General features: G+C 59.0%; 54 protein-coding genes, 3 pseudogenes and 1 riboswitch (2 of these 58 cut by a window edge). Of the genes and pseudogenes, 29 read left to right on the top strand and 28 right to left on the bottom strand.

Annotated features, from left to right (window positions below):
- The 3 genes and pseudogenes from ACF0H7_RS04730 to ACF0H7_RS04720 form a co-directional block, all read left to right on the top strand.
- Positions 1 to 227, top strand: partial view of a hypothetical protein gene (locus ACF0H7_RS04730; protein WP_397451639.1) — the 3' portion only. 58 nt of this gene lie to the left of the window's left edge; the window shows 227 of its 285 coding nt (coding positions 59-285); its start codon lies beyond the left edge, outside the window; it ends in the stop codon at positions 225 to 227.
- Between the two features lie 303 nt (positions 228 to 530).
- Positions 531 to 689: pseudogene (locus ACF0H7_RS04725) on the top strand (proline--tRNA ligase); the annotation flags it as partial.
- 52 nt (positions 690 to 741) lie between these two features.
- Positions 742 to 909, top strand: a pseudogene (locus tag ACF0H7_RS04720) (FMN-binding glutamate synthase family protein); the annotation flags it as partial.
- 10 nt (positions 910 to 919) lie between these two features.
- Here ACF0H7_RS04720 and ACF0H7_RS04715 read toward each other — a convergent pair.
- From ACF0H7_RS04715 to ACF0H7_RS04700, 4 genes are all read right to left on the bottom strand, one after another.
- Positions 920 to 2,626 (bottom strand): glycosyltransferase family 39 protein, encoded by a 1,707-nt coding sequence (locus tag ACF0H7_RS04715; protein ID WP_397451638.1) that lies wholly within the window; start codon positions 2,624 to 2,626, stop codon positions 920 to 922.
- Positions 2,627 to 2,793: 167 nt separating this feature from the next.
- On the bottom strand, positions 2,794 to 4,353 hold the full coding sequence (locus tag ACF0H7_RS04710) for a glycosyltransferase family 39 protein (RefSeq protein ID WP_397451637.1): 1,560 nt from the start codon (positions 4,351 to 4,353) through the stop codon (positions 2,794 to 2,796).
- Positions 4,353 to 5,291 (bottom strand): glycosyltransferase family 2 protein, encoded by a 939-nt coding sequence (locus ACF0H7_RS04705; RefSeq protein ID WP_397451636.1) that lies wholly within the window; start codon positions 5,289 to 5,291, stop codon positions 4,353 to 4,355. Before ACF0H7_RS04705 ends, ACF0H7_RS04710 begins: the two co-directional genes overlap by 1 nt.
- Entirely contained in the window at positions 5,288 to 5,662 is a 375-nt protein-coding gene (locus ACF0H7_RS04700; RefSeq protein WP_397451635.1) for a GtrA family protein, read from the bottom strand. Before ACF0H7_RS04700 ends, ACF0H7_RS04705 begins: the two co-directional genes overlap by 4 nt.
- Positions 5,663 to 5,937: 275 nt before the next feature.
- Between ACF0H7_RS04700 and ACF0H7_RS04695 the strand changes: the two genes are divergently transcribed.
- From ACF0H7_RS04695 to ACF0H7_RS04680, 4 genes are all read left to right on the top strand, one after another.
- Positions 5,938 to 7,065: an OpgC domain-containing protein gene (locus tag ACF0H7_RS04695; RefSeq protein ID WP_397451634.1), complete on the top strand. Its 1,128-nt coding sequence runs from the start codon at positions 5,938 to 5,940 to the stop codon at positions 7,063 to 7,065.
- A 173-nt stretch (positions 7,066 to 7,238) separates the two neighbouring features.
- A complete protein-coding gene (locus tag ACF0H7_RS04690; protein ID WP_397453829.1) occupies positions 7,239 to 10,370 on the top strand; it encodes a transglycosylase domain-containing protein in 3,132 nt (1,043 codons plus the stop codon).
- 87 nt (positions 10,371 to 10,457) lie between these two features.
- Positions 10,458 to 11,027 carry a PadR family transcriptional regulator gene (locus ACF0H7_RS04685; RefSeq protein ID WP_397453828.1) on the top strand — a complete coding sequence of 190 codons (570 nt, stop codon included), beginning with the start codon at positions 10,458 to 10,460 and terminating at the stop codon, positions 11,025 to 11,027.
- Positions 11,027 to 11,794, top strand: coding sequence for a siderophore-interacting protein (locus ACF0H7_RS04680; protein ID WP_397451633.1), 768 nt, complete (start codon positions 11,027 to 11,029; stop codon positions 11,792 to 11,794). Before ACF0H7_RS04685 ends, ACF0H7_RS04680 begins: the two co-directional genes overlap by 1 nt.
- A gap of 111 nt (positions 11,795 to 11,905) precedes the next feature.
- Here the strand turns inward: ACF0H7_RS04680 and ACF0H7_RS04675 are convergent, their stop codons facing one another.
- Positions 11,906 to 12,565, bottom strand: a complete 660-nt coding sequence (locus ACF0H7_RS04675) for a Pr6Pr family membrane protein (protein ID WP_397451632.1) — start codon at positions 12,563 to 12,565, stop codon at positions 11,906 to 11,908.
- The gene (locus ACF0H7_RS04670) at positions 12,565 to 12,795 is read right to left on the bottom strand and encodes a VF530 family DNA-binding protein (protein ID WP_397451631.1); all 231 of its coding nucleotides are present in this window, start codon (positions 12,793 to 12,795) and stop codon (positions 12,565 to 12,567) included. The genes ACF0H7_RS04675 and ACF0H7_RS04670 overlap by 1 nt, the downstream gene beginning before the upstream one ends.
- An 88-nt stretch (positions 12,796 to 12,883) precedes the next feature.
- Between ACF0H7_RS04670 and ACF0H7_RS04665 the strand changes: the two genes are divergently transcribed.
- Entirely contained in the window at positions 12,884 to 13,024 is a 141-nt protein-coding gene (locus ACF0H7_RS04665) for a hypothetical protein (RefSeq protein ID WP_397451630.1), read from the top strand.
- A complete protein-coding gene (locus ACF0H7_RS04660; protein WP_397451629.1) occupies positions 13,021 to 15,390 on the top strand; it encodes a glucose/quinate/shikimate family membrane-bound PQQ-dependent dehydrogenase in 2,370 nt (789 codons plus the stop codon). Before ACF0H7_RS04665 ends, ACF0H7_RS04660 begins: the two co-directional genes overlap by 4 nt.
- A gap of 111 nt (positions 15,391 to 15,501) precedes the next feature.
- Here the strand turns inward: ACF0H7_RS04660 and ACF0H7_RS04655 are convergent, their stop codons facing one another.
- The 4 genes from ACF0H7_RS04655 to ACF0H7_RS04640 are packed head-to-tail and all read right to left on the bottom strand — an operon-like array spanning position 15,502 to position 19,819.
- On the bottom strand, positions 15,502 to 15,921 hold the full coding sequence (locus tag ACF0H7_RS04655; protein WP_397451628.1) for a group 1 truncated hemoglobin: 420 nt from the start codon (positions 15,919 to 15,921) through the stop codon (positions 15,502 to 15,504).
- A 1-nt stretch (position 15,922) separates the two neighbouring features.
- Positions 15,923 to 16,750 carry a DUF3034 family protein gene (locus tag ACF0H7_RS04650; RefSeq protein ID WP_397451627.1) on the bottom strand — a complete coding sequence of 276 codons (828 nt, stop codon included), beginning with the start codon at positions 16,748 to 16,750 and terminating at the stop codon, positions 15,923 to 15,925.
- A gap of 40 nt (positions 16,751 to 16,790) precedes the next feature.
- On the bottom strand, positions 16,791 to 19,148 hold the full coding sequence (locus ACF0H7_RS04645; protein WP_397451626.1) for an EAL domain-containing protein: 2,358 nt from the start codon (positions 19,146 to 19,148) through the stop codon (positions 16,791 to 16,793).
- Complete coding sequence (locus tag ACF0H7_RS04640; RefSeq protein WP_397451625.1) at positions 19,145 to 19,819, bottom strand: methylamine utilization protein; 675 nt, start codon at positions 19,817 to 19,819, stop codon at positions 19,145 to 19,147. Before ACF0H7_RS04640 ends, ACF0H7_RS04645 begins: the two co-directional genes overlap by 4 nt.
- A 249-nt stretch (positions 19,820 to 20,068) precedes the next feature.
- On the opposite strand from ACF0H7_RS04640, the gene lon reads away from it, so the two are divergent.
- The 5 genes from lon to cmoB all read left to right on the top strand — a co-directional run bounded on the left by lon (position 20,069) and on the right by cmoB (position 25,549).
- Positions 20,069 to 22,480, top strand: coding sequence for an endopeptidase La (gene lon, locus ACF0H7_RS04635; protein ID WP_397451624.1), 2,412 nt, complete (start codon positions 20,069 to 20,071; stop codon positions 22,478 to 22,480).
- Between the two features lie 189 nt (positions 22,481 to 22,669).
- Entirely contained in the window at positions 22,670 to 23,062 is a 393-nt protein-coding gene (locus ACF0H7_RS04630) for a protease inhibitor I42 family protein (protein ID WP_397451623.1), read from the top strand.
- Between the two features lie 2 nt (positions 23,063 to 23,064).
- Positions 23,065 to 23,736 (top strand): lysoplasmalogenase, encoded by a 672-nt coding sequence (locus ACF0H7_RS04625; protein ID WP_397451622.1) that lies wholly within the window; start codon positions 23,065 to 23,067, stop codon positions 23,734 to 23,736.
- 113 nt (positions 23,737 to 23,849) lie between these two features.
- Positions 23,850 to 24,593, top strand: a complete 744-nt coding sequence (gene cmoA, locus ACF0H7_RS04620) for a carboxy-S-adenosyl-L-methionine synthase CmoA (RefSeq protein ID WP_397451621.1) — start codon at positions 23,850 to 23,852, stop codon at positions 24,591 to 24,593.
- Positions 24,590 to 25,549: a tRNA 5-methoxyuridine(34)/uridine 5-oxyacetic acid(34) synthase CmoB gene (gene cmoB, locus ACF0H7_RS04615; RefSeq protein WP_397451620.1), complete on the top strand. Its 960-nt coding sequence runs from the start codon at positions 24,590 to 24,592 to the stop codon at positions 25,547 to 25,549. The genes cmoA and cmoB overlap by 4 nt, the downstream gene beginning before the upstream one ends.
- Before the next feature lie 123 nt (positions 25,550 to 25,672).
- Here the strand turns inward: cmoB and pdxJ are convergent, their stop codons facing one another.
- The 11 genes from pdxJ to rpoE all read right to left on the bottom strand — a co-directional run bounded on the left by pdxJ (position 25,673) and on the right by rpoE (position 36,102).
- The gene (gene pdxJ / locus ACF0H7_RS04610) at positions 25,673 to 26,419 is read right to left on the bottom strand and encodes a pyridoxine 5'-phosphate synthase (protein ID WP_397451619.1); all 747 of its coding nucleotides are present in this window, start codon (positions 26,417 to 26,419) and stop codon (positions 25,673 to 25,675) included.
- Between the two features lie 52 nt (positions 26,420 to 26,471).
- Positions 26,472 to 27,155: a DNA repair protein RecO gene (gene recO / locus ACF0H7_RS04605; RefSeq protein WP_397451618.1), complete on the bottom strand. Its 684-nt coding sequence runs from the start codon at positions 27,153 to 27,155 to the stop codon at positions 26,472 to 26,474.
- A 102-nt stretch (positions 27,156 to 27,257) separates the two neighbouring features.
- A complete protein-coding gene (gene era / locus ACF0H7_RS04600; protein ID WP_397451617.1) occupies positions 27,258 to 28,160 on the bottom strand; it encodes a GTPase Era in 903 nt (300 codons plus the stop codon).
- Positions 28,153 to 28,842: a ribonuclease III gene (gene rnc, locus ACF0H7_RS04595; protein ID WP_397451616.1), complete on the bottom strand. Its 690-nt coding sequence runs from the start codon at positions 28,840 to 28,842 to the stop codon at positions 28,153 to 28,155. Before rnc ends, era begins: the two co-directional genes overlap by 8 nt.
- Positions 28,839 to 29,216 carry a DUF4845 domain-containing protein gene (locus ACF0H7_RS04590; protein ID WP_397451615.1) on the bottom strand — a complete coding sequence of 126 codons (378 nt, stop codon included), beginning with the start codon at positions 29,214 to 29,216 and terminating at the stop codon, positions 28,839 to 28,841. The genes rnc and ACF0H7_RS04590 overlap by 4 nt, the downstream gene beginning before the upstream one ends.
- 114 nt (positions 29,217 to 29,330) lie before the next feature.
- Positions 29,331 to 30,185 (bottom strand): signal peptidase I, encoded by an 855-nt coding sequence (gene lepB, locus ACF0H7_RS04585; protein WP_397451614.1) that lies wholly within the window; start codon positions 30,183 to 30,185, stop codon positions 29,331 to 29,333.
- Between the two features lie 5 nt (positions 30,186 to 30,190).
- Entirely contained in the window at positions 30,191 to 31,990 is a 1,800-nt protein-coding gene (gene lepA, locus ACF0H7_RS04580) for a translation elongation factor 4 (protein ID WP_397451613.1), read from the bottom strand.
- A 178-nt stretch (positions 31,991 to 32,168) separates the two neighbouring features.
- Positions 32,169 to 33,605 (bottom strand): DegQ family serine endoprotease, encoded by a 1,437-nt coding sequence (locus ACF0H7_RS04575; RefSeq protein ID WP_397451612.1) that lies wholly within the window; start codon positions 33,603 to 33,605, stop codon positions 32,169 to 32,171.
- A gap of 307 nt (positions 33,606 to 33,912) precedes the next feature.
- Positions 33,913 to 34,878 (bottom strand): MucB/RseB C-terminal domain-containing protein, encoded by a 966-nt coding sequence (locus ACF0H7_RS04570; protein ID WP_397451611.1) that lies wholly within the window; start codon positions 34,876 to 34,878, stop codon positions 33,913 to 33,915.
- Positions 34,879 to 34,886: 8 nt separating this feature from the next.
- Positions 34,887 to 35,489 carry a sigma-E factor negative regulatory protein gene (locus tag ACF0H7_RS04565; RefSeq protein ID WP_397451610.1) on the bottom strand — a complete coding sequence of 201 codons (603 nt, stop codon included), beginning with the start codon at positions 35,487 to 35,489 and terminating at the stop codon, positions 34,887 to 34,889.
- Positions 35,490 to 35,520: 31 nt separating this feature from the next.
- The gene (gene rpoE / locus ACF0H7_RS04560; protein ID WP_020288878.1) at positions 35,521 to 36,102 is read right to left on the bottom strand and encodes an RNA polymerase sigma factor RpoE; all 582 of its coding nucleotides are present in this window, start codon (positions 36,100 to 36,102) and stop codon (positions 35,521 to 35,523) included.
- A gap of 501 nt (positions 36,103 to 36,603) precedes the next feature.
- Between rpoE and nadB the strand changes: the two genes are divergently transcribed.
- A complete protein-coding gene (nadB, locus tag ACF0H7_RS04555; protein ID WP_397451609.1) occupies positions 36,604 to 38,220 on the top strand; it encodes an L-aspartate oxidase in 1,617 nt (538 codons plus the stop codon).
- Here the strand turns inward: nadB and ACF0H7_RS04550 are convergent.
- Positions 38,189 to 38,656 (bottom strand): protein YgfX, encoded by a 468-nt coding sequence (locus ACF0H7_RS04550; protein ID WP_397451608.1) that lies wholly within the window; start codon positions 38,654 to 38,656, stop codon positions 38,189 to 38,191. The two genes, nadB and ACF0H7_RS04550, sit on opposite strands and share 32 nt — an antisense overlap.
- On the bottom strand, positions 38,640 to 38,894 hold the full coding sequence (locus tag ACF0H7_RS04545) for a succinate dehydrogenase assembly factor 2 (RefSeq protein WP_397451607.1): 255 nt from the start codon (positions 38,892 to 38,894) through the stop codon (positions 38,640 to 38,642). Before ACF0H7_RS04545 ends, ACF0H7_RS04550 begins: the two co-directional genes overlap by 17 nt.
- A gap of 176 nt (positions 38,895 to 39,070) precedes the next feature.
- Here ACF0H7_RS04545 and ACF0H7_RS04540 point away from each other — a divergent pair, with 176 nt between their 5' ends.
- Positions 39,071 to 40,012 (top strand): YgfZ/GcvT domain-containing protein, encoded by a 942-nt coding sequence (locus tag ACF0H7_RS04540; protein WP_397451606.1) that lies wholly within the window; start codon positions 39,071 to 39,073, stop codon positions 40,010 to 40,012.
- A gap of 62 nt (positions 40,013 to 40,074) precedes the next feature.
- Positions 40,075 to 40,899 (top strand): HDOD domain-containing protein, encoded by an 825-nt coding sequence (locus ACF0H7_RS04535; protein ID WP_397451605.1) that lies wholly within the window; start codon positions 40,075 to 40,077, stop codon positions 40,897 to 40,899.
- A gap of 142 nt (positions 40,900 to 41,041) precedes the next feature.
- Here the strand turns inward: ACF0H7_RS04535 and ACF0H7_RS04530 are convergent, their stop codons facing one another.
- Positions 41,042 to 42,442 (bottom strand): sensor histidine kinase, encoded by a 1,401-nt coding sequence (locus ACF0H7_RS04530; protein WP_397451604.1) that lies wholly within the window; start codon positions 42,440 to 42,442, stop codon positions 41,042 to 41,044.
- On the bottom strand, positions 42,435 to 43,106 hold the full coding sequence (locus tag ACF0H7_RS04525) for a response regulator (RefSeq protein WP_397451603.1): 672 nt from the start codon (positions 43,104 to 43,106) through the stop codon (positions 42,435 to 42,437). Before ACF0H7_RS04525 ends, ACF0H7_RS04530 begins: the two co-directional genes overlap by 8 nt.
- 218 nt (positions 43,107 to 43,324) lie before the next feature.
- Between ACF0H7_RS04525 and ACF0H7_RS04520 the strand changes: the two genes are divergently transcribed.
- The 6 genes and pseudogenes from ACF0H7_RS04520 to ACF0H7_RS04495 all read left to right on the top strand — a co-directional run bounded on the left by ACF0H7_RS04520 (position 43,325) and on the right by ACF0H7_RS04495 (position 48,339).
- On the top strand, positions 43,325 to 44,305 hold the full coding sequence (locus tag ACF0H7_RS04520) for a Bug family tripartite tricarboxylate transporter substrate binding protein (protein ID WP_397451602.1): 981 nt from the start codon (positions 43,325 to 43,327) through the stop codon (positions 44,303 to 44,305).
- A 64-nt stretch (positions 44,306 to 44,369) separates the two neighbouring features.
- A complete protein-coding gene (locus tag ACF0H7_RS04515) occupies positions 44,370 to 44,828 on the top strand; it encodes a tripartite tricarboxylate transporter TctB family protein (RefSeq protein ID WP_397451601.1) in 459 nt (152 codons plus the stop codon).
- Position 44,829: 1 nt separating this feature from the next.
- The gene (locus ACF0H7_RS04510; RefSeq protein WP_397451600.1) at positions 44,830 to 46,344 is read left to right on the top strand and encodes a tripartite tricarboxylate transporter permease; all 1,515 of its coding nucleotides are present in this window, start codon (positions 44,830 to 44,832) and stop codon (positions 46,342 to 46,344) included.
- Positions 46,337 to 47,369 (top strand): annotated as a pseudogene (locus ACF0H7_RS04505) (AbrB family transcriptional regulator). Before ACF0H7_RS04510 ends, ACF0H7_RS04505 begins: the two are co-directional and overlap by 8 nt.
- A gap of 238 nt (positions 47,370 to 47,607) precedes the next feature.
- The gene (locus ACF0H7_RS04500) at positions 47,608 to 47,871 is read left to right on the top strand and encodes a DUF2790 domain-containing protein (protein WP_397451599.1); all 264 of its coding nucleotides are present in this window, start codon (positions 47,608 to 47,610) and stop codon (positions 47,869 to 47,871) included.
- A 153-nt stretch (positions 47,872 to 48,024) separates the two neighbouring features.
- Positions 48,025 to 48,339 carry a hypothetical protein gene (locus ACF0H7_RS04495; RefSeq protein ID WP_397451598.1) on the top strand — a complete coding sequence of 105 codons (315 nt, stop codon included), beginning with the start codon at positions 48,025 to 48,027 and terminating at the stop codon, positions 48,337 to 48,339.
- Positions 48,340 to 48,549: 210 nt separating this feature from the next.
- Here ACF0H7_RS04495 and ung read toward each other — a convergent pair whose 3' ends face one another.
- Positions 48,550 to 49,242 carry a uracil-DNA glycosylase gene (ung, locus tag ACF0H7_RS04490; protein ID WP_397451597.1) on the bottom strand — a complete coding sequence of 231 codons (693 nt, stop codon included), beginning with the start codon at positions 49,240 to 49,242 and terminating at the stop codon, positions 48,550 to 48,552.
- A 177-nt stretch (positions 49,243 to 49,419) separates the two neighbouring features.
- Here ung and ACF0H7_RS04485 point away from each other — a divergent pair, with 177 nt between their 5' ends.
- Positions 49,420 to 50,532 (top strand): enoyl-CoA hydratase/isomerase family protein, encoded by a 1,113-nt coding sequence (locus ACF0H7_RS04485; protein ID WP_397451596.1) that lies wholly within the window; start codon positions 49,420 to 49,422, stop codon positions 50,530 to 50,532.
- A gap of 10 nt (positions 50,533 to 50,542) precedes the next feature.
- Here the strand turns inward: ACF0H7_RS04485 and ACF0H7_RS04480 are convergent, their stop codons facing one another.
- Positions 50,543 to 50,875: a hypothetical protein gene (locus tag ACF0H7_RS04480; protein WP_397451595.1), complete on the bottom strand. Its 333-nt coding sequence runs from the start codon at positions 50,873 to 50,875 to the stop codon at positions 50,543 to 50,545.
- Between the two features lie 116 nt (positions 50,876 to 50,991).
- Positions 50,992 to 51,477 carry a hypothetical protein gene (locus ACF0H7_RS04475; RefSeq protein ID WP_397451594.1) on the bottom strand — a complete coding sequence of 162 codons (486 nt, stop codon included), beginning with the start codon at positions 51,475 to 51,477 and terminating at the stop codon, positions 50,992 to 50,994.
- A gap of 345 nt (positions 51,478 to 51,822) precedes the next feature.
- Positions 51,823 to 51,924, top strand: a riboswitch (guanidine-I (ykkC/yxkD leader).
- Between the two features lie 62 nt (positions 51,925 to 51,986).
- On the opposite strand from ACF0H7_RS04475, the gene ACF0H7_RS04470 reads away from it, so the two are divergent.
- The 5 genes in view from ACF0H7_RS04470 to ACF0H7_RS04450 are tightly spaced (at most 27 nt apart) and all read left to right on the top strand, a layout consistent with a single transcriptional unit that may run on beyond the window.
- The gene (locus ACF0H7_RS04470; RefSeq protein ID WP_397451593.1) at positions 51,987 to 53,072 is read left to right on the top strand and encodes a putative urea ABC transporter substrate-binding protein; all 1,086 of its coding nucleotides are present in this window, start codon (positions 51,987 to 51,989) and stop codon (positions 53,070 to 53,072) included.
- A gap of 27 nt (positions 53,073 to 53,099) precedes the next feature.
- The gene (locus ACF0H7_RS04465; protein WP_397451592.1) at positions 53,100 to 53,915 is read left to right on the top strand and encodes an ABC transporter permease; all 816 of its coding nucleotides are present in this window, start codon (positions 53,100 to 53,102) and stop codon (positions 53,913 to 53,915) included.
- Positions 53,912 to 54,676 (top strand): ABC transporter ATP-binding protein, encoded by a 765-nt coding sequence (locus ACF0H7_RS04460; RefSeq protein WP_397451591.1) that lies wholly within the window; start codon positions 53,912 to 53,914, stop codon positions 54,674 to 54,676. The genes ACF0H7_RS04465 and ACF0H7_RS04460 overlap by 4 nt, the downstream gene beginning before the upstream one ends.
- A gap of 13 nt (positions 54,677 to 54,689) precedes the next feature.
- A complete protein-coding gene (locus ACF0H7_RS04455) occupies positions 54,690 to 55,409 on the top strand; it encodes an urea amidolyase associated protein UAAP1 (RefSeq protein ID WP_397451590.1) in 720 nt (239 codons plus the stop codon).
- An 11-nt stretch (positions 55,410 to 55,420) separates the two neighbouring features.
- Positions 55,421 to 55,959, top strand: partial view of an urea amidolyase associated protein UAAP2 gene (locus ACF0H7_RS04450; RefSeq protein ID WP_397451589.1) — the 5' portion only. 91 nt of this gene lie beyond the right edge of the window; the window shows 539 of its 630 coding nt (coding positions 1-539); its start codon is at positions 55,421 to 55,423; its stop codon lies beyond the right edge, outside the window.

The raw sequence follows: 55,959 nt of genomic DNA, 5'->3' as shown, positions 1-55,959 counted from the left end.
GGACCACTTCATGGGGTGTTTCCACGCGTTTGTTTGGCGCGATGATCATGGCCCATGGCGATGACGACAGCCTGGTGATTCCACCCTTGGTGGCACCGACAAAGGTCGTTATTGTTCCCATCGTACGCAGCGAACAGGATGCCGAAGCCATTCATGCCTTCTGCGATGAGCTGCAAAAACAGATCTCGCGGAAAACTGAACGGACAAAACCTACAGGTCAGCGTTGATAAACGGGATATGAACGGCGGTGAAAAAAATGGTATCACGTTAAACGTGGGGTGCCCGTCCGAGTCGAAGCAGGAATAAAAGAGCTGGGCATGGTTTCCTACGCTTGCCGTAACGACGGCAAGAACACTATTAAAATTAACTAAACCATCTGCATAATAAGCATTTGAAAAAATGCTGCAGAACATTCAGACAGACCTGCTTGATAGCGCCAAAGAAAAACTGTCAAATAACATAAACACGGTCACGACGCTCGAGGTTTTCAAGAACGCCTTTATAAAAAAGACAAACTAAACCCCTTCGTTGTTGCACCTTTCATTGATGACAAAAACGTTGAGAGCGCCATTAGCGAGTTAGGCGTGACCGTCCGCTGCATCCCCCTGACTCAACCCAAGACTAGCGCAGTTTGTTTATTTACAGGCAAGCCCACCAGCACGTGGGCCTTGTATGCAAAGTCATACTGACTCTTGATCAATAACAGATTTGTTTGACGGAGGTTGTTGTATCAAGCGAGTAGCCAAGCACCTAGTACGCCGGATGTCCGCCACCGAGATCAAACTGTTCTCGCAATCCCACGTGTTCCTCAAGCCCGGGCAACTGCTGACCGGGCCGGCGGATGGCAGTTTCTACTCGAACATGTGGCAGATGGCGCGGGCGGATAGTTTTGAGCCGAATGCGATTTGAGGCAAATCGATCAGTTTTCTGTGCAAGTTTTATTCGTAGTGGACTGACTGGCGGTGGCGACGACAGGTGAGCAGAGGACATAAAGCTTAACTTGCGTGTCACCGCCATTTAGCACGCTGACTTGTCGCCAGTTGTGCGGGACTGTTATCAGACCGTCTGCACTGCTGGCAGACATCAGCCAAACCCGCTTTGTATCCGGCGGCAATGAGCCGAGACTGTATAGATACACACTGTCATTATCCTGATAAAAAAAAGTCCCGCCCCCCCGCTCGTCACCGCGACCCAAGTAGGTGGAAGAACCTGCGGGTGCATACAATTGTGGTTGCGCGCTCGTTTTATTGTAATAAAGCACACTCAGATACCAAAACATGGCATCTACCACAATACGATCGCCCACCTCAAAACGCTGGTTAATTTCCTCCACCGTTCTGCCCACCTGATCATTGAACTGTCGTCCGAAATAATTGAGTTTGCTTCGCTGAGCGTAGACATTAGAAAGTCCTACGCCCTCCATGCCGAGTAATAGAACGAGAAGCAACAGGGCCGATACCTGATAACGCCGCATCAATTGATCAACGGTTATGGCCAATATCAACGGTAGCCCACTTGCTGCAAACACAAAATATCGCGTATTAAAAAATGAATGCTGGAACGAAATAAAAAACACGACCAATGCAGGAGCCCATGTGTACATCACCAGCAGAGCCGTCAACTTATGGTGTCCTGTATCGTGCCAAACCAACCACACAGAAGCGCCTGCAATCATCAACGGCAACGTGACATAACTCAGCCACGGCAGATCCAGCCCGTCATTCAATGTTAAAAACTGCCAGATCATCGAAGGCAAACTGAAGCGACTCGGGGGAGATACCCAACCCACAAGTGGTAACGAGTGCGAAAACTGAACGATTAGTTCAGGCACCCAGGGCAAATACAATATGACCATTGCACCATTGGCAAGCCACCAACCTGAACGACTAATAAGATGACCGTCTGGAGGCTCAAAACGAAATAAAAAAAGCAGATAAAGCCAGTGCGACAGTAAACAGAACGCTGCAAAATAGTGAGTATATAAGCCTGCGACAATAAGCAACACATATAGGATCAGACAGTGATGACGCTGTGGATTTTTTACCCAGTAGTAGAGAGCAATGGTCGCCCCCATTGTCCAGACGCCCAGCAGAGCATACATCCGTACCTCTTGACTGTAACGCACTGCGATCGGTAACAGCGCCAGCAGTAATGTCGCCAAACACGCTGCACGACGCGTCGCGACCAAGCATGCTAACCATGCCCCCAGCACGACAGTCACTACGCCCACAAAAACACTCAACGAGCGCACTGCAAAAACCCCATTGCCCACCATTGCCATCCAGCCATGCAACAGTAAGTAATATAAGGGAGGATGAACATCGTGTGCAGCGTGAAACCATATCAGGCTGGGCGGGTAGGCACTCAGCAATGCACTGAAGGCTTCGTCAAACCAAATAGTTGGCTCGGTCAGATCATGGAAGCGCACCAGCGTCGCGAGTGCGACAACCGGCAACAACCAATATTTGCACTCCCATAAAATAATGCGCGGAACACTCGTCCATTTACGATAACCCATCCGTTCCATCACGCTCTCCATAGCCGTTGACCCTGACAACAGCGGCCAACCAAAATCCACGTAAAACACACCCAAGCTTTTAATACACCCAACAACAGTAAAGAGCAATTCCCTCTATCCGGACAGGTCATTCGGTAAAAAACCTAACCGACTACCGAACGAACGGAACATAACCCACGATCTAAATAACCTGACGCTCTTAGAGCAACCGTGATAATCGCCAATTATAAATTCGCGCACGCCTTACACTTTTACACCTCGCGCTATCGATATAATTATGGCAACACAGGGCCAATTGAATAAAGCCGAAGCTGCGTATCGCCGAAGTTCATAACGAATTGTCTGTTCCAGTGCTGCGGAACAGCGACATGACCTTCAGCATCATTGCCATACATCAACCACACGCGGCGGGTATCTGCGGGGATCGAGCTCAGCGTGTCGAGGTAAGTGTCGCCGGCCGCTCGAAAAAATAACGTGCCCGCACCATGGGGCCCTGGCCGCGTAGAGGCGCCCGAGGTCGATAACGGAGTATAGAGCAGTGGCCGAGAGGCCGTGTGGTTGTAGTACACGACACTGAGGTACCAATACAGCCCGTAAACCACCAGCCGATCCCCTGATTCGAAATGCTGATTGATGTACGTCGTCATCTCGCCGACGTGATTGTTCAGCTCATGGATCGGGTCGTTCATTTTGTTGTTTTGGGTATATAGATTAAACAGACCGACCCCCTGCAAACCGATCAATAACACCAGCGCGAGTAATGCCCACTTAGGAAATCGAAGGGCCCATTGGTCCAGTGCAATCCCGAGGACCAAGGGCAGCCCCATGGCCGCGAAGACAAAATATCGAGGCGAAAACAGCGGCAATTTGAATGACACCCCATACACCACCAGCAGGGGCACCAGGGTGTAAATCCCGAGCATCCAGTAGAATCGGTACGCCCCTTTATCGCGATCCGCCGTCCAGATCGCGAGTAACAACATCAATAAGGGAAACGCCACATACACCGGCCACGGCAATAACACCTCCTCGTCTAGCGTGAAGTACTGCCAAATCGTTGAGGGCAAGGTGTAACGCGAGGCAGGCGGTATCCAGTCGACACTGGCAACGTGGGAAAACTGGTCGATGATTGACGGAATCCACGGCAGGTAGCACACGACAATCACCACGTTGGCCAACCACCAGGCCGGCCGCGTAATAAAAGCCCCTTTTTTTCCGGCAGCTAACGGTAGTACTAACAGGTACAGCCAGTGTGACAACGCGCCCAATGCCGCGAAGTAATGAGTGTAAAAAGCGGCGCTCATCAACAGCACATAGATAACCAGCGGACGATAACGCTGAGGGTTTTTCACCCAGTAGATCAACGCGATACTCGCGCCCATCAACCAGACACTGACCAGCGCATACATTCGCGCTTCCTGGCTGTAACGCACGGCAATCGGCAGTAGCGCCAGAATCAATCCCGCCACAATCGCCGCCCGCCGGGTGGCGATCAAGCTGACCCACCACTGCCCCAGCACGATGCCTGTCAGGCCGGCCAGTACGCTCATGGCCCGAACCGCAAATACACTGTTGCCAAACATCGCGTTCCAGCCGTGCAACAACACGTAGTAGAGCGGCGGATGAACATCCTGGGCGCTATGAAACCAGATCAGCGCCGGGGAATAGGCACTGACCAACACGCTGAAGCCTTCGTCGTACCAGAGGGTGGCCTGGGTGATACCGTAAAGTCGCAACGCCAGCGCCAGTGCCAGAATCGGCACTACCTGACAGTCTCGAACGAACACAAACAAGGGATGCGCATCCGTACCTTTGCGCGGCGCGAGAAGCTCCATCAATGCGGGTCTTCATGGTGGCCGACGACATCTTTCACCACGTAACGCGGACGGTGTTTGGCTTCCATGTAAATCCGCCCGATGTATTCGCCGAGGATGCCAATGCCGATCAGTTGCACCCCGCCGAGAAACAGAATGGCGGTCATCAACGAGGTATAACCCGGCACGTCGTTTCCGAAGAACAGTTTGTCGATGACTCGATACGCCGCATACAGCAAGGAAAACAACGACACCGCACCACCGACATAGCTCCAGACTCGCAACGGGACAGTACTGAATGAGGTGATGCCATCCAGCGCCAGATTCCACAGTTTCCAGCCATTGAATTTGGTCTTGCCGGCAGAACGTCGTGCCCGGTCGTACTCAACGATCACGGTCTTGAACCCGGCCCATGACAGCACCCCCTTCATGAATAATTGCTGCTCGGGCAAGGCCCGGATCACGTCGACCACCTTGCGATCAATCAAGCGGAAATCGCCGACGTTTTCCTCGATCCGGGTGCTGGCAATGACGTTTAGCACTTGATAGAACAACCCGGCTGCGTGGCGCTTCAGGTAGCCGTCTGTCGAACGATCATGGCGCTTGGCCAAGACCACTTCAGCGCCGTTTTCCCACTCTCGAACCAACCGCGGGATGACACTGACCGGGTCCTGCAGATCGACATCCATCGGAATCACCGCCGCCCCGCTGGCGTACTCCAGGCCGGCAAACAACGCGGCTTCCTTGCCGAAGTTTCGCGAGAAGTTCACCAGCAACACGTCGTTGTCCGCCAATGCCAAGGCCTGGGCAAACTCGCCGGTGTGGTCGGAACTGCCATCGTTCACAAAGACGATTTCGACGGTATAAGCCTGCAACAAAGGCTCTTGCCGGACGGAACGATAAAACAGCGCGATGGCCTGCTCTTCGTTGAACACAGGAACAATCAACGAGATTTTCATGGCGCGCCTTCCCGAAAAATCACCCGTTTCGAATACAGAAAACCGCAGCAGAGACTGATGGCTGAAAATACCAGCCACGTGATTATCGGGGCCAACAGGTAGAAGTCGGCCAAGTAACCGACGCTCAGACTTAACGAGCCCATAAACGCCACGAAGCGCAGATAGCGCGACCAGGAGCGTTTGGCGTTGAAGGTATAACGGGCGTTGGCATAAAACGAAAATGACACGGCCACTGCAAAGGCGCTTAGATTGCTATAGGCCTGACTGATCGCCAGGCCTATATGCAGGGTGAAAAAGACTACGCCATGAATCAGTGTATTGATCAGTCCTATGACGACATAGCTGGCGAACTGTTTTTCTTGTGGTCTCATGTTCAACCTGCCGTTTTTGCACCGGCCTCTTTTAACGTTAGAAAACCTCCGTGTCCTTATCCCGTAAAAATGGCGTTAAAGACCACGTTGAACTGTAGTGCAGGATTTGCGCTCAAGGTTCCCGGCTTACGACCGGTAACCTCTGAGACATTCAGCAATACCCCTTTTTTGCATTTACCAGCGGGTAACGTCACCCTGCGCGCCGCCGATGCGCGGCAGGGAACCTCCTTGGCGCGCACCAATCCTTATTGAATACCGCTCAAGAGCCCGCAGGCATGACAAACGCACGCGACCCTCGCATTGATTTCTTTCGAGGGCTGGCGCTGATCTTCATTTTTTGGGATCACGTGCCGGATAACCCTTTCGCACAACTGACCGTGCGCAACTTCGGCTTCAGCGATGCTGCCGAGATATTCGTGTTCCTCGCCGGTTACGCCGCCGTGCTCGCTTACGGCCGTGTGGCTGAGCGCGACGGTATGCTGGTCGCCTGTACCCGTATCTTGCGACGGGTGTGGGTGCTTTATGTAGTGCACATCTTTCTGCTGACGCTGTTAATGGGCATCGTCTTCGTCGCCAACAACCACGTCGAATCCCGCGACATGATTCAGATCATGGGCCTCGAATACTTCGTCAAATACCCGCAACAAGCCCTCGCCGACGAGTTGCTGCTGCGCTTCAAGCCCAACCTGACCGACCCGCTACCGCTTTATATTCTGCTGTTGCTGGCACTGCCGTTGATCCTGCCGTGGCTGTTGCGGCGGGCGCACTACGTGGTCGGCTTGTCGCTGGCCTTGTATTTGATGGTGCCGCTGTTTGGCTGGAATTTATCGGCGTATGAAGGCGGCGTCTGGTACTTCAACCCGGTAGCCTGGCAACTGCTGTTTGTCCTCGGCGGCGTGTGTGCGGTGCGTAGCCGAAACGCCGTGGTTCAGCCCACCCGCCCGTTGAGTCGTCAGCCATTGTTCATCGCTGCGGCGACCTACGTGGTGTTGGCCGGGCTGATTACCCTGTCGTGGAAATGGCCAGCGTTTCATGAAGCGTTGATGCCTAAACTGCTCAACGACGTGCTCTACCCCATCAGCAAGACCGATCTGGCGCCAGCGCGTCTACTGCACTTCCTAGCGCTGGCCTACTGCACCGCGAAACTGCTGCCGCGCAGTCAGGCGTTGCTGAACAATTGGCCAGCGCAGCAAACCTGTCGCATGGGCCGTTATTCGCTGGAAGTCTTTTGCCTCGGCGTATTGCTGGCACCGATGGCCGACATGCTGAACGCCCTGGCGGGCGACACCTGGCCGATGCAGGTGTGCACGGCGCTGGCGGGGTTGGGATTGATGATGATGCTGGCAGGATGGTTGGAGTGGAATCGGCGATTGGGGCTTTCTGCACGGGCACTTGCGGTTTGATGGGTCAATTTGTTGACGAAGGAGTGAACGCTGTGGCTGTCAAATCCAACCGTCGGAAAATCAACGCCAAAAGCTTTTTCCTGCACCGCGCGCCACAAATTTTTCACCAAACGCGGTCAGCGTCTAAGCTTGTGACAGGTGCGATTAACATTTGATTAACCGGGCCAATGACTATGGGCGCTTTGTGGCATTCAGATTCGAAGAAGACCGTTGTTCCTGCTGACGGTCCCGATGACACTCCATTGCCCAAACCGCCACGCCGTAAACGCTACGGCTGGCGCTTGTTCTGGCTGCTCCTGCTCATGGCGCTGGTGGCGTCGGCCATCGCCATCCTGAAAGAAACCCGCAGCTCCAGACTGCAAGCCCGTGAATTCAGTCATCTGGCGAGCAAACTCAACTACTCGCTGGAAGCCGGACCCAGTGGCTCGATTGTCTATCCGGGCGATGGGCCTTTCGATAAGCGGCTGGGTTATTCGGGGCTGGATGAATTTCTGCCGCGCATGCTCAAGCGCAATTATCTGGTGACCCAACAGACCCGCTTCTCTCCTGATCTGGTGGCCTACACCCAGCACGGCTTCTTCGTGCCCTATGTAGAGAAAATTCAAGCTGGGCTGTCGATCACCGATTGTGCCGGCGCCCCGCTGTATCAGTACCGTTACCCGCAACAGCTGTACGCCGACTTCGCGTCGATCCCACCGTTGGTGGTGAACAGCCTGCTGTTCATCGAAAACCGCGACCTGCTTGACCCGCAAACGCCCTTGGCCAACCCCGCAGTGGACTGGCCGCGGTTTGCCAAGGCGGTCCTTTCCCAAGCGGCCAAAGTGCTGTCCATCGGCGGGCAATCGGCGGGTGGCAGTACCTTGGCCACTCAATTGGAGAAGTACCGCCACTCTCCTGATGGCTTGACCCTCTCGGGCGGCGAGAAAATCCGGCAGATGGTTTCCGCCAGCGTTCGCGCCTATCAACCCGGCCCGGACACCCTGGAAGCCCGCCAGCGGGTAGTGCGCGATTACCTCAACAGTGTGCCGCTGTCCGCCGTGCCGGGGCATGGCGAGGTGCACGGGATGGCAGAAGGTTTGCGGGTCTGGTACGGCGCGGATTTCGATAAGGTCAACCAACAACTCAACGACACCGCCGGTGACGCCAAGAGCCTTGCCGCACGTGGCCTGGCGCTGCGTGAGGTGTTGTCGCTGATCATCGCCCAGCGCCGGCCGTCGCACTATCTGTCCAAGGGCCGCGAAGAGTTGGCGCAGTTGACCGATAGCCACATTCGCCTGTTGGCGCAGAACGGTGTGATCGATCAATCGCTGTCCAGCGCCGCACTGGACAGCGTGGTCAGTTATCGCGACTGGGCGCAACAGCCGACCGTTCAACCGATCGAAACCAACAAAGGCATCACGGTCGCGCGTACCCGCCTGTCCTTGATGCTCGATCGTTCGCTGTATGACCTTGACCGTCTGGACCTGTCGGCGACCAGCACCTTGCAGTATCAGTTGCAGACCAGCGTCAGCGAATATTTGCATAGCCTGGCAGACCCGGCGACCGCGGCGAAGCTCGGTTTGCTCGGCGAACACCTGCTGACCCCGACCAGCACCGGCCAAGTCAGTTACAGCTTCACCTTGTTTGAACGTAATCCGGATGGCGCGAGGGTGCGGGTGCAAACCGACAGCACCGACCAACCGTTCGACATCAACGAAGGCAGCAAGCTGGAACTGGGCTCGACGGCGAAGATGCGAGTGCTGACCTCTTATCTGGAAATCATTACCGAATTGCATGATAAATACGCCGGACAAGCCCCTGCCGAGCTGAAAAAAATCCCGGTAGATGACCCCGACCACATTACCCGCTGGGCCCTGGATTATCTGATCGAGAACAAGGACCAGAGCCTGCCGAAAATGCTCTCGGCAGCGCTGGATCGCAAGTACTCGGCGAACACCGGTGAATACTTTTTCACCGGCGGTGGCATGCACCATTTCGACAACTTCCGCAAAGAAGACAACCTACGCAATCCGACCCTGCGTGACGCGATCCGTGAGTCGATCAACCTGCCGTTCATTCGCCTGATGCGCGACGTTGTGCGCTACGTCACCTACCAATCCCCCAACAGCAGTGCGCAGTTGCTCAAGGACGATGACAACCCGAGACGCCAGGAGTACCTGAGCAACTTCGCCGACCGCGAGGGCTCGGTGTACTTGCTGCGCTTCTGGAAACGCTACAAAAACAAATCGACCCAGGACCGCCTCGACACCTTCCTCGACGGCATGCACCCCACCGCTATGCGTCTGTCCGCCGTACACCGCTACCTGCTGCCAAATGCCGATCAGGAAGCCTTCAACGCCTTCGTTCGCGAGCACTTGGCTGACGACAAGAAAGAGGTTGGCAAGCTGACCGACGACAAACTGGAAGTGCTGTACGAAAACTATGGACCGGGCAAATTCAACCTGCCGGATCAAGGGTTCGTGGCCAAGGTTCATCCGCTGGACATGTGGTTGGTGGGGTATCTGTTGCAGCACCCGCAAGCGACGTTCAAGGAGATGATTACCGCCAGCTCTGATGCGCGCCAGGAGGTCTACAGCTGGCTGTTCAAGAGCCGCCACCGCAGCGCCCGCGACAGTCGTGTGCGGACCATGCTCGAGATCGAAGCCTTCACCGAAATTCATCGTCGCTGGCAGCGCCTGGGCTATCCATTCGATCACCTGGTGCCGTCGCTGGCCACCGCCATCGGCAGTTCCGGCGACCGCCCGGCAGCCTTGGCCGAGCTGATCGGGATCATCCAGAACGACGGAATTCGTATACCGGTGCTGCGTGTCGACAGCCTGCACTTCGCTGCCGATACACCCTACGAAACCCAGTTGAACAACAACCCGGCGCTGGCCAAGCGGGTCATCCCCTCGGAAGTCGCCGCAGCAATGCGTGAAGCCCTGTCGCAAGTGGTCGATGCCGGTACCGCACGACGCGTGCAGGGTACCTTCAAGGCGCCCGACGGTACGCCGCTGGCCATGGGCGGCAAGACCGGCACCGGCGACAACCGCATCGAGAGCTTTGGTGCACGCGGCGTGCTGCTCGGCTCCAAGTCGATCAACCGCACGGCCACCTTTGTGTTCTACCTCGGCGCCGACCACTACGGCACCCTGACCGCCTTCGTGCCGGGGCGCGCGTCGGAGGCCTTCAAATTCACTTCAGCCTTGCCTGTGCAGGTGCTCAAAGGCATGGCCCCGCTGCTCAACCCCTACCTGACCCCGGGCAACCACACCGAATGCCTGGTGCCGAAAAACCCACTGTCACTGCAAGCCAGCGCCCAATAAGAACCGTTCGTCTTTAGCTCTTGTGTTTTAGTTAAGATATATCTTAAGGTATATCTTAACTACACAGGAGAACGAGCAATGAGAGATATGGGTGAGCACCACCATCATCCCCACCGAGAACACGGTGACGGCCGCGACGGCTTTGAAAGACGCCCTGGTCGTGAACGCGGCGGTCGCGGTCCACGCGTCTTCGCCCCCGGTGATCTGAAACTGCTGTTGCTGGCGTTGATCGCCGAACAGCCCTGCCACGGCTACGACCTGATTCGCCAGATCGAGGGCATGTTCGATGGCGCCTACAGCCCCAGCCCTGGCGTTATCTACCCGACGCTGACCTTCCTCGAAGAAAGCGAACTGATCCTCGGCAACGCCGACGGCGGGAAAAAACACTACACCGTCACCGACGTTGGTCGGCAATCACTGGTCGAGCAAGCGGTCGCGCTGGATGGCGTGCGCATGCGCATCGACGTCAGCAAACGCTCATTGCGCGGTCATGATCGGCCGGCGGAAATCCACGAGGCGGTGCATAACCTGCGCCACGCACTGCAAATCCACCACGGCCGCTGGAGCCCGCAAGAAATCCTGCGGGTTCGCGATCTGCTGAACAACACCGCCAAAGCCATCGCCGATGGCCCGTCCAATACGCCGGAGAAGTCTTGATGAATGCGCAACAAATCCACCGCGTCAGCCATGAAATCAAACGTCGCAAGCTGGACGTGCTGCGGGTCGTCGACCTGACGCCACGGATGCGTCGTATCACCCTCGGCGGGCCGGAGCTGGCAGGCTTTGTCACGCTGGGCACTGACGATCACATCAAACTGCTGTTCGCCCAGAACGCCGAAGAGCAAGCCGCCCTCGACAGCGTTGTTCCTGGCGCACCCGGTGAAGGTCCGCGCCCGGCCATGCGTGATTACACGCCTCGTCGCTTCGATCCGGCGAGCAATGAGCTGGACATTGATTTCGTCCTGCACGGCGACGGCCCGGCGGCGACCTGGGCGGCTCAGGCGGCACCGGGGCAACAGTTGCACGTCGCCGGTCCACGGGGATCGATGATCGTTCCGGACATGTTCGACAGCTACTTGCTGATCGGCGACGAAACCGCCCTGCCAGCCATTGCCCGCCGCGTCGAAGGCCTGCCGGCCAACCGGGCTGCGCTGGTGGTGGTGGAGATTGAAGACTCGGCCGAGCAACAAACCTTCGACTGCAAAGCTCAGGTCGATGTGATCTGGGTGGTGCGTGGCGAACAGGACCTGGTGGACGTCGTGCGCAAACTGGAAATGCCCGAAGGCGAGCTGTATGCCTGGGTCGCGACCGAAGCCGCACTGTCGCGCAAAGTGCGGCGGGTGTTGCTGCAGGAGTTCGGGCTGAGCGAGGCGCTGGTCAAGGCCTCGGGGTACTGGCGTATCGATGAGTCGGACGAGGGTTGAGATCGGATGCGGTGTGCCTGACACATCGCTATTCCCGTGTAGGAGCTGGCATGCCAGCGATCCGCTTGACGGGGTGTGTCAGAGACACCGCTATCGCGGGCAAGCCCGCTCCTACAGTGTGGGTGCTTTCCGGCCCTTGAGCCAATCCAGCCCCAGCAACACCAACCCGATCACCACAAACCCGGCCAACACCCCGCTGGCATTGATCAACGCCTGTGGATAACCCAGGGTTCCGGCGTCGATGAAGTAATACAGGTAATCGCCAATCAGGTTGCCACGCAGCAGGATGTAGGCGAAGTAGACGACCGGATACAGAATCCATAGCAGCACATGCTTGAGCCGCAACAAACCCTTCGGCACATAGAGCCACCAATACAACGCAAACAACACCGGCACCACGTCGTGCAGCAACTCGTCGGCCAGCCATTGCAGGCCATCGGGCCGCCACAAATGGCGTAGCAACAAGCTATAGGCGATGCCCACCAACAAAATACTCACGGTGATGCCACTGACGATTGCGGGCGCCCGGAACAATCGGTGACCCCGCGAGTCGCGGCCGCTGAGCGCGCAGGTCAGCGCCGTCGCCACCAGGGTGTTGGTCAGCATGGTAAAGAAACTGAAGTAGCGCACCAGCCCACCGAGCACGCTCGTGTGGTCAATCCAGCGCGCATAGAACACCAGGTACATCTGGATCGCCAACGCCGACCAGCTCAAGAGCGTGATCAGCAGGGTAAACATGCGCTGTCTCTGCGCCGCTTGCGGGCAGTGCATCACTCGGGGCGCTTGGTGCGTTGCAATTTCAGGTAAAGACCTTCGACTTTCTCCCGCGCCCACGGCGTCTTGCGCAGGAACGTCAGGCTCGACTTGATGCTCGGATCGCTTTTGAAGCAGCGAATATCAATGCGCTCGGCCAGCCCCGACCATTCGTAATGCGCCACCAGGGCGACCAGGATCTGCTCCAGCGTGACGCCGTGCAGCGGGTTGTTGTTGGGTGTCGTCATGCCAAACCTTCAAGGGTATGAGAGGCGCCTGCCTCAGAAAGTGCGCACCTTAGCCGAGGCTGTCACGCGCGGGAAGGCTTTACGGTGCATGACTTCAGAATGGCACAAGATCACACGTCCTCCTGAACTCTACGAATCCTCCGATGCCTATCCACAAACCCTGCCTACACTTGAACAGGGCACGGCGCATGGATTTCTTGAAAAAGAGACATGGAGAAAAGACAAATGAGCAGATCTCGGCTGTTACCGACCTTACTCGGTCTGGTGTTGCTGTTGATGGGCCTGGCCATGCTGGCCGGAGGCATAAAGCTGGGGCAGTTGGGCGGCTCCTTTTACTACGTGCTGGCGGGTATCGGTTTCGGCCTGAGTGGCGTGTTGTTGATCGCCGGACACCGGGGCGCGCTGGGGCTGTACGCGCTGACACTGTTTGCCAGCACGCTCTGGGCGCTGTGGGAAGTCGGCCTGGATTGGTGGCAACTGGTGCCGCGTCTGGCGCTGTGGTTCGCCTTGGGCATTGTCCTGTTGTTGCCATGGTTCCGGCTGGCGCTGTGGCGCGGGCAACCGTCGGCCATGGGCACTGGTGCGCTGAGTATCGCGGTGATCCTCGCCGGCCTTGCAGCCCTGGCCAGCCAGTTCACCAGTCCCGGTGAGATCAAGGGGCAACTGGACCGCGAAACCGCCGGCACCACCAGCGCCGCGCCCGCCATGCCCGACGGCGACTGGCAGTCCTACGGCCGCACCGCCTTCGGTGACCGATATTCGCCGTTGGCGCAAATTACCCCGGACAACGTCAGCAAACTGGTGCCCGCCTGGACCTACCGCACCGGCGACATTCCCGGCCCCGGCGATCCCAACGAAACCACGGCAGAGAACACCCCGCTCAAGGTTAACGGCATGCTGTATGTATGCACCCCGCACAGCATGGTCATCGCCCTGGACCCGGACACCGGCAAGGAGCTGTGGCGCTTCGACCCGAAAATCAGCACCCAGAACGAAGCCAACTTCAGAGGCTGGGGCCACATGACCTGTCGCGGCGTGGCGTATCACGACGACGCGGCCTACCCCGCGCCCAATCAAAGCCCGGCCAGCAACGCCTGCCCGCGCCGCTTGTTTCTGCCGACGGCGGACACCCGCCTGATCGCCCTCAACGCCGACACCGGCAAGATGTGCGAGGACTTCGGTGACAAGGGCTCCATCGACCTGCGCGCCAACATCGGCAGCATGATCCCGGGTGGCTACTACTCGACATCGCCACCTGCCGTCACGCAAAACCTGGTGGTGATCGGCGGCCACGTCACCGACAACGTCTCGACCGACGAGCCGTCCGGGGTGATTCGCGCCTTCGACGTGCACACCGGCCGTCTGGTGTGGAACTGGGACAGCGGCAACCCGGACGACACCACACCGATTGCGTCCGGCAAGACCTACACCCGCAACTCACCCAACATGTGGTCGATGTTTGCGGTCGATGAAAAGCTCGGCATGTTGTACCTGCCAATGGGCAACCAGACGCCTGACCAGTGGGGCGGCAACCGTGCACCCAACTCGGAAAAATACAGCGCCGGCCTGACCGCGCTGGACATCAACAGCGGCCGCGTGCGCTGGACCTATCAGTTCACCCACCACGACCTGTGGGACATGGACGTTGGCGGCCAACCCTCGTTGATGGATATCAAAACCGCCAGCGGCATGAAGCAGGCGGTGCTGGCCTCGACCAAGCAAGGCAGCATCTACGTGCTGGACCGGGGTACGGGTCAGCCCATCGTGCCGATCAATGAAATTCCAGTGCCGCAAGGCGCAGTCGCCGGCGATCACACGGCACTGACCCAACCCAAGTCCGACCTGAATTTCATGCCGCCACCGATTAAGGAAAGCGACATGTGGGGCGTGACGCCGTTCGACCAACTGCTGTGCCGGATCAAGCTCAAGTCGTTGCGTTATGACGGCCCGTTTACCCCACCGTCGTTGCAAGGCTCGATCATTTATCCGGGCAACTTCGGCGTGTTCGACTGGGGTGGGATTTCGGTGGACCCGGTGCGCCAGATCGCCTTCGTCAACCCCGACGCCATGGCCTTCGAATCGCGATTGATACCGGCCGCCGAGATTGCCGCCCAAGGGCCGCGCAAAAGTGAAACCGAAGGTGTGCAGGTCAACAAAGGCGCGCCGTACGGCGTGATCCTGCAACCGATGCTCTCGCCGCTGGGCCTGCCGTGCCAGACGCCGCCATGGGGTTACGTCGCCGCGGTGGACCTGACCAACAACACCACAATCTGGAAACACAAAAACGGCACCGTGCGCGACAGCTCACCCGTGCCAATACCGTTGCCGATGGGGGTTCCGAGCCTCGGCGGGACCTTCATGACCAAAGGTGGCGTGGGCTTCCTCAGCGGTACGCTCGACCAATACCTGCGCGCGTATGACATGCGTAACGGCAAACAACTGTGGGAAGCCCGCCTGCCCGCAGGCGCTCAGACCACACCGATGACCTACACCGGCAAGGATGGCAAACAGTACGTGCTGGTGATGGCCGGCGGGCATGGATCGTTGCAAACCAAGAAAGGTGATTACGTGCTGGCGTTTAAATTGCCGGAGTGAGAATTCCTGCCTCCGTCTGTAGGAGCCAACTTGTTGGCGAGCAGCTTGACGCGGTGTGTAGGCACACTGCCTCGCGAACAAGTTCGCTCCTACAGGGTTTTGCAACTGCCGCTATTTCTCGATCACATCCCCGCGCATCGGCGCCAGGCGCGCGATCAGGCGATTTTGCGTGGGCACCGGGATGTGTTCGGCGTCCATCGAATCGATAAGGTCTTCCACCAGTGCGGTGAAATCGCTGCGGGTCAGGTGTTGGCCTTTGTGCGATTCGGCCATGCTGTCGCCGGTGTAACGGCACGGGCCACCGGCCTCGACGCAGACTTTCTCAACCAGCTTGTCGCGCAGGCGCACGATGTCGATTTTCTTGAAATGCTCGACGATACGTTTGTCGTGGGCGATGTTCAGCAACATGCCTTCGACAATCCGCTGAATGCCCGCACGCTGTCCCAGTTCGTGATACAGGCTGTCATCTTTCGGCGGCGTCTGCGCACAACCCGCCAGGGCGAGGATCACAAGCCAGGACCACAGGCGCATGTTAAAAACTCCCCTGCACGGATAGGTACGTGCCGTTCTGATTGTCCAGGGTGGCGATCTGGCCCAGCCGCGCATAGGCCAGCACAAACGACAAATGCTTGCTCGGGAAATAGCCGAGGAACAGGTCAGTCCAGTCACTTTCGCCGGAGAACGACAGGTTGTCCGGCTTCTCCCGGTATTCCACGCCCAACGCCCAACGCGGGTTGAACAACACCGCAATCGAGCTTTCCTTGAGCACGCTACGGCTGTCGCGTCGATCGCCACCGAAGCCCAGCAGGCCCATTTCGTTGGCGCGGCTGTAGCGCACGCCGCCGTTGACCACCAGGTTGTAGCCAAACGCCGCGCCCATGAACAGGCGGCTAGCGGTCAGGTACGCGTCGGTGTCGGCATCGCGCTTGGCACCGACCAGGCTTGGAATCAGAAAGTCGTTCTGATGTTTGTATTCCAGCCCCAGCGACACCTGCGGCAGGTAGTCGTAAATCAGGTCGCCAAACAGCCGCACCTTCACGCCAAAGATGTCCTGGCTCAGGCTGTCGTCGGGCAGGTGCAGTTTGCTCACCAGCGAGCCGAGGTCGAAGCGCTGGTGGGCGTAGGACACTTCAATGCGGTTGTCGTAGGCCGCTGCCATACCCACCACATCCAGCTTGTAGTCTTTGAGGTCGATATGGGTGGCGAATACGTCAGTGCCCCACTCGCCCTTTTCGCCATAACCGGCCAGTACCGCCCACGGCGTGATCCCGCCACCGGCAGCGCCGTCGATACTGCTGGCGCCACCGGTCGCGATCAATCGGCCTTGATCGGCGTGAGCACCCGCTGGCGAGCACTGCACACAAACATCCCAACAAGAGGCAAAAACGACGCGGCATAAATCAGTGAACCATCAGGCTGGGTGAGCGAAGCGGCTGGGCAACCCAGGCCTCAAAAGCGGCGGCGGTCAGCGGACGGCTGATCAGATAACCCTGCGCGGTGTCGCACTGCCAGCGTTCAAGCAGGCGCAGGCTGTGTTCGTACTCGACGCCCTCGGCCACCACCTTGAGCCCCAGGTTATGGCTCATCTCGATGGTGGAGCGAACGATCACTGCGTCCTCGCTGGTCTCGTCGAGGTCACGCACGAACGACTGGTCGATCTTCAGCTCTTGTACCGGCAACCGCTTGAGGTGAGCCAGCGACGAATAACCAGTGCCGAAATCGTCGATCGACAGGCTGATGCCACATTCGCGCAACCGATGAAGAACTTTCAGTGCATGTTCAGGCTCACGCATCACCGCGCTTTCCGTGATCTCGAAGATCAGTTGTTCGGCCGGCACCTGGTATTGCTTGAGCAGAACCGACACGCGGTCGGCCAGGTCATGACTGAGCAGATCATCCGCCGAGATGTTCAACGACACCTGCACCCGCAAACCCCGCCGCGCCCACTCGGACAATTGGCGCATGCCCTCTTCAATCACCCAGTTGGTCAGCAGTTGAATGCTGCCGGTGCGCTCGGCCAACACGATGAACTCGGCCGGCGAGACCAGACCGAATTGCGGGTGTTGCCAACGCAATAGCGCTTCGGCCTGACGCACTTTGCCCTGAAGAATGTCCAGCTTTGGTTGGTAATGCAGGATCAATTCATTGTTCGACGCGGCGTGGCGCAGGTCACGAATCAGGCTGATCTGCCGCTGGTGCGCGAGGTCGCGGCCCTGTTGATAGACTTGCAAACGCCCCGGCAATTGCGCGGCATCCTGGCGGGCGATGGCCGCGCGATTGAGCAGTTCTTGCGGAACATTGCCATCCGCCGGGTACGCAGCGATACCGATGCAGCACTCCAGCGCGATGTCGTGGCCACTGATGCGCTGCGGCGTGACCAACAGCTGTTGCAGGGTGTCAGCCACGGCAACCGCGCCGTCACTGCCGACGTTATCGATCAACAACAGGAATTCGTCGGCCGTCAGGCGCGCCACGGTATCGCCGGGACGCAGTTGGGTCTGAATCCGTGCGCCAACCTGTTGCAGCATCTGATCGACACCCTCGGCGCCACAGGCTTCGTTGATTGCGCGAAAATTATCGATGCCCAGGTACAACAGCGCCATCGGGCGTTCGGCGGAGATCGCACTGCCCAGACGCTCCATGGCCAATGCCCGGTTCGGCAGACCAGTCAGGGCATCGTGCAGGGCGTTGTGCGCCAACTGTTGTTCACGTTCAGCAATGCCGCTCTGCATCGAATTGAATGCGCTGGCGAGCAAGCCCAGTTCGTCGCTGCGCTTGAGGGTCAGCGGCGTCTGGTAGTCACCCTCACCGATGCGTTCGGCGGCTCTGGCCAGCGCCCGGACTGGCAACGACACACTTCGCGCCAGCAACAGCGCGCCGATCAGCGAGGCAAACAACGCCGCCAGGGCGATCCAGATAATCTTCTGATCCAGCGGCGCAAAGGCCTGCATCGCTTGGTCCAGCGGACTTTGCAGCAGCGCGATAACTTGACCGTCGCTGGCATTTCCGGTGTTAGCCAGCATCAGCGATTGACTGAGGAAGCGCTGGTTCAAGTGCTCGGTCATGTGCACATGCCGGCCTTGCGAGCTGTCGAGCATCAATTGGCTCAGGCTGGTGTACAACGAGTCGGGCTGGGTACTGACAATCTGCCCCGGCTGCTGATTTTCGACCGCGAGAAACGACACCTCCAGGCCGCTCATCGAGCGCAGTTCCTGAGCAAATTCGGCGTCCATCACAAAGCCCATCACCACGCGACCAATCGGCAACGGTGCCAGTACCGTGCTTTCCACCAGCAAATGCGGCTTGCCTTGCATCGCAACAATCAGCATCGACTGGTTGCTGCGCCGCGTCTCGATCAGCGCCTTGTCGTAACTGAACTGACTGCCTTCGGGCACCTGAGCCACGGTACTGGCCATGACCTTGCCGTCCATGCTCAGCAGGAACATGTCCGAGGCGTTGATCCGCGCGCCGTGGTTGCGCAATACCGAGCGAATGGTTGCCGAATCGCCGCTGGCCACCGCGTCGCGAAAGCCGAAGTCTGCCGCCACCAATTGCACGCCGTCGCGCAACTGTCGGCCACGAATCCCCAGCAACCGCTCGAACACCCGTGTACCGACTTCCAACTGCTCCTTGGCCTGGGTGCCCACAGCGTCCTTGGTCGCCGCGTTGACCGCGAAATACACGGCGCCGATCACCACCAACAGCAACAGGATCAGTACGCAAGCGATGCGCGCCTGAAAACTACTTCGCAGTTTCATTCATGTGCGGCCTTATTGAAGGCGTCGCCGAAAGCACTCGGCGCCGGAGCCATGGGCATGTCTTGATCCTTGGCCTTTACGGCCACGATAAAGCGCTGATGCAGGCCTTGGGCAGGCACATCGATTTCGCCACCGGCAACCGGTTGCATATCGGGGGATTGTGGATGCCACAGGGTTACGCTGTAGTGCCCGACCGGCAACGCGTCCAGCTTGAGCGCGCCCTTGTCGTGACTGACGGTGAACCAGGGGTCGTCCGTGACGAAAACGTAGCCGAGCATCCAGTCATGAATGTTGCAACCCAGCACCACGACGCCGGGTTTGTCGAACAGCACCGGAAGCGACGGTGTGCCCTCGTACAAGCGCAGTTCGAAGCGTTTGGCAGCGGAAAATGAATAAACCTGATGGCGAACGTTATCGCTATTGGGAAAGGCAATCTGCGTACCGGTATGCACCGCCAGTACGTGAGGCGCAAACTGTTGACCGCGCTGGTCCATGTCGGCTTTGGCGGTGATCGACGTTTTGCCCGGCGGACCGGCGAGGGTCAACACAGCATCGTTCAACGGATTGCCCTGCTGGTCGACCACCTCAGCGTCGAGCGTCGCTGCCGAAACACTGAGGCTGAACAGAGCAGAAAACGCGAGCAGAGCAGTTGTCGATAAAGCCTTGAACATACCTGTTTCCAAATCGTGGACAAGCCGGTTAAAAGTTCGCCAGCCCTGGCAACGAAATGCAGTCCGCGCAGATTAACGGCAGGTGGCCAGAAGATCACGCACAAAAAGAGGCGTTTAGCCATCACTCAGTTCGGACTGACGAAAGGTTATCGGCCTGTGAAGGGCTAACCTAAGCTAATTTGCTCCCGCCATTGAAAGCAGCTCTGCAGTGCCCCATCTAAACACCATATTCATTTGTGCAGGTGCCCCATGAGCGACCAGCAAAACGATTCAGATGACGCCACTCCAGAGCAAAAAAGCGACCACCCGGCTTCAACCAACACCAGCCTGACCCTTCCGGGACAGAACTACCCGGACAAGGTCTACATCATCCCGATTCACAATCGGCCGTTCTTCCCGGCGCAAGTGCTGCCGGTCATCGTCAACGAAGAGCCCTGGGCTGAAACTCTGGAGCTGGTCAGCAAGTCCGACCATCATTCCCTGGCGCTGTTCTTCATGGACACGCCGCAAGACGACACCCGCCATTTCGACACCGACGCCCTGCCGGAATACGGCACGCTGGTGAAGGTGCATCACGCCAGCCGCGAAAACGGCAAGCTGCAATTCGTCGCACAGGGCCTGAGCCGGGTGCGCATCAAGACCTGGCTCAAACACCATCGCCCGCCGTATCTGGTGGAAGTCGAATACCCGCATCAGCCCGAAGAAGCCACCGACGAGGTCAAGGCCTACGGCATGGCCCTGATCAATGCGATCAAGGAGCTGCTGCCGCTCAACCCGCTGTACAGCGAAGAGCTGAAGAATTACCTCAACCGCTTCAGTCCTAACGATCCTTCGCCGCTGACTGACTTCGCCGCCGCGCTGACCTCAGCCTCGGGCGTCGACCTGCAAGCAGTGCTGGACTGCGTACCCATGCTCAAGCGCATGGAAAAAGTCCTGCCGATGCTGCGCAAGGAAGTCGAAGTCGCGCGCCTGCAGAAAGAAATCTCCGCCGAAGTGAACCGCAAGATCGGTGAGCACCAGCGCGAGTTTTTCCTCAGGGAACAGCTCAAGGTCATCCAGCAAGAGCTGGGCCTGAGCAAAGACGACCGCAGCGCCGACATCGAGCAGTTCGAGCAGCGCATGGTCGGCAAAGTGTTGCCGCCGCAAGCGCGCAAACGCATTGACGAAGAACTCGGCAAGCTGAAGATTCTGGAAACCGGCTCGCCGGAGTACGCGGTCACCCGCAATTACCTGGATTGGGCCAGCTCGGTGCCGTGGGGCGTTTACGGCGAAGACAAGCTCGACCTCAATCGCGCGCGCAAAGTGCTCGACCAGCACCACGCCGGGCTCGGCGACATCAAGAGCCGCATCCTCGAATTCCTCGCGGTGGGTGCCTACAAAGGCGAGATCAGCGGTTCTATCGTGCTGCTGGTAGGCCCGCCGGGTGTGGGCAAAACCAGCGTCGGCCGCTCGATTGCTGAATCGCTGGGACGCCCGTTCTTCCGTTTCAGCGTCGGCGGCATGCGTGACGAGGCGGAGATCAAGGGCCATCGCCGCACCTACATCGGCGCGCAACCGGGCAAGCTGGTTCAAGCGTTGAAAGACGTCGAAGTGATGAACCCGGTGATCATGCTCGACGAAATCGACAAGATGGGCCAAAGCTACCAGGGCGATCCGGCTTCGGCGCTGCTGGAAACCCTCGACCCGGAACAGAACGTGGAATTTCTCGACCACTACCTGGACCTGCGCCTGGACCTGTCGAAAGTCCTGTTCATCTGCACCGCCAACACCCTGGATTCGATTCCCGGCCCATTGCTGGACCGGATGGAAGTGATTCGCCTGTCGGGCTATATCACCGAAGAAAAACTCGCCATCGCCAAGCGTCACCTGTGGCCCAAGCAACTGGAAAAGGCTGGCGTGACCAAAAGCAGCCTGACCATCAGCGACAACGCGTTGCGCACCGTGATTGACGGTTACGCGCGTGAGGCCGGGGTCCGGCAATTGGAGAAACAGCTGGGCAAACTGGTGCGCAAGTCAGTGATCAAGCTGCTGGATAATCCGGACTCGGTGCTGAAGATCGCGCCGAAGGACCTGGAGTCCATGCTCGGCTCGGTGGTGTTCCGCAACGAGCAAGTATTGGCCGGTACTGGCGTGATCACTGGCCTGGCCTGGACCAGCATGGGCGGCGCGACCCTGCCGATTGAAGCGACGCGCATCCACACGTTGAATCGCGGCTTCAAACTGACCGGGCAATTGGGCGATGTGATGAAGGAGTCCGCGGAAATCGCCTACAGCTACGTCACCGCCAACCTCGCGCAGTTTGGTGGCGATCCGCGGTTCTTCGACGAAGCCTTCGTGCACATGCATGTACCGGAAGGCGCGACGCCGAAAGACGGCCCGAGCGCCGGCGTGACCATGGCCAGTGCCTTGCTCTCGCTGGCACGCAACCAGGCGCCGAAGAAAGGCGTGGCCATGACTGGCGAACTGACCTTGACCGGGCATGTACTGCCCATTGGCGGCGTGCGGGAAAAGGTCATTGCGGCGCGGCGGCAGAAGATCTTTGAACTGATCCTGCCTGAACCAAACCGTGGCAACTTCGAAGAGCTGCCGGATTACCTGAAGGAAGGTATCACCGTGCACTTCGCCAAGCGCTTTGCGGACGTGGCCAAAGTGTTGTTCTAAGAACCACGCCTATCTCTGTAGGAGTTGCCGGAGGCTGCGAACCTGGCGGCCGGAAGGCCGTTCCGGCCTTATCGTCCGGATGCGGCCCAAACCTTCGGCAGCTCCTACAGGGATGTGTGCTGCCTAACGCACCGCATCTATCCAATCTTCAGTTATGCTCCAGACTCGTTGTGTACGACTGGAGCTTTCATGACTGTTACCCGCCTGATCGTCCCCCTGAGCCTCGCCCTGCTTGCCGCCTGTGCGCAGCAACCCCGACAGATCGTCACTGTTGAAAAACAAGGCGAATGCCCACTGAAGCTGACAACCGGGCAAACCATCATCCTGACCCTGCCCAGCACCCCCGAAACCGGTTATCGCTGGACCGTGCAAAATCCTGCGCCCGGCGTTTTGCGCAGCCTCGGGCCGGAGGTGTACAGCAACCCGGAAAACGCAGGGTTGGTCGGCAGCGCCGGGCAATCGGTGTGGCGCTATCAGGCGGCTAATGCCGGAACCGGGCGTTTGCTGATGACCTATCAACAGCCCTGGGCACCTGAAGTAGCGCCGATGAAGACCTTCGATTGCTCGGTCACGGTCAATTAAAGATGAAGCCGAGGACCTGGTTGATTCTTGCACTGCTGGGTGCCCTGACCTTTTTATACGGCCTCAGTGTTCACTCCATCTGGATGTGCCTGCTCAGCAAACCCCTGCCGATTCTGGCGTTGTTGGGTTGGCTGCGCACGACTGCGATGGAAAGCTATCCACGCTGGATTGGCATCGGCCTGCTGTTTTCGTTGTTGGGTGATGTGCTGCTGGCCTGGCCGGCGGACTTGTTTGTGTTTGGGCTCGGCGCGTTTTTGTTTGCGCATCTGGCGTATCTGAAGGCGTACCTGAGCGATTGTCGGCGTCTTGCGCCCATGGCGCTGTTGCTGTCACTCAGCGTCGGTGGCGTATTGTTATCGGTGTTGGCGGCGCACGGCCTTGGCCCGTTGTTGATTCCGGTCACGGTCTACGCACTGGCCATCAGCGCGATGTTGTGGCGTGCGTTGGCGCGGTTGAATTCCGATGTTCATAAACGCTCGGCACGGCTGGCTGCAGCGGGCGCATTGCTGTTCGTGTTCTCCGACAGCCTGATCGGTATCAACCGCTTCGTCCTGCCCTTCGACGCCGCGCCGTACCTGATCATCCTCAGCTACTGGCTCGGACAATGGGCAATTACCGCGTCAGCCACCAAGGTCTCTGTAGGAGCGAACTTGTTCGCGAGGTGGTGTACCTGACTGACCGCGTCAAGCCGCTCGCCAACAAGTTGGCTCCTACAGACGGGACGCGTCGCTTCTCGGGCTCAAACTGGCTAAAATGCCGGCCTTTTCGCCATTCCGCTGGAACTGCCGTGAGCAAAGAACCCGATCGCATATTCGCCAAGCCTTTGGCTCAGGTGCCTGACTTCGCCTTCAACGAAGACGTAGTGCGGGTGTTCCCGGACATGATCAAGCGTTCGGTGCCCGGTTACCCGACCATCGTCGAGAACCTTGGGGTGCTGGCGGCGCAATTCGCCCAGCCCAATAGCGTGCTGTATGACCTCGGCAGTTCCCTCGGCGCCGTCACCCAGGCTTTGCGCCGCCATGTGCGCACGGAAGGCTGCAAGGTCATCGCTGTGGATAACTCGGCGGCGATGGTCGAACGCTGCCGCGAATACCTCAACGCGCAGAACTCGATGTACCAGGAATTACTGCCGGTCGAGGTGATCGACGGCGATATCCTCGCCCTGGAGTTCCAGCCCGCCTCGGTGGTGGCGCTGAACTTCACGCTGCAATTCATCGCCCCCGACCAACGCCTGGCCCTGCTCGGCCGGATTCGTCAGGCGCTGGTGCCGGGCGGCGCGTTGATCCTCTCGGAAAAACTGCGCTTCAACGATGATCAGGAACATGCGCTGCTCACCGATCTGCACATCGCGTTCAAACGCGCCAACGGCTATAGCGAACTGGAAATTGCCCAGAAGCGCAGCGCCATCGAAAACGTCATGAAACCCGACAGCCTCGACGAACACCGCGAACGCCTGCTGGCCGCTGGCTTTTCCAAGGTGGTGCCGTGGTTCCAGTGCCTTAACTTTGCCTCGTTGATTGCCTTGCCATGATTGATCTCGCTCCCCTGGTCCGCCGTCTGGCGGGCACCCCGCTGGCTGACTGGGCCAACGGCCTGCAAGCGCAACTCGATGCCAAGATGGAGAAAGGTCATGGCGACCTGGAGCGCTGGCAGAACGCGCTGGATTCGTTGCCGGCCATGATCCCGACCCGCGTCGACCTCGCGGATAGCTTCACCCTCGACAACGACTGCGACGCCGAGACCCGGGCCCGGGTGCACACGGCGCTGATGGGTCTGTCGCCGTGGCGCAAAGGACCGTTCGATGTGTTTGGCGTGCACGTCGACACCGAATGGCGCTCGGACTGGAAGTGGTCGCGGGTGTCGCCGCACCTGAATCTGAAAGGCAAACGCATTCTCGACGTCGGCTGCGGCAACGGTTATTACCAGTGGCGCATGCTCGGTGCCGGCGCCGATAGCGTGATTGGCGTCGACCCGAACTGGCTGTTTTTCTGCCAGTTCCAGGCCATGCATCGCTACCTGCCCGACCTGCCTGCCTGGCACCTGCCGTTCACCCTGGAGGACTTGCCAGCCCGACTGGAAGGCTTCGACACAGTGTTTTCCATGGGCGTGTTGTATCACCGCAAATCGCCCATCGACCACTTACTGGCGTTGAAAGACTGCCTGGTCAAGGGGGGTGAGTTGGTGCTGGAAACCATGGTGGTGGAAGGCGACGAACAGCAAGTACTGGTGCCGGAAGACCGCTATTCGCAGATGCGCAACGTGTGGTTTCTGCCGTCGGTGCCTGCGCTTGAGTTGTGGCTGCGGCGTGCAGGGTTTACTGATGTACGTTGCGTGGATGTCAGCACCACTACGGTCGAGGAACAACGCGGTACTGACTGGATGCGTTTTCAGTCGTTGAGTGACTATCTGGACCCGGCAGACCACAGCCGCACCGTTGAAGGATTGCCGGCACCGATGCGGGCTGTGATTGTGGCGCGTAAGCCTTAATCGCACTTCCAATCAATATGGGTGCGCAAATTCTGTAGGAGCGAACTTGTTCGCGAGCAGCTTTACGCGGGGTTTGCCTGACACTCCGCCTCGCGAACAAGTTCGCTCCTACAAAGGGATCAATTACGCCTTGGGTGCGGCCGCCACAATCAACGCTTTCATTTCGGACACTGCGGCCTTGAAGCCCACAAACAACGCATGCGCCACCAGCGCGTGGCCGATGTTCAGTTCGTTAATGCCTTTGATCGCCGCAACTGCTTCGACGTTGTGGTAGTGCAGGCCATGGCCGGCGTTGACGATCAGACCCTGGGCCACGCCAAACGCTACGCCGTCGGCAATGCGCTTCAGCTCTTCAGCCACTTCACTCGGCGATTCAGCATCAGCATAACGACCGGTGTGCAGCTCGACAGCCGGTGCGCCGACACGCTTGGACGCTGCAATCTGACGCTCGTCCGGGTCGATGAACAACGACACTTCGCAGCCGATCTTCGCCAGTCGCTCTACCGCCGCCTTGATCCGCGCTTCCTGCCCCGCCACGTCCAGACCGCCTTCGGTGGTCAGCTCCTGACGGGTTTCCGGTACCAGGCACACGTGGGCCGGACGGATGCGTTCGGCGAATGCGAGCATCTCTTCAGTGACGCCCATTTCGAAGTTCATGCGGGTTTGCAGCACGTCCTTGAGCAGCAACACGTCGCGCTCCTGGATGTGCCGACGGTCTTCACGCAGGTGCACGGTGATGCCATCGGCGCCCGCCTCTTCGGCATCCAGCGCCGCTTTCACCGGGTCCGGGTAACGGGTGCCACGGGCCTGACGCAGTGTGGCGACATGGTCGATGTTCACGCCAAGAAGAATGCGGGTGCTTTGGGTCACGGATGTCTCCTAACAATTTGATCAAAACAGACCGGGGCAGCATAAAGCTTGCTCACGGCTTGCGAAACAGTTCTCGGCTGACTAACGGACGGCCGCCCAAATGCACGGCCAGCGCCTGACGCATCAGACGCTTGGCCGCGGCCAGCGCGCCGGGTGCACTCCAGTCGGCTTCAGCCATGGCCAGCAACTCGACGCCCTGAAACACCCCCGGCTGCAACAGCCAGACGCGCTCCAGCCCCGCATCGACCTTCAGCCGGTACATACCGTCGGCTTCCACCGGATCGCCATTGATATCGGCGTGCAGGTCGAAGCCATAGCCCAGATCATCGAGCAATCGCCATTCGAACGAGCGCAGCAAAGGCTCCAGCGGCCGCCCGGCAGACAATGCCAGCAACGTCGCGGCATAGTGGTCGAACACGGCGGGATGCGGATCTTCGGCGGGTAGCAGGCGGATCAGCAATTCATTCAGGTACAGGCCACTGAACAGCGCGTCGCCGACCAGCCAGGTAGACAGACCGGCGCTTTCCATGCGGCCGACGTTCTTCAGCTCACCGCGTCCGCGAAACTCGACGTCCAGCGGAACGAAAGGTCTGGCCAAGGTGCCGGCCTTGCCGCGCGCACTGCGCAATACCGCGCGCAGCCGACCTTGGGGCGTGAGGAAATCCACCAGTGCGCTGCTTTCGCGATACGCCCGGCTGTGCAGCACATAAGCAAGTTGGCCGGTGGGCGTGCTCATCGTTCAGGCAGGCTCGCAGATCGCAGCAAAGAGGGAGGTGTAACGAAGATGAAGCTTGCCCGAGATGAGCCGGCGAGGCGACTCATCATCGGACAGTGAGGCTTACAGGTCGCCGTAGCCCAACGAACGCAGGGCGCGCTCGTCATCGGACCAGCCGCCTTTGACCTTGACCCACAGGTTGAGCATGACCTTGGAGTCGAACAGCAACTCCATGTCCCGGCGCGCGTCGGTGCCGATACGTTTGATCCGCTCACCCTTGTCGCCAATGATGATTTTCTTCTGGCCGTCACGCTCCACCAGAATCAACGCGTGGATGTGCAGGGTCTTGCCTTGTTGCTTGAATTCTTCGATTTCCACGGTGATCTGATACGGCAGTTCGGCACCGAGCTGACGCATGATCTTTTCCCGAACCAGCTCGGCCGCAAGGAAACGGCTGCTGCGGTCGGTGATCTGATCTTCCGGGAAGAAGTGTTCGTTTTCCGGAAGATGAGCGGCGATCAGGCCCTCCAGCGCTTCAAGGTTGTGACCTTGCTGTGCAGAGATCGGCACGATCTGCGCATTCGGCAGTTGGCCTTGCAGCCACTCCAGGTGCGGCATCAGCGCGGCTTTGTCTTCGATACGGTCGGTCTTGTTGATCGCCAGGATCACCGGGCCTTGCACGTACTGCACGCGTTCGAGAACCATCTGGTCTTCTTCGGTCCAGCGGGTGCGATCGACCACAAAAATCACAACATCGACGTCTTTCAACGCCGCCGAAGCGGTTTTGTTCATGTAGCGGTTGAGGGCTTTCTCACCGTTTTTGTGCATGCCAGGCGTGTCGACGTAGACCGCTTGCACGGTGCCTTCAGTCTTGATCCCGAGCATGTTGTGACGGGTGGTCTGCGGCTTGCGCGAAGTGATCGCCAGCTTTTGTCCGAGAATGTGGTTCAGCAGCGTGGATTTGCCCACGTTGGGCCGGCCAACAATGGCGACATAGCCACAGCGTGTTGCAGTTGAATCAGTCATGACCGTTCTCCACGCCAAGAGCGATGAGTGCTGCGGCCGCTGCTACCTGTTCGGCAATGCGACGGCTGACACCCTGGCCCCGGCTTTTTTCATTCAATAAGGTGATCTCGCACTCGACGAAGAACGTCCGGCAGTGCGGCTCGCCCTGGATATCCACCACTTCGTAACGCGGCAGTTCACAGGCACGCGACTGCAGAAACTCCTGCAGCCGGGTTTTCGGATCTTTGTTGGTATCGACCAGCGTCAGGCTGTCGAACTCGGTGGTCAGCCAGGCCAGTACGCGTTCGCGCGCCATGTCCATGCCAGCATCTAGGTAGATCGCACCGATCAGCGCTTCAAGGGCGTCGGCCAGAATCGATTCACGACGGAAGCCGCCGCTCTTCAGCTCGCCGGAACCCAGACGCAAGTACTCGCCCAGATCGAAACCACGGGCCAGCAATGCCAGTGTCTCGCCCTTCACCAGGCGTGCGCGCAGGCGCGACAACTGACCTTCGCGCGCCAGTGGGAAGCGATCGAACAGGGCTTCACCGGCGACGAAATTGAGGATGGCATCACCGAGAAACTCCAGGCGCTCGTTATTGCGACCGGCAAAGCTGCGGTGTGTCAGGGCCAGGACCATCAGTTCCTGGTCTTTGAAGGTATAGCCGAGCTGACGCTCCAGGCGACTCAAGGAAACGCTCACGGTTTAGCCACGCTGAATTCGTGGTCGAACTTCACCACCAGATCGATGTTCTGAATCAGTGGCTCACGTTCTTCATAGTTCAAATGGGCCAAGAACTGATTGTCCTTCACCGTCACACTTAACGCCTTTTCCAAATCCAAGTCCCGAATGCTGTTGACCTGCATGCCTTTTCTGACATAACTGTAAAAATCGCTGACTGTCGTAACATCCAGCGCTTTGTCGGTTCCGACCGAGCTGATGATTTTCTTCATCGACATATAGTCGAGGTAATGCGGAATCACTTTGAATGCCGTGCTCGCCACGAAAGCGACCAGAGCCAGGGCGATAATCCAGCCCAGGAACGACAATCCCTTCTGCGAACCGGCAAACTTCATGTTTGACCTCAAGCGTAGCTGCTGTTCAGAGCCAGCAAGGTGAGTTGTTTCAACGCCGGCATTTCGAGCCAGCCCAAACGACATACGGCGCTGTAGAGTACAGCGCCGCATGGGCTACTTGATCAGGCCAACCCGAGAGAAATTCGGCAGATGGCTCAGTTTCGGCTCAGGCCAGCTCATCCATACTGCGAAGGCTTTGCCGACGATGTTCTTGTCCGGGACCATGCCCAACTCGTCTTTCCGGATATTCGGATCATCCCAGAAGCGACTGTCGTTCGAGTTGTCGCGGTTGTCACCCATCATGAAGTAGTGCGCGGCCGGCACCGTCCATTCATGATCAGGCGGCGCGCGGTAGCGGGTCATTTCCTCGCGGATCTGATGCTCTACTTCGCCCAGCTTCTCGTTGTACAACTGAGCGCTGCCCAAGGTGCCCGGCTCGGCGCCGATCAACTGCTTGGCCACCAGTCCACCGTTGACGAACAGCTGCTTGTCATTGGTGTAACGAATGCGGTCACCCGGCAAGCCGACGACACGTTTGATGTAGTTGACGCTCGGGTCGCTTGGGTAGCGGAACACCATCACATCGCCGCGCTGTGGATCACCGACATGGATCACCTTCTCATCCAGCACCGGCAAGCGGATACCGTAGGAGAATTTGTTCACCAGGATGAAATCGCCCACGTCCAGCGTTGGCTTCATCGACCCCGAAGGGATCTGGAACGGCTCTACCAAAAAGGAGCGTAATACCAGCACGATGAACAACACCGGAAAGAACGATTTGCCGTATTCAACCAGCAGGGGTTCTTTGTTCAGACGCTCGACGACAGCGACGTCTGGCTGGCTCACGCTGCCCTGATAAGTCACTATCGCTGTCTTCCGGCGCGGTGCCAGAATCAACAGATCGAGCAAAGCAAGCACACCGCAGACAATGACAGCGATGACCAACAACAGCGGGAAATTTAGTGACATAGGACCTAACTATCCAACCTGAGCACTGCAAGGAAGGCTTCTTGTGGAATTTCCACGTTACCGACTTGCTTCATGCGTTTTTTACCGGCCTTTTGCTTCTCGAGCAATTTACGCTTACGGCTGACGTCACCACCGTAACACTTGGCCAGTACGTTCTTTCTGAGCGCCTTGACGGTTGTACGCGCCACAACCTGCCCACCAATGGCGGCCTGGATTGCCACGTCGAACATCTGCCGCGGGATCAGTTCTTTCATCTTTTCAGTTAACGCGCGACCTTTGTAGTTCGCGTTGTCACGGTGCACGATCAACGCCAGGGCGTCGACTTTTTCGCCGTTGATCAACACATCAAGCTTGACCAGGTTGGCGGACTGATAACGGTTGAAATGGTAGTCCAGAGACGCATAACCACGGCTCACCGACTTGAGACGGTCGAAGAAGTCGAGGACCACTTCGTTCATCGGCAAGTCGTAACTGACTTGAACCTGAGTGCCAAGGAACAGCATGTCGTGTTGTACACCGCGTTTCTCGATGCACAGCGTAATGACGTTCCCAAGGTGCTCTTGCGGCACAAGAATATTGGCCCGCACGATCGGCTCACGCATGTCTTCGACAGCAGACTGATCCGGGAGCTTGGACGGGTTATCGACGTAAATCGTTTCACCGGTCTTCAACAATAGTTCGAAAATCACCGTTGGCGCGGTGGTAATCAGGTCCAGGTCGTACTCGCGCTCGAGACGTTCCTGGATGATTTCCATGTGCAGCATGCCGAGGAAGCCGCAACGGAAGCCGAACCCCAGGGCGTCGGAGCTTTCCGGCGCGTACTGCAGAGAGGAGTCGTTCAGCGTGAGCTTCTGCAGCGCTTCGCGGAAGTCTTCGAAATCGTCGGAGCTGACCGGGAACAGACCGGCGTAAACCTGCGGCTGGATACGCTTGAAGCCAGGCAACACGTCGACATCCGGCGTGGTGCTCAGGGTCAGGGTGTCACCGACCGGGGCGCCGTGAATGTCTTTGATACCGGCGATGATGAAGCCTACTTCGCCGGCTTTCAGATCTTCGGTCTGGGTGTGTTTCGGGGTGAATACGCCGACGCTGTCCACCAGGTGCAACTTGCCGGTGGATTTCACCAGGATCTTGTCGCCCTTCTTCACGCGGCCGTGACGTACACGGACCAGCGAGACGACGCCCAGGTAGTTGTCGAACCAGGAGTCGATGATCAACGCTTGCAGCGGATCTTCGATGTTGCCGGTCGGCGCGGGGATGGTGTGAACCAGACGCTCCAACACTTCATCGACGCCCAGACCGGTTTTGGCCGAACAGGCGACCGCGTCGGTGGCATCGATGCCGATGATCTTCTCGATTTCTTCCTTGACGCGGTCCGGGTCGGCCTGCGGCAAGTCGATCTTGTTCAGTACCGGCATGACCTCAAGGCCCTGCTCGATAGCGGTGTAGCAGTTGGCGACGGACTGGGCTTCTACGCCTTGACCGGCATCGACCACCAGCAGCGCGCCTTCACAGGCGGCCAGGGAACGGCTGACTTCATAGGTGAAGTCCACGTGGCCCGGGGTGTCGATGAAGTTCAACTGGTAGGTAATACCGTCCTGCGCCGTGTAGTACAGGGTAACGCTGTGGGCCTTGATGGTGATGCCGCGTTCGCGCTCGAGGTCCATGGAGTCAAGGACTTGAGATTCCATCTCGCGCTCGGACAGGCCGCCGCACATCTGGATGAAACGGTCAGCCAGAGTCGACTTGCCATGGTCAATGTGGGCGATGATGGAGAAATTGCGGATATGACTCAAATCACTCACGGATCAACACTCAAAAAGGCTGCAGGCCGATTGCCCGCCGAAAAATAGCCGGGAATTGTACCTGATTGAAGGCCGGGGCGTCACGTTCGCAGGTCACGTCAACGGTCAGTCAGCGCAATCTCTGGACGACAGGCACAAAAAAGGGCGGTGATCACCGCCCTTTTTGTTTTACAACGGCTTACTCAGACAGTTTGAAGGTGATGAAGCTGGCACGCTTGTCACGCAGGACCCGCATGGACACCGAACGATTCTTCGGCAGACCTTTGGCGATCTCGGTGAAGTTTTTGGTCGACGTGATCGCCTGGTTGTCCAGGTGAGTGATCACATCGCCCGATTGCAGGCCAATGCGCGCGGCAGGACTGTCATCTTCAACGTCCTTGATGACCACGCCACCTTTGAGGTCCCAGGTTTTCTTCTGTTCGTCGGTCAGTTCGACCACCGAAACCCCCAGGCGATTACTGCTGCGCGCGGCGCTACCACCGTCCGAAGCACCCATTTCCTGGCCTTCTTCAGGCAAGGCACCGACGGTCACGGTCAAGGTTTGACGCTTGCCGTCACGAATCACTTCCAGGTCGGCCTTGCTGCCGTCTTTCATGTTGCCGACCAAGTGTGGCAAATCGGCAGACATGACAATAGGCTGACCGTTGGCGCTGAGGATCACATCACCCACTTGCACGCCACCTTTGGCCGCCGGGCCGTTTTCCAGCACCTGGGCAACCAGCGCGCCGGCCGGCTTGTCCAGACCGAAGGACTCAGCCAGGTCTTTGTTGACCTCCTGGATCACCACGCCCAGCCAGCCGCGACTGACCTTGCCGCCTGTCTTCAGCTGATTGGCCACATCCATCGCGACATCGATCGGAATCGCGAAAGACAAGCCCATGAAACCGCCGGAACGGGTGAATATCTGCGAGTTGATGCCCACCACTTCACCCGCCATGTTGAACAGCGGACCACCGGAGTTACCCGGGTTGATCGCAACGTCGGTCTGGATGAACGGTACATAAGTGTCGTTTGGCAGGCTACGGCCCTTGGCGCTGACGATACCTTTGGTCACCGAGTGGTCGAAACCGAACGGCGAGCCGATGGCCAGCACCCACTCACCGACTTTCAGCTTGTCGGAGTTACCGATTTTGACGGTCGGCAGGTCCTTGCCTTCGATTTTCAGCACCGCAACGTCGGTGCGCGGGTCGGTGCCCACCAGCTTGGCTTTCAACTCGCTACGATCGGAAAGACGCACGATGATTTCGTCTGCGCCGTCGATCACGTGGTTGTTGGTCAGTACATACCCGTCGGCAGAAATGATAAAGCCCGACCCTAGAGACTGGACTTCACGCTGACGGTCGGATTTCGGGGGACGCTGATTCTTCGGCATGTTGTGCTCGAAAAATTCGCGCAATTGCGGCGGCAGACCGTCCAGATCGGGCATCTGACTGTTGTTCGAGGCGACACGATCCGGCATTTTCTGATGGGTACTGATGTTGACTACGGCTGGCGATGCCTGCTCAACCAGACCGGTAAAGTCTGGCAAGGCCTCCGCCTGGGCGACGGCCATCTGACTCAGCATCAACACAGCTGCAACGAGTGACAAATAAGACTTCAAGCGTGGTATCAACATACGACTCCCGTTCACAACGAGCATGGTTAAGCCATGCGAACCGACCGGCCCACACAGCTAGCGCATCGCAGATAACTGCGGTGGCGGCATTCTGTCAGTCAGTTTTTCTGATCCAGAAACGACTAAGGCCAGGGCTGCCAAGCCATGACCTATAGAAAAAATCGATTTTATTTGCAACCTGAAAAGTTCACCAAACATTTCAGTTTCTCAACCGCAGGACAAGCTCAGGCCTGCCCCGTCGATAAAAAGGCCTGAGAAAAGCATCACTCGTCTCAGGCATTAGCCCCGCCATTATTGGTCAGACCAGTCATTTGGTGACCTGTTTGGCCTGCGGCTCCGAGTTGCGCATCGACAACGCAATACGTTCAGCGGTACCAATCGGAATTTCGCCGACCACGGTGACCATCGAGTCGCCGGACGCTGTCGAAACCTTCCTCGATACCGCCACGGTTGGCCCCAGCTGAGTACGGATATCCGGCACGGTGGCGCCATTGAGCGGTTCGATAAACACCGAGAAACGGGCCAGACCATCGCCATACATCAAATTGGTGACCGTGACCTTGGTTTCAGGGTCCTTGCGTGCGCCACTGCCGCTCAATTCAAATCCATCGGGTAACCAATCAGAGTGCCAGGTCGCTGGCGCACTGGGTGTTTCGTCTTTTTTCGCAACTTGGATCGGCTTGCAATCGGCGCTGGCTTCGAGCATTTGATCGGTGGGCACGTCCTTGGTATCCAGCTCAGTGAACTGGAAACGCTCAAGGAGTTGCCCCTTGTCGTTCAGCAGCAACGACTTGAGCGGCAACGCAGTTTCTTTGTCCAGATGCAGCTCAACACCGTAACGATGCTGATCGCGCGGCGTCATCGCCACGATGATCGCATCACGACCGGCCACCCGCGACTTGCCGACGATGTTCATTTCGTAGAAAGCGGAGAGTTTTTGCGGATCAAGGCCTTTCACTGGCGAGTTGGGCTGATTGCCAACGCCCGCGACAAGAGTGCCGCTGACGCATTGGGTTTGCCCATCGACTCGCAACACTTCCTGCGCTGAACCATCCAGCTGAAGCAGGTGCTCACGAACCTTGCCGTCGGTCACCCGATGCCAGATTCGATGAGTAGAGAAGCTGCCGTTACGCTCGTAAACGAAAGTACCTTCGAAGCTTTGCTGCTGTTCCGCTAGCGCAAGACGCTTGAGCAGGTCTTGCGCATCCTCGGCATGCGCTGGAAGAACCAGCCATCCACCGAGCAGGAGCGGCAATAGAGGGATGGCGCGCATGATCCTCCTTAACGGTTTTCCAGGCTGGCAGCGCGAGCATAAGGCAATGCGCTTTCAGTCCCCTTCAACGCGGCTTGCTGAGCATGTTGACGCAGATAACCTGGCAAACGTTGGTCGTGCCAGCCCGGTTGACCTTGCAACACTCCACTGGCCATCGGGCCTGGAGCCTGCTCGGCGCTTTCATTGTAGCCGGCCAAAACCGCTGGACCTTTTACTTGTGGTACCGAAAGCGTAGACGACTGGGTCTGTGGCGCCTGCTGTTGAGCCAGTTCGACACCCTTGATGTCATCCTGGTTGTACAGACGCACGCCAGCCAGTACGGCAAGCGTCACCGAAGCGGCGACCGCCAGGCGACCGAGGCTGCGCCATAGGCTGCGAGGGACCTTGGCAGGGCTGTCTTCTTCGGCGATAGCGGCAGATACGGCTGCCGAGATATCCAGACGAGGCAGTATCAGATCCTTGTGCATGGCTGCACGAGCAACCTGGTAACGCGACCATGTGGCCCGTGTATCCGCATCGTCGAAGGCGTTCAGCACCCGACGTAATTCCAGCTCGTCTGCTTCGTTATCCATCACTGCGGACAGCGATTCCTGCAGGGCTTCACGACTCATGGCGGTTCCTCTCTTGGCTATCGCCGCTGTCTCAGGATTCCTGCAACAGCGGTTGCAGGGCTTTATCGATGGCTTCCCGAGCGCGGAAAATCCGAGATCGCACGGTACCCACCGGACACTGCATGACGCTCGCAATGTCCTCGTAACTCAGACCATCAAATTCACGTAAAGTTAGTGCCGTACGCAAATCTTCTGGAAGTAACTGGATAGTTCGATGGACGGTGCCCTCGATCTCATCCCTTAACAACGCACGCTCTGGCGACTCGATATCCTTGAGGCCATGATCGCCGTCGTAGAATTCTGCGTCTTCAGACCTAACATCACTGTCCGGCGGCCGACGGCCACGAGAAACCAGATAGTTCTTTGCCGTGTTAATGGCAATGCGGTACAGCCATGTATAAAAGGCGCTGTCGCCGCGAAAATTCCCCAGTGCGCGATAGGCTTTGATAAAGGCCTCTTGCGCAACATCCTGGGCTTCATGGGTGTCGTGCACAAAACGCACGATCAACCCGAGAATTTTGTGCTGGTATTTCAGCACGAGCAGATCAAAAGCTCGCTTGTCGCCGCGCTGTACGCGCTCGACCAGCTGCTGATCCTCTTCCTGGGTTAGCATGAACACTCCTCGGTGAGCTTGAGGGAGTGTTGCATCAGCCGTTGAACTGGCTTGCAAACATAGACTCGGGCTTTTCGCAAAAGTTCTCCCCCTTCAAGCAAGTTTCCTGCGAGCCATGATTTAACCCGCACGAAAAACGCAGCGCGGACAGGGCCGGCTGCGGAAATAATCTTGTCGTCGAATCTTGCAGTGACAGTTGCCTGAACCCCGCACATAACCGACGCGTCCCTTTATAGGCAACCTGCTATTGAGCCCGGTCTTGTATGAAAAGTTCCCGGATTTCGCCTTCAGGTGCAATAACCCTACCTTTGCTTTCGCAAAAATCTGATTCAGCGCTGAAACACTGGAATCACCGACCTTCTATCTGAAAAACGGTAGGCATGTTCCTTCAGACTAGAGCACAATCCGAGCCCGCTGTGGTTTCACAATGCCATAAATGCTCGGCTATTGTGCCGCTCCACCCCTCTATATACTAGTGGCCGCTGCGCGCGGAGTTCTGAGATGAGCCAACAATTTCAACATGACGTCCTCGTGATCGGCAGCGGTGCCGCCGGGCTCAGCCTTGCGCTGACCTTGCCCAGCCACCTGCGCATTGCCGTCTTGAGCAAGGGCGATCTGGCCAACGGCTCGACATTCTGGGCACAGGGTGGCGTTGCGGCCGTCCTCGACACCGCCGACACCGTCCAATCCCATGTCGAAGACACGCTCAATGCCGGCGGCGGCCTGTGCCATGAAGACGCCGTGCGCTTTACCGTCGAACATAGCCGGGCCGCCATTCAGTGGCTGATCGATCAGGGCGTGCCCTTTACTCGCGACGAACAGGCGACGGTCGAAGACGGTGGATTCGAGTTTCACCTGACCCGTGAAGGCGGTCACAGCCATCGGCGCATCATCCATGCCGCCGACGCAACCGGCGCCGCGATCTTCAATACGCTGCTGGAACAAGTGCGTCAGCGACCCAACATCGAGCTGCTGGAACAGCGGGTTGCGGTCGACTTGATCACCGAACGCCGGCTGGGTTTGCCCGGCCAGCGCTGCCTGGGTGCCTATGTGCTCAATCGCGCCAGCGGCGAAGTCGACACCTACGGTGCACGCTTTACCATTCTGGCCTCGGGCGGTGCCGCCAAGGTCTACCTGTACACCAGCAACCCCGATGGCGCCTGCGGTGATGGCATCGCCATGGCCTGGCGCTCCGGCTGCCGGGTGGCAAACCTGGAGTTCAACCAGTTTCATCCGACGTGCCTGTATCACCCACAAGCCAAGAGCTTTTTGATCACCGAGGCCCTGCGCGGCGAAGGCGCCTATCTCAAGCTGCCGAATGGCGAACGTTTCATGCAACGCTTCGACCCTCGGGCTGAACTGGCGCCTCGGGACATCGTGGCGCGCGCCATCGACCACGAAATGAAGCGGCTGGGTGTCGACTGCGTGTACCTGGACATCACCCACAAATCGGAAGAATTCATCAAGACCCACTTCCCGACGGTCTATGAACGCTGCCTGGAATTTTCCATCGACATCACCAAACAACCGATCCCGGTGGTGCCGGCTGCGCACTACACCTGCGGCGGGGTGATGGTCGACGAGCACGGTCGCACCGATGTGCCCGGCCTGTACGCCATTGGCGAAACCAGCTTCACCGGCCTGCACGGCGCCAACCGCATGGCCAGTAATTCGCTGCTGGAATGTTTCGTTTACGCTCGCTCTGCGGCCACCGATATCCTTGCTCAACTGCCGAACGTCGCGCAGCCAAAACCGCTGCCGACGTGGGACGCCAGTCAGGTGACCGATTCCGATGAAGACGTGATCATCGCGCATAACTGGGATGAACTGCGGCGATTCATGTGGGACTACGTCGGTATCGTGCGCACCAACAAACGCCTGCAGCGGGCTCAGCACCGTGTGCGTTTGCTGCTGGACGAAATCGACGAGTTCTACAGCAACTATAAAGTCAGCCGCGACCTGATCGAGTTGCGGAATCTGGCACAAGTGGCTGAACTGATGATCCGCTGTGCCATGGAACGCAAGGAAAGCCGCGGCCTGCACTACACCCTGGATTATCCGGAAATGCTGCCCGAAGCGCTGGACACTATTCTGCGGCCGCCCACCTACGCCGACTGAATTTCAAGCGCACGCGCAACCGTCGGTGGACATCCGGCGGCAGCGCGTCGCGGGGAATGCACAGCCCGCGCAGTCGACGCTCAAACAACGGGCGCTTGCCAATCAGGCGAAAGCGCAGAACCACCGTCAATGGCAGTGCCAGACTGTCGCGTCGCAACTGCACCGCCTGCCAGCCGCCAGCCGCACTCCATAACTGCCATCCGTCGGCATCGCGCCGTAGCCCGGTGAATGCCGAAGCGTGGTTCAGCAGGATAAAACGCGGTAACGCCCACACCCCATGGACCAGGCACGACACCACGCCGAGCGCGCACGCCCAGACGGGAATATCCAGAAAATATAACGAAACCAGCGCCAGCGCCTGGCTGATCAGATATGCCGCCAGCAACAGCCGAGAGGCCTGCCAACGGCATTCGAAACGATCACTGCGGCTGGACACGGTCCAGAATCATGCGAACCATGCGCTGCAATTCTGCGTCTTCCGACTCGGCGCGCTGCATGAACCAGCCGAACATGTCCTGGTCTTCACTGGTCAGCAACCGGCGATACAGGTCGCGATCGACATCATTCAGGGTGGGATAAACTTCTTTTACGAAAGGTACCAGCAACACATCCAGCTCTAGCATGCCGCGACGGCTGTGCCAGTAAAGCCGGTTGAGTTCGATGTCATCGACCATGGAGCGCTCCTCAAATAGGCGGCAAGTATACAGGCGCAGCTCCCCTCCTCGCACTGAGCTTTGGTCGCAGCAGTTTTCAGTAGACATACTTTTCAGTAGACGGACTAAAGGCCTGTACCCATTATGCGAACACCGCACTATTATGACCCCCTAGACTTTTTACCCTGCGATGACCAATGGCCGACTCCGCTTTTTTCTGCACGCTGTCCCACGAGGGCGTTCTTGCCGTCCGCGGCCCTGACGCCAGCAAATTCCTTCAAGGCCAGTTGACGTGCAACCTCAACTACCTGAATGACACCACCGCGACCCTCGGTGCGCGCTGCACGCAAAAAGGGCGCATGCAGTCGAGTTTCCGGATCTTGCTGGAAGGTGACGGTTGCCTGTTGGCGATGGCATCGGAGCTGATCGAGCCGCAATTGGCGGATCTGAAAAAATACGCGGTGTTTTCCAAATCGAAACTGACTGACGAAAGCGCCGGCTGGGTTCGCTTTGGCGTCGACCACGGCGACGCTGCGTTGCTGGCACTGGGACTGGATCTACCGCCTGCGTCAGACGCCGCTGTACGCGCCAATGGTTTGATCGCGATTCGTGTGTCGCCGAACCGCGCCGAACTGTGGCTAGCGGCGGATCAGGCCGACAGCGTGCGCGCCAGTCTCGCGGCGTACCTGACTGAAGGTTCACTGAACAATTGGCTGCTGGGGCAGATTCGCGCCGGCATCGGTCAAGTCATGCCAAGCACCCGCGAAACCTTTATCCCGCAAATGCTCAATTTGCAGGCAGTGGGCGGCGTGAGCTTCAAGAAAGGCTGCTACACCGGGCAGGAAATCGTCGCGCGCATGCAGTACCTGGGCAAACTCAAGCGCCGGCTGTATCGCCTGACCCTGGCCGGCACTGAAGCCCCAGAGCCGGGCGTCGAGTTGTTCTCGCCGGTGCACGGCAGCGCAGTGGGTGAAGTGGTGATTGCGGCCAACAGCAGCGACGGTATCGAACTGCTGGCGGTACTACAGGACAACGCGGTAGAAGACGGTCATATTCATCTGGGCGCGGCCGATGGCCCAACACTGCAATTGACACACCTGCCATACACACTCGACGCAAAACTCGAAACCCAGCGCTAAGCGGCACGCCCCTCCGCCCTTGGCGATGGGGCACGAACCACGCAACACCTACGAGACGCGACATGAGTACGATGGCTGACACGGTTCAAAGGGACTTGATCAAGGCAATCAATAACGATGCGTTATTTTTGCCGACGTTGCCGGAAGTGGCGCTGAAGATTCGTGTCGCCGCAGAAAATCAGGACATCAGCGTCAGCGGTTTGAGCAAAGTCATCGGCAGCGATACGGCGCTTTCCGCGCGTCTGATCAAGGTGGTAAACAGCCCGCTGATGCGCGGCAACTCCGAAGTCAGCGACCTGCACACCGCCATCACTCGCCTGGGTATCAATTACAGCTGCAACCTGGCCATCGGGCTGGTGGTGGAACAGATGTTCCAGGCCAAGTCCGAGGTGATCGAGCAGAAGATGCGCGACGTCTGGAAGCAAAGCCAGCACGTGGCGGGTATCAGTTACGCACTGTGCCGCAACCACACTCACCTCAAACCCGACCAGGCGACATTGGCGGGCATGGTGCATTTGATCGGGGTTTTGCCAATCCTGACCTACGCCGAAGACCACTATGAACTGCTGTCAGACCCGGTCAGCCTCAACCATGTGATCGAAAGCATCCACCCAATCATCGGCGAGAAACTGCTCAGGGCCTGGGAGTTCCCGGAACCGCTGGCCAAGCTGCCGGGGCAATTCCAGAACCTGTTCAATCGGGATGCAAAGCAGGTCGATTACGTCGATCTGGTGCAAATTGCGACGGTACACAGCCACCACGGCACCCGCCATCCTTACGGTGACATCGCACTCGACAGCCTGCCCGCCTTCGCACGCCTGGGTCTTGATCTCGAAGACGGCAAACTGGTCGTTGAAATGAATGAAGCAATGACCCTGCTTGTCTAGACAGCGCACGACGTATGCGCTCGCTGAAGGAGCAACCGGTCGACGCCCGATTGTTCGCGAGCGCGGTGTGCCAGGCTCCCCTCATCGCAGCCCTCGCCAACAAGTTGGCTCCTACAGTGAAGAGGACCGCACAGACAACCCATCAAACCACCAAAAACCTCACCCGCACCTTCAACCCGCGTTCCGCCCCGTCATGCAAACTGATCTGCGCCAGGTGCGCGCGGCAGATTTCACCGACTATCGCCAAGCCCAAACCCGAGCCACTGCCCTGCTGCTGCCGACGATAAAAGCGCTCGAACACCCGCTCGCGCTCGGCTTCGGGAATCCCCGGCCCGTCATCTTCGACCTCCAGCACGCCCGGCGCATAGACGCGTAAAACCACGTTGCCACCCGACGGGGTATGCGCCAAGGCATTGTCCACCAGGTTGCTCAGTAGCTCGTTGAGCAAGGTCGGCTCGCCGCGCAACCACACCGGTTCAGAGGCTTCCAACGCTAAGGCCACGCCCCGCGCGTGGGCCAACGGTGCCATGGCCATACCGAGTTCGCGGGCCAACTGGCTGAGATCCAGCAACTGCGCGCCACCCTCCGCAATCGCCCGCGCGCCGTTTTCGATGCGCGCCAGCGACAACAGTTGGTTGGCCAGGTGTGTCAGTCGATCCGTGCCTTGCGCGGCGGCTTCCAGGGTAGTACGCCAGTGGGCCGGTTCGTTATCGCGCAACCCCAACTCGACCCGCGCCTTGAGCGCCGCCAATGGGGTGCGAAGTTCGTGGGCAGCGTCGGCAATAAACTGCGACTGACGCTCGAATTGCACTCGCAGACGTTCAGTAAAGTGATTGAGCGCACCCACCAGCGGCCGCAATTCGTGCTGCACCTCCACCAACGGCAACGCTCGCAGATCATCCGGCTGCCGCTCTTCGACTGCCGTGCGCAGGCGCTCCAGCGGGCGCAACGCCGCACTCACGGTGAACCACACCAGCACCAATGCCCCGCCGCCCAACATGCCCAGGCGCAATAAGGTATCGGCCATCAAGCTGCGGGCCATGCGGACCCGCGCTTCCTCGGTTTCGGCGACGCGAATTTCCGCCATGCCATTGATATTCGGCTCGCTGACCGGCTTGAGCAGGCTGACCACGCGCACATCCTGGCCCAGATAACGGCCGCTGTAGAAGCTCGCCAACGCCGGATAATCATCCGTGCGCAACGTACCCGGTGGCGGCGCCGGCAGGTTTTCGTAACCGGAAATCAGCTTTTGGTTGATGTCGTTGACCTGGTAATAAATGCGCCCCGCACTGTCGTAGGCGAAGGTATCGAGGGCGACGTAAGGCACGTCGGCACTCAGCCCGCCGTCACGCTCGGAAAGACCGGCGGCGATGGTGCGTGCCGAAGCCAACAGGGTGCGGTCATACGCGGTATCTGCGGCTTCGCGACCATTCCAGTAAGCGCTCAAGCCGCTGGCGAGCATCAACACAATCAGCAGTAGGCCGAGGTTCCACAGCAATCGCCAACGCAGGCTATTGGTCCGCGAGTGCTCGATATCAGGCATCGCGGCTTTCCAGCAGATAACCAAGGCCACGAAAAGTCACGATGGCTATCGGCTGCCCATCGAGCTTTTTGCGCAGGCGATGCACGTAGATTTCGATGGCATCGGGGCTGGCTTCTTCATCCAGGCCAAACACTTGAGCCGCCAACTGCTCTTTGCTCATGACCCGTCCAGGGCGCGCAATCAGTGCTTCAAGCACCGCTTGTTCACGGGAAGTCAGCGTCAGCAGTTCATTGCCCAGGGTGAAACGACGCGTGTCGAGGTCATAGACCAGCACACCGCAGCGCTGTTGCCGCTCGCCACCCAGTACACTGCGCCGCAACAGCGCCTTGACCCGCGCTTCCAGTTCGGACAGTTCGAACGGTTTGGCCAGGTAATCGTCGGCGCCCAGATTGAGACCATGGACCCGATCCTTGACGTCGCTGCGAGCGGTCAGCATCAGCACCGGCAGGTTCTTGCCCCGGGCACGCAAGCGCGCCAGCACCTCGAAACCATCCAGCCGTGGTAAACCGACGTCCAGAACAGCCACCGCATATTCCTCGCTGCTCAATGCCAGATCGGCAGCGACCCCATCGTGCAGCACGTCGACGGTCAACCCCAGCCCCTTGAGGGCCTGGCCAACGCTTTCGGCGAGCTGCAGATGATCTTCCACGAGAAGAACACGCATCGACTTCTCCAGATTCTTGGACTTATCAAAGCGCGGAGTTTACAGCCGCATCGGCCGCTGTGGAGGGCGCATGATCACAACCAGCGCCGAAAGGTAAATTGAAAGGTTACTGAAAGCTTCACCCTTTAGGATCCCGAAACGAAGAACGCCACGATGCGTTTTCAAAGCCTGGCCTTCACCACGGCTGGCTCACAATAAGAACAATAACGGAGTGCCCCATGACCCCATCCTTGCGTCGTTTCGCCCTGGCTGCCAGTTGTCTGCTGGTCGCCACCCAATTGTGCGCCGCCGAACCCAAGCGTCCCGAATGCATCGCCCCGGCCTCCCCCGGTGGTGGTTTTGACCTGACCTGCAAACTGGCGCAGAGCGCGCTGGTCAACGAGAAACTGCTGAGCAAACCCATGCGCGTGACCTACATGCCCGGAGGCGTGGGCGCGGTGGCCTACAACGCGGTGGTCGCTCAACGGCCCGCGGACGCCGGCACGCTGGTGGCCTGGTCCAGCGGCTCATTGCTGAATCTGGCGCAAGGCAAGTTCGGCCGCTTCGACGAAAGCGCCGTGCGTTGGCTGGCCGCGGTGGGCACCAGCTATGGCGCCATTGCGGTGAAAAACGATTCGCCGTACAAAAATCTCGACGATCTGGTCAAGGCACTGCGGGCAGACCCGAGCAAAGTGGTGATCGGCTCCAGCGGTACCGTCGGCAGCCAGGACTGGATGCAGACCGCACTGATCGCCAAGGCCGCCGGCATCAACCCGCGCGACCTGCGTTACGTTGCCCTCGAAGGCGGTGGTGAAATCGCCACCGCACTGCTCGGCGGGCACATTCAAGTCGGCAGCACCGACATTTCCGACTCCATGCCCCACGTTATCAGCGGTGACATGCGCCTGCTGGCGGTGTTCGCCGAGCAGCGTCTGGACGAGCCGGAAATGAAAAACATCCCCACCGCCAAGGAACAGGGCTACAACATCGTCTGGCCGGTGGTTCGCGGTTTCTACCTGGGGCCCAAGGTCAGCGACGAAGAGTACGCTTGGTGGAAAGCGGCCTTCGACACCCTGCTGGCCTCGAAGGACTTCGCCACATTGCGCGACCAACGCGAGCTGTTCCCTTTCGCCATGACCGGCGACGAACTGGACAAGTACGTGAAAAAACAGGTCGCCGACTACAAGATCCTGGCCAAGGAATTTGGCCTGATTCAGTGATCGCACTCAATTGATATCAGTGGCTGCGCGCGCCTTCGGGCGTCGCGCGGCACAGGAGTTCCCCATGCTTTTACAACGACTCTTCGCCTCGGCGTTGCTGCTGGCGTGTGCCGGTCTGGCGTTGATGGCCTGGCCGTATCAGGCAGCCTACTCCTACGAGCCTGTAGGACCACGAGCCTTTCCGCTGTTGATGCTCGGCCTGATGATGGCCGGCCTGCTGTACATGCTGTTGCGCCCGACAGCCATCGTCCATAGCGACGACGAGCCCGCGCTGGATCAACCGACCCTGATCAAGATCAGCCTGTGCGTCGTCTTGTTGCTGGTGTTCGCCGGATTGTTCGAACCGCTGGGATTCATCCTCAGCAGCATGCTGATCGGCATTCCCATGGCACGCCTGTATGGCGGGCGCTGGGACCTGAGTGTGCTGGTCGTGACCTTGATGAGCGTCGGCCTTTACCTGCTATTCGATAAAGCCATGGACGTTCCGTTACCCCTGGGCCTGCTCGACGTTCTGGAGAATTGACATGGAAACTTTCAGCTACTTGAGCCAGGGCTTCGGCGTTGCGCTGACCCCGTACAACCTGATCACTGCGCTGTGTGGCACCTTGATCGGTACCGTCGTCGGATTGCTGCCGGGCCTCGGTCCGATCAACGGCGTCGCACTGCTGATCCCGATCGCCTTCGCCCTTGGTCTGCCACCTGAATCGGCACTGATCCTGCTGGCTGCGGTGTACCTGGGGTGTGAATATGGCGGGCGGATCAGTTCGATCCTACTGAACATCCCCGGCGAGGCGTCCACCGTCATGACCACCCTCGACGGCTACCCAATGGCGCGTCAGGGCTTGGCCGGCGTCGCCTTGTCACTGTCTGCCTGGAGTTCATTCATCGGCGCTTTAATCGCTACCTGCGGCATGGTGTTGTTCGCGCCGTTGTTGGCCAAGTGGGCCATTGCCTTCGGCCCGGCAGAATATTTCGTACTGATGGTGTTCGCGATTGTCTGCCTCGGCGGCATGGCCGGTGATCGTCCGCTGAAAACGTTTATCGCAGCGTTGATCGGCCTGTTTCTGTCGAGTGTCGGCATCGACGCCAACAGCGGTGTGTACCGTTTCACTGGCGACAACATCCACATGGCCGACGGCATTCAGTTCGTGGTGTTGGTGCTGGGTCTGTTTTCGATCAGCGAAATCCTGCTGTTGCTGGAAAAAACCCATCGCGGCCAGGAGGCGGTCAAAGCCACCGGGCGCATGATGTTCAACCTCAAGGAAGCCAGCGCGGTGTTGATGGTCAACCTGCGCTGCGGTCTGCTGGGCTTCATCATGGGCGTGCTGCCGGGGGCCGGCGCGACATTGGCCAGTGCCGTGGCCTACATGACCGAGAAACGTCTGGCGGGCAAGGACGGTAAATTCGGACAAGGCGACCTGCGCGGTCTGGCCGCGCCGGAAACCGCCATCGGTGGCGCGGCTTGCGGCGCGCTGGTGCCGATGCTGACCCTCGGCGTACCCGGCTCGGGCACCACGGCGGTGATGATCGGCGCACTGTCGCTGTACAACATCACCCCCGGCCCGCTGCTGTTTCAGCAACAGCCGGACATCGTCTGGGGCCTGATCGCCTCGTTGTTCGTCGCCAACGTCATGCTGGTGATCCTCAACATCCCGATGATCCGCATCTTCACCCGCATCCTCAGCGTGCCGAACTGGGCGCTGGTGCCGGTGATCGCCATCATCACCGCGATTGGCGTCTACGCCGTGCACGCCACCACCTTCGACCTGTTCATGATGGTCGGCATCGGCATCTTCGGCTACGCCTTGCGCAAGATGGACTTCCCTCTGTCGCCGATCCTGCTGGGCTTTATCCTCGGCGGCCTGATGGAACAGAACGTGCGCCGCGCACTGTCGATTTCCAACGGTGCGCTGGAGATTCTGTGGTCGAGTCCCATCACCTTCAGCATCTGGGTGCTGACCGTGATCATGCTGCTGATGCCGCTGCTGCGGATCTGGCGTAAACGTTCGAGCCAGCGGCGCGCCCTCGCCGATGCCTGATCGCGCCTTCAAAGCCTGGTGGGGCACGCCGCTGATCGGCCTGCTCGGTGGCTACCTCGCCAGCCAGGTCGGCTGGCCGTTGCCGTGGATGGTCGGCTCGTTGTTGGCGATCATCCTGGTGCGCACGTTGACACCGTGGCAACTGGGGGAAATCCCCGGCGGGCGCAAATGTGGGCAATGGATCGTCGGCATCGGCATTGGCTTGCACTTCACGCCGTTGGTCATCGAACAGGTGCTTTCGCATTTCGGTCTGATCTTCTCCGGTGCGCTGGTCACCAGCGTTTCCAGCGTGGTCGGTGTGTGGTTGATGCGCCGTACCGGCGAAGACCGCGCCACCGCATTTTTTGCCAGCATGCCTGGCGGCTCAGGGGGAAATGGTCAACCTCGGTGCACGCAATGGCGCCGTGCTCAGCAGCGTCGCCGCCGGGCAAAGCTTGCGGGTGTTGATGGTGGTGCTGTGTGTGCCGGCGCTGTTCAAGTACGTGTCGGGTGACGGTGCGCCTGCATTGCAACCGGCAACGGTGGACTGGCCTTGGCTGTTGCTGCTATTTCCGGCGGGAGGCGTGCTGGCCTGGTTATGGCAACGCTTGAAGCAACCCAATCCCTGGCTGTTCGGCCCCTTGCTGCTCAGCGCTACCGTGAGCATCGCCTGGGACTTGCACATCGGTTTGCCGAAGGGCGGTAGTCAGGTCGGGCAGTGGTTGATCGGCAGCGGCCTGGGCTGTCATTTCAACCGCTCGTTCTTTCGCCGTGCACCGTCGTTCATTGGCCGGACACTGCTGGGAACCGCCCTGACCATGCTCATCGCCGCACTCGCTGCCCTGGGCTTGAGCGCGATGACCCATCTGGATCTGCGCTCGCTGACCCTGGGCATGATGCCCGGTGGCATTGCCGAAATGAGCCTGACGGCAGAAGTGTTGCAGTTGTCGGTGCCGCTGGTCACGGCGATGCAGGTGATGCGCTTGTTGTTTGTGTTGTTTTTGGCTGAGCCGCTGTTCAGGCATTGGGATCGACGGCCCAATTGACACTGTGTTTATTGGAAAACCTGTAGGACGGTTGATTCAAGACATGGACTCTCCAAAGGGTTCCTAGCCGATCGCGACCGGTATGTATCTCAACGTATCCCGCCACCCTTTAGACACTGTGCAACTCAACACAGGCCGTTCTCGACACATGCGAGATACCTCGCGGGCATTAAATAGGTTCCATCGAGACAACACAGACCGTCTCGATCGAACCTACTTAAACCCTGAGGAAATGACCATGAACTCGAAAGCCATCTACGCTGCCTGCCTGTTTGCTGCGCTGAACATCTGCACCCTGTCTGCGCGTGCCGAGTCCACCGTCAAGACCGACGCCTACAGCCACGGCAGCCAGCTGGACATCCGCCACGTGGTCTCCGAAGTCGACAGCGCCAGCAGTTCCTGCGGTGTGGTGAATGCACACCTGACGTACCAGAACTCTCAGGGCCAAACCAAAGGCCTGGACTACCTGACCTTCGCTGAAGTGTGCAATCAGGGCGGCTGATCGCGTCTCATCGAACTGAATTGCTTAGACTTTTCGCACTATCAATTTCAACGATATTCGCTACCAACCCGATTGACTTCTTAATAATCGGGCGCGGCGTAGAATCCAACCCATACCTACTTACAACGACTAAAACACTTCGGAGCAACTAGCATGAAAACTTCCAAACTGATCTTCGGCCTGGCTTTCTCGGTACTGGCTAGCGCAACTTTCGCAGTTCCAGCGTTCGCAGAAAACGGTTCGGCTCATCTTCACTCCACTCACGTAGCCGCCGATGGTGCTGATCACGTTGGTGCAAACCGCCTAGCCGCTGATGGTGCCGATCACGTCGGTGCAAACCGTGTAGCCGCTGATGGTGCTGACCACGTTGGTGCAAACCGCGTAGCCGCTGATGGTGCTGACCACGTTGGTGCAAACCGCCTAGCCGCAGATGGTGCTGACCACGTTGGTGCAAACCGCATCAGCTAAGGCGTTCCCTGATTCAAACCCAGCCCGGCCTTCGCCGGGCTTAATTTTGCGCGATGAAAAAGTGATGTGGCAGTCTTGCGGGCCTCTTCGCCAACAAGTTGGGTCCCACAATCTCGGAGCACTCAACCAAATCCTGAGGCAGCCAAAAATCCCGTGGGAGCTAACTTGTTGGCGAATGGATTGACGCGGTGTATCAGCCACGCCACCAAATCAAACCGTCGGCAACTTCCACTCAATCGGCGCCAACCCATTCTGCTGCAAAAACTTGTTGGTACGGCCAAAGTGCCCGTTACCCAAAAAGCCCTTATAGGCCGACAACGGCGATGGATGGACCGAGCACAACACCAGATGCTTACTGGCATCGATCAGTTTTTGCTTGCTCTGGGCATGCGCACCCCACAGCAGGAACACCAGGTGCGGCTGGTGTGCGCTGACCACTTCGATGATTTTGTCGGTAAAGAACTGCCAGCCTTTTTTCGCATGGGAGGCGGCGTTGGCGCGCTCGACGGTCATGGTGGTGTTGAGCAGCAACACGCCCTGATCGGCCCAGGATTGCAGATAGCCATGGTTGGGGATGTCGATGTTCAGGTCGCGTTTCAGTTCTTTATAGATATTGACCAGCGATGGCGGCGTCGGAATGCCAGGCTGCACCGAGAAGCACAAACCGTGAGCCTGACCCGGCCCGTGGTACGGGTCCTGGCCCAGGATCACCACCTTGACCTGGTCCAGTGGCGTCGAATTCAGCGCGTTGAAGATCATCGGTCCCGGCGGGTAGATTTCCTTGCCGGCCGCATGCTCCTGACGCAGAAATTCACGCAATTCATTCATGTAGGGTTGTTCGAACTCGTCACGCAGCGCGTGCTTCCAGCCCGGTTCGAGTTTGATACGGTCATCGCTAGTCATGGCACACCTGCAAAAATCATTGGGCGCACCCTAGGAAAGCCGAGCGCCGATGTCAAATGACGTCACACTCTGCTTCTGTTTTCTACACTTGCTCTTACGCGACTGTTTGCAACTTCCCACGGCCCCGCGGTATCAGAGCCTTAATGGCCGGTTGCCCTGCTTTTTCGAGAGATCTCTATGAATCTGCAATTTGAAGAGCTGCATGCCCAAGGCGGTGCGCGCATCGGTATCGCGACACTGGATGCGGAAAAATCACTCAATGCCCTGTCATTGCCAATGATTCTGGCACTGATGGATCGCCTTGAGACGTGGGCCAACGACCCGCAAATCGTCTGCGTAGTGCTGCGCGGCAATGGCGACAAGGCCTTTTGCGCGGGTGGCGACGTGCGCAGTCTGGTGGAGGCTTGCCGCGCTCACCCCGGCGAAGTGCCGCCGCTGGCCGCGAATTTTTTTGCGGCGGAATACCGTCTCGACTACCGCCTGCACACCTACCCAAAACCGTTGATCTGTTGGGGCCATGGTTATGTGCTGGGCGGCGGCATGGGTTTGCTGCAAGCGGCCGGGGTTCGGATCGTGACGCCCAGCAGTCGTCTGGCGATGCCGGAAATCAGCATCGGCCTGTACCCCGACGTCGGCGCCAGTTGGTTTCTCTCGCGCACGCCCGGCAAGCTGGGCTTGTTCCTCGGCTTGACTGGTGCACAGATCAACGCCCGCGATGCCCTGGACCTGGATCTGGCCGACCGTTTTCTGCTGGATGAACAGCAGGAAGCGTTGATCGAAGGCCTGCTGCAACTCAACTGGGAGGAGCAGACCGCCGTCCAACTCAACAGCCTGCTCAAGGCCTTGCAGCAGGAGGCCGTCAGTCAAATGCCGGCTGCGCAATGGCTACCGCGCCGGGCGCAGATCGATGAATGGCTAGATGTCGCCGATATTGCCTCGGCCTGGCGCGCCATCGCCCAGTTGCACAGCCATGACGACACCGTGCTCCACCGCGCGGCAAAAAACCTCAAGGAAGGTTGCCCGCTGACCGCCCATCTGGTGTGGGAACAAATCGCCCGCGCGCGGCATTTGTCGTTGGCCCAGGTGTTCCAGATGGAGTACACCCTGAGCCTCAATTGCTGCCAGCATCCCGAATTCAGCGAAGGGGTGCGCGCGCGCCTGATCGACAAAGACCACACTCCACATTGGCATTGGCCTGACGTCGCGCGCGTGCCGCAGAAGGTGGTCGAAGCACACTTTGACAAGGCTTGGGAGGGTCGGCATCCGTTAGCGGACTTGTCGGATTACTGATGGGTCACGACTAGGGGCGATCCCAAGGGCCACGCCCACCGCCGGCGCCATAATGGCCGTCGTACTGACGCTCGTAATGCTGTGGCGGACCGCGCTGAAAACCGGGATTGCCCGGATAACGCGGGTCCCAGCCCTGCCCCGCCGGGCCTCGGTCGACGGAGGGTCTCGTTGGTTCGGCACTGGGTGGCAAGGTCATGTAACTGGGACGCGGGGAATAATATCCGGGCGTCGTCAGCGAACCGGGTTGACCATAGTCAGTGGTGCCGCCATAGCCTTCGGCGCAGACGCTGCGGCCTATCAGCAGTAATGCAGCTGAAGTTATGAGTACGAGTTGTCGACGCATGATGGCCTCCTGAAAGCCCGGGCAACTCGGCTTCATCAGCCGATGCCGGGACTGTACGAGCCCGTATTTTCCGTCAAGAAGAAACGGCGCCCTGCCGAGCGCCGCTGAATACCGCGTTAGCGGCGACCACCGGTAGAGCCACCACCATTACCACCATTGCTGTTGCCGTGGCCGCCACCGGAGTGCCCTCCGGGCCGCCCGCCACTGCCACCGCCCGATGGCGGATGATAACCACCACCATACCCGGAGCCGCCGCCGTGATAACCGCCGCCGGGGACACCTGGACCCGGGTGAAAACCCGAGCCGGGAGGTGGTCCACCGTGGCCATAGCCGTACCCTGGACCGTGGCCGTAACCGGGCCCGCCATAGCCGGGTCTTGGATAATAAGGGCCATGTCCGCCGTAATAGCCGGGGTGCACGACATAACCTGGACGGTAGTAACTGCCGCCGTAATAAGAACCACTGTAGTAATAACTGTCGGTGTAAACCGGCGTGCCGTAAACCGGTGCGGTGTACACGTCTGATTCGTAGTAACCGGGACCTCCGTAGCAACCTGACAGCGTCAAACCCAGCAAAGCAATGAGCAAAGGTCGTCGATACATAGCGGCCTCCTGGACCGCGATAGAGCTCAAACCAGCGACGCTGGTCGGCGTCCGCGGATACAGCACGACGGACATAACGTCAGACAGCAAATCGGTTCGCGAGTGCCTTTGCGGCAAAAGTATATGTGGCGCTGCAGGCTGTCGCGGACACAACGCTTCAGCCGCTCCTACAAAATCCTGCGCCCTACTCCGGTGCATGCCCGCACCATATCAAGGCGAAATTTTTCGTATCTGTATCTGCAAAAATCTATCACCCCTTGCCAACCAAGGTCCGCAGCAACTTGGCACGCCTCTCGCTTAGCAATCCTTGTGCAGGAGTCAAAACGGTTCGCGGCACCACAATTTGCAATAGCCGACTAGGGTTCCGGCTCGCCACAAGCGAGTGGCTGGTCCGAGAGTTGGCGACCTCCAGTAGAGGTTACACGGCGGGATAAAAGCCCGGGAGACAGGACACCAGTGGTGTCACGTGACTCCTGAACGCCTAAATTTTTCCTACTGGAGGTTGTTACATGAAGCTCTCTGTAAAAAAATCTCGCCTGATTCCCCTGCTGGCCGCTGGTTTCGCCGCCGCTGCATTGAGCCTCTCGGCACACGCTGCCGCCCCGAAACAACACTTCAACGTCTGCTGGACCATCTATGCCGGTTGGATGCCGTGGGAGTTCGCTGGCACTCAAGGCATCGTCGACAAGTGGGCCAAGAAGTACGGCATCACCATTGATGTCACCCAACTGAACGACTACGTCGAATCAATCAACCAATACACCGCCGGCCAGTTCGATGGCTGCACCATGACCAACATGGACGCCCTGACCATCCCGGCTGCCGGCGGTCTGGACAGCACTGCGCTGATCGTCAGCGACTTCTCCAACGGCAACGACGGCATCGTCCTCAAGGGCGAAGGCAAGACCCTGGCCGACCTCAAAGGCATGAACGTCAATCTGGTGCAGCTGTCGGTCTCGCACTACCTGCTGGCCCGAGGCCTGGAGCGCGCCAAGCTGGCCGAGAAAGACCTGAAAGTGGTCAACACCTCGGACGCCGATATCAGCGCCGCCTTCAACACCGACGAGGTCAAAGCCGTCACCACCTGGAACCCGATGCTGGCGGATATCAAGGCCAAGCCGGGCGTCACCGAAGTCTTCGACTCCAGCCAGATCCCTGGCGAGATCATGGACATGATGGTGGTCAACACCCAGACCCTGAAAGACAACCCGGCACTGGGCAAGGCACTGACTGGCGCCTGGTTCGAAGTGGTCGCGCTGATGAACGCGAAAAACGCTGCCAGCACCTCCGCGCTGGAACACATGGCCAAGGCTTCCGGGACCGATCTTGCTGGCTTCCAGTCGCAACTGGACACCACCAAGCTGTTCGCCACGCCGAAGGAAGCACTGGAGTTCGCCAACAGCCCGAAACTGCCGACGACCATGGATAAAGTCGCGAGCTTCTCGTTCGCCCACGGCCTGCTCGGCGACGGCGCGAAAAACGCGGGCGCGGTCGGCATCGCTTTCGCCAAAGACGTCAGCACCGGTGACAAGGGCAACATCAAATTGCGCTTCGACCCGAGCTACGTGCAGATGGCTGCCGACGGCAAGCTGTAACCGCGTCCCAGCCCAAAGGTCATTGCCATGCGTTTGATAAACCGCCGTCCGGATCGCGCCAGTCGCCTGGTCCTGGTGATCCTGCCGTTCGCCTTGTTGTTCTTTGCCTATTTCATGGGCTCGGCAAGCCGGCTGACGGAAAACCCCAACGACAAGCTGCTACCCAGCGCGGTGCAGATGACCGATGCGGTCAAGCGCATGGCCTTTACCGAGGACCAGCGCAGCGGCGGTTATCTGCTGTGGCAAGACACCGGTTCCAGTCTGCAACGTTTGGCGATTGGCCTGGGCATCAGCGCCTTGCTGGGGCTGTGCCTGGGCATCGCTTCGGGGATTCTGCCGTTGTTCGGCGCGCCGTTGTCGCCATTGCTGACGGTGTTGTCGATGGTGCCGCCGCTGGCGATCCTGCCGATTCTGTTCATCGTGGTTGGTCTGGGTGAGCTGTCGAAAGTGATGCTGATCGTGATCGGCATCACCCCGGTGCTGGCGCGGGATCTGGAGCAACGGGCCAAGGAAATCCCGGTGGAGTTGCTGATCAAGGCGCAGACCTTGGGCGCCTCGACCTGGACCTTGATCCTGCGAGTGGTTCTGCCGCAATTGCTGCCGCGTCTGCTGATTGCGCTGCGGCTGGTGCTGGGTTCGGCCTGGTTGTTCCTGATCGCGGCCGAAGCCATCGCCTCCACCGACGGCTTGGGTTTCCGGATCTTCCTGGTGCGGCGTTACCTGGCGATGGACGTGATCCTGCCTTACGTGGTGTGGATCACTCTGCTGGCCTGGCTAATGGATTGGGGCCTCAAGGCCCTGACCCGACGCGCGTTCCCCTGGTATGAAGGAGCACGCGCATGAGCTTCATTTCGGTGAATAACGTCTGGCAACAGTACGACGATCAAGTGGTACTCGAAGGCCTGAACCTGAGCGTCAACGAAGGCGAGTTCTGCACCTTGGTCGGCGCCTCTGGCTGCGGCAAATCGACTTTCCTGCGCCTGTTGCTAGGCCAGGAAGTGCCGAGTCGCGGACAGATTCATCTGGACGGTAAACCACTGGTGGGCGAGCCAGATTCCAGCCGTGGTGTGGTTTTCCAACGCTACTCGGTGTTCCCGCACCTCTCGGTGCTGGACAACGTGGCGCTGGGTCTGGAATTGCCACGTTCGGCACTGCTCGGACGATTGTTCGGCACAGCCAAGCGCGAGGCCCGCGAACAGGCGGCGGCATTGCTGCACAAGGTCGGCCTTAGCCACTCGCTGGACAAGTATCCGACGCAGCTGTCCGGCGGCATGCAACAACGACTGGCGATCGCCCAGGCACTGATCATGAAACCCCGCGTGTTGCTGCTCGACGAACCGTTCGGCGCGCTGGACCCCGGCATCCGCAAAGACATGCACGGCCTGCTGCTGGAGCTGTGGCGCGAAACGCAACTGACCGTGTTCATGGTCACCCACGATTTGTCCGAGGGCTTCAACCTCGGCACACGCCTGCTGGTTTTCGACAAGATTCGTCACGACCCGCACGCGCCCGGTGCCTATGGCGCCCGCATCACCTACGACATTCCCCTCAACAGCGACCGCCGCGCTGCACGCGCCGCCTTCGATTCGCTGCAAACGGTTTGAAGGAACACTGCACATGACTGACTCACTGTTTCCGATTTTTGCTGAAGAGCTGTTGCCCGGTGGCGGCCACCGCTCGTTCGTACTCAAGCGCGGCCAGTTGCTGCGCCTGACCGACATCCGCGGCGGCGCCAACGTCAGCCTGACGCTGCTCAATGCCAACGAGAAAACCGAGCGCCTGAACCTGCCCGACAGCCTCAAATGCCAACACACCGCCAAGCTCACCAGCGGCCACTGCCTGTACTCGGACATGGGCCGCGTGCTGGCGGCGATCACCGCCGACTCCTGTGGCTGGAGCGACAGCATCGGCGGCGTGTTGTGCGCTGAAGAAGTCGCGGAAAAATACGGCCAGGGCCGCTATCAAGAACTGCGCAATGGCTTCTTCCGCAACGGCACCGACAACCTGCTGGTGGAACTGGGCAAGTGGGGCCTGGGCCTGTCCGACCTGTTGATGACCCTGAACCTGTTCAGCCGGGTCAACGTCGATGCTGACGGCCGTTTCCACTTCGTCGCCGACAACTCGAAAGCCGGCGACTTCATCGAGCTGTATGCGCCGATGGACACCCTCGTCGTGCTGACCGCGCTGCAACACCCGATGGACCCCGATCCGCAGTACGCACCCAAGCCGGTGAAGCTCAGCTGGATGCGCGCCGACGCCAGCGTCGCCGAGCACTGCCGCACCTCGCGCCCGGAGAACGAGCGCGGTTTTGTCAACACTGATCGCTTGTTCGCGTGAGGAGCGCCGCCATGACCTTGACTGCCAAACACCCTGAAGCCGCGATCTACAACGCGACCATTGCCGCCGGCGAGCCCTTCCTCAAGGAAGTCAAAGCCGGACAAACCCTGCGCATCCTCGACCTGGAAGGCAATCAGGCCGTCGACACGCTGTTTTACAGCCTGGCCAACCCGCGCGAACGCTACGACGTGCAACGCACTCTGCGTCGGCAGAATAGCGTGTACCTGACCACCGGCAGCGTCCTGTATTCGAACCTCGGCAAGCCGATGCTGACCATCGTCGACGACACCTGCGGCCGTCACGACACCCTCGGCGGTGCCTGCGCGCAAGAGAGCAACACCGTGCGTTACGCCCTGGAAAAACGCCACATGCACAGCTGCCGCGACAACTACCTGCGCGCCTGTGTGCATGACGGGCGTCTGGGCAAAGGCGACATCGGGCCGAACATCAACTTCTTCATGAACGTGCCTGTCACCGCTGATGGCGGGCTGACCTTTGAAGACGGCATCTCGGCGCCCGGCAAATACGTCGAACTGCGCGCGAAAATGGA

Source organism: Pseudomonas sp. NA-150 (genome assembly GCF_044336365.1).
Lineage (GTDB): Bacteria > Pseudomonadota > Gammaproteobacteria > Pseudomonadales > Pseudomonadaceae > Aquipseudomonas.
Note: the sequence above shows the minus strand (reverse complement) of the source record. Positions and strands in the feature narration are given on the sequence as shown.

Excerpts from the sequence above, each read along its gene's own strand:
- ACF0H7_RS04710 (WP_397451637.1), bottom strand. The coding sequence starts at position 4,353 with ATGGAGCTTCTCGCGCCGCGCAAAGGTACGGATGCGCATCCCTTGTTT.
- ACF0H7_RS04705 (WP_397451636.1), bottom strand. The coding sequence starts at position 5,291 with ATGAAAATCTCGTTGATTGTTCCTGTGTTCAACGAAGAGCAGGCCATC.
- ACF0H7_RS04700 (WP_397451635.1), bottom strand. The coding sequence starts at position 5,662 with ATGAGACCACAAGAAAAACAGTTCGCCAGCTATGTCGTCATAGGACTG.
- ACF0H7_RS04695 (WP_397451634.1), top strand. The coding sequence starts at position 5,938 with ATGACAAACGCACGCGACCCTCGCATTGATTTCTTTCGAGGGCTGGCG.
- ACF0H7_RS04690 (WP_397453829.1), top strand. The coding sequence starts at position 7,239 with ATGGGCGCTTTGTGGCATTCAGATTCGAAGAAGACCGTTGTTCCTGCT.
- ACF0H7_RS04685 (WP_397453828.1), top strand. The coding sequence starts at position 10,458 with ATGGGTGAGCACCACCATCATCCCCACCGAGAACACGGTGACGGCCGC.
- ACF0H7_RS04680 (WP_397451633.1), top strand. The coding sequence starts at position 11,027 with ATGAATGCGCAACAAATCCACCGCGTCAGCCATGAAATCAAACGTCGC.
- ACF0H7_RS04675 (WP_397451632.1), bottom strand. The coding sequence starts at position 12,565 with ATGCACTGCCCGCAAGCGGCGCAGAGACAGCGCATGTTTACCCTGCTG.
- ACF0H7_RS04670 (WP_397451631.1), bottom strand. The coding sequence starts at position 12,795 with ATGACGACACCCAACAACAACCCGCTGCACGGCGTCACGCTGGAGCAG.
- ACF0H7_RS04665 (WP_397451630.1), top strand. The coding sequence starts at position 12,884 with ATGACTTCAGAATGGCACAAGATCACACGTCCTCCTGAACTCTACGAA.
- ACF0H7_RS04660 (WP_397451629.1), top strand. The coding sequence starts at position 13,021 with ATGAGCAGATCTCGGCTGTTACCGACCTTACTCGGTCTGGTGTTGCTG.
- ACF0H7_RS04655 (WP_397451628.1), bottom strand. The coding sequence starts at position 15,921 with ATGCGCCTGTGGTCCTGGCTTGTGATCCTCGCCCTGGCGGGTTGTGCG.
- ACF0H7_RS04645 (WP_397451626.1), bottom strand. The coding sequence starts at position 19,148 with ATGAAACTGCGAAGTAGTTTTCAGGCGCGCATCGCTTGCGTACTGATC.
- ACF0H7_RS04640 (WP_397451625.1), bottom strand. The coding sequence starts at position 19,819 with ATGTTCAAGGCTTTATCGACAACTGCTCTGCTCGCGTTTTCTGCTCTG.
- lon (WP_397451624.1), top strand. The coding sequence starts at position 20,069 with ATGAGCGACCAGCAAAACGATTCAGATGACGCCACTCCAGAGCAAAAA.
- ACF0H7_RS04630 (WP_397451623.1), top strand. The coding sequence starts at position 22,670 with ATGACTGTTACCCGCCTGATCGTCCCCCTGAGCCTCGCCCTGCTTGCC.
- ACF0H7_RS04625 (WP_397451622.1), top strand. The coding sequence starts at position 23,065 with ATGAAGCCGAGGACCTGGTTGATTCTTGCACTGCTGGGTGCCCTGACC.
- cmoB (WP_397451620.1), top strand. The coding sequence starts at position 24,590 with ATGATTGATCTCGCTCCCCTGGTCCGCCGTCTGGCGGGCACCCCGCTG.
- recO (WP_397451618.1), bottom strand. The coding sequence starts at position 27,155 with ATGAGCACGCCCACCGGCCAACTTGCTTATGTGCTGCACAGCCGGGCG.
- era (WP_397451617.1), bottom strand. The coding sequence starts at position 28,160 with ATGACTGATTCAACTGCAACACGCTGTGGCTATGTCGCCATTGTTGGC.
- ACF0H7_RS04590 (WP_397451615.1), bottom strand. The coding sequence starts at position 29,216 with ATGAAGTTTGCCGGTTCGCAGAAGGGATTGTCGTTCCTGGGCTGGATT.
- lepB (WP_397451614.1), bottom strand. The coding sequence starts at position 30,185 with ATGTCACTAAATTTCCCGCTGTTGTTGGTCATCGCTGTCATTGTCTGC.
- ACF0H7_RS04575 (WP_397451612.1), bottom strand. The coding sequence starts at position 33,605 with ATGTTGATACCACGCTTGAAGTCTTATTTGTCACTCGTTGCAGCTGTG.
- ACF0H7_RS04570 (WP_397451611.1), bottom strand. The coding sequence starts at position 34,878 with ATGCGCGCCATCCCTCTATTGCCGCTCCTGCTCGGTGGATGGCTGGTT.
- ACF0H7_RS04565 (WP_397451610.1), bottom strand. The coding sequence starts at position 35,489 with ATGAGTCGTGAAGCCCTGCAGGAATCGCTGTCCGCAGTGATGGATAAC.
- rpoE (WP_020288878.1), bottom strand. The coding sequence starts at position 36,102 with ATGCTAACCCAGGAAGAGGATCAGCAGCTGGTCGAGCGCGTACAGCGC.
- nadB (WP_397451609.1), top strand. The coding sequence starts at position 36,604 with ATGAGCCAACAATTTCAACATGACGTCCTCGTGATCGGCAGCGGTGCC.
- ACF0H7_RS04545 (WP_397451607.1), bottom strand. The coding sequence starts at position 38,894 with ATGGTCGATGACATCGAACTCAACCGGCTTTACTGGCACAGCCGTCGC.
- ACF0H7_RS04540 (WP_397451606.1), top strand. The coding sequence starts at position 39,071 with ATGGCCGACTCCGCTTTTTTCTGCACGCTGTCCCACGAGGGCGTTCTT.
- ACF0H7_RS04535 (WP_397451605.1), top strand. The coding sequence starts at position 40,075 with ATGAGTACGATGGCTGACACGGTTCAAAGGGACTTGATCAAGGCAATC.
- ACF0H7_RS04530 (WP_397451604.1), bottom strand. The coding sequence starts at position 42,442 with ATGCCTGATATCGAGCACTCGCGGACCAATAGCCTGCGTTGGCGATTG.
- ACF0H7_RS04525 (WP_397451603.1), bottom strand. The coding sequence starts at position 43,106 with ATGCGTGTTCTTCTCGTGGAAGATCATCTGCAGCTCGCCGAAAGCGTT.
- ACF0H7_RS04520 (WP_397451602.1), top strand. The coding sequence starts at position 43,325 with ATGACCCCATCCTTGCGTCGTTTCGCCCTGGCTGCCAGTTGTCTGCTG.
- ACF0H7_RS04515 (WP_397451601.1), top strand. The coding sequence starts at position 44,370 with ATGCTTTTACAACGACTCTTCGCCTCGGCGTTGCTGCTGGCGTGTGCC.
- ACF0H7_RS04510 (WP_397451600.1), top strand. The coding sequence starts at position 44,830 with ATGGAAACTTTCAGCTACTTGAGCCAGGGCTTCGGCGTTGCGCTGACC.
- ACF0H7_RS04500 (WP_397451599.1), top strand. The coding sequence starts at position 47,608 with ATGAACTCGAAAGCCATCTACGCTGCCTGCCTGTTTGCTGCGCTGAAC.
- ACF0H7_RS04495 (WP_397451598.1), top strand. The coding sequence starts at position 48,025 with ATGAAAACTTCCAAACTGATCTTCGGCCTGGCTTTCTCGGTACTGGCT.
- ung (WP_397451597.1), bottom strand. The coding sequence starts at position 49,242 with ATGACTAGCGATGACCGTATCAAACTCGAACCGGGCTGGAAGCACGCG.
- ACF0H7_RS04485 (WP_397451596.1), top strand. The coding sequence starts at position 49,420 with ATGAATCTGCAATTTGAAGAGCTGCATGCCCAAGGCGGTGCGCGCATC.
- ACF0H7_RS04480 (WP_397451595.1), bottom strand. The coding sequence starts at position 50,875 with ATGCGTCGACAACTCGTACTCATAACTTCAGCTGCATTACTGCTGATA.
- ACF0H7_RS04475 (WP_397451594.1), bottom strand. The coding sequence starts at position 51,477 with ATGTATCGACGACCTTTGCTCATTGCTTTGCTGGGTTTGACGCTGTCA.
- ACF0H7_RS04470 (WP_397451593.1), top strand. The coding sequence starts at position 51,987 with ATGAAGCTCTCTGTAAAAAAATCTCGCCTGATTCCCCTGCTGGCCGCT.
- ACF0H7_RS04465 (WP_397451592.1), top strand. The coding sequence starts at position 53,100 with ATGCGTTTGATAAACCGCCGTCCGGATCGCGCCAGTCGCCTGGTCCTG.
- ACF0H7_RS04460 (WP_397451591.1), top strand. The coding sequence starts at position 53,912 with ATGAGCTTCATTTCGGTGAATAACGTCTGGCAACAGTACGACGATCAA.
- ACF0H7_RS04455 (WP_397451590.1), top strand. The coding sequence starts at position 54,690 with ATGACTGACTCACTGTTTCCGATTTTTGCTGAAGAGCTGTTGCCCGGT.